General features: G+C 67.8%; 50 protein-coding genes and 1 pseudogene (1 of these 51 running past the window's edge). 22 read left to right on the top strand and 29 right to left on the bottom strand.

Annotated elements, in window-relative coordinates; translation table 11 throughout:
• Positions 1–113: 113 nt before the first annotated feature.
• Positions 114–440 (bottom strand): YnfA family protein, encoded by a 327-nt coding sequence (locus G341_RS0105725; RefSeq protein ID WP_018178155.1) that lies wholly within the window; start codon positions 438–440, stop codon positions 114–116.
• Between the two features lie 29 nt (positions 441–469).
• On the opposite strand from G341_RS0105725, the gene G341_RS0105730 reads away from it, so the two are divergent.
• The gene (locus G341_RS0105730) at positions 470–1,402 is read left to right on the top strand and encodes an alpha/beta fold hydrolase (RefSeq protein WP_018178156.1); all 933 of its coding nucleotides are present in this window, start codon (positions 470–472) and stop codon (positions 1,400–1,402) included.
• Here G341_RS0105730 and G341_RS0105735 read toward each other — a convergent pair.
• Positions 1,383–2,783, bottom strand: coding sequence for a WS/DGAT/MGAT family O-acyltransferase (locus G341_RS0105735; RefSeq protein ID WP_018178157.1), 1,401 nt, complete (start codon positions 2,781–2,783; stop codon positions 1,383–1,385). The genes G341_RS0105730 and G341_RS0105735 overlap by 20 nt on opposite strands.
• 188 nt (positions 2,784–2,971) lie before the next feature.
• Between G341_RS0105735 and G341_RS0105740 the strand changes: the two genes are divergently transcribed.
• From G341_RS0105740 to G341_RS0105750, 3 genes are all read left to right on the top strand, one after another.
• Positions 2,972–3,742: a deoxyribonuclease IV gene (locus G341_RS0105740; protein ID WP_026303290.1), complete on the top strand. Its 771-nt coding sequence runs from the start codon at positions 2,972–2,974 to the stop codon at positions 3,740–3,742.
• Between the two features lie 3 nt (positions 3,743–3,745).
• Positions 3,746–4,960, top strand: a complete 1,215-nt coding sequence (locus G341_RS0105745; protein WP_018178159.1) for an oxygenase MpaB family protein — start codon at positions 3,746–3,748, stop codon at positions 4,958–4,960.
• A 197-nt stretch (positions 4,961–5,157) separates the two neighbouring features.
• On the top strand, positions 5,158–6,990 hold the full coding sequence (locus G341_RS0105750) for an acyl-CoA dehydrogenase (RefSeq protein WP_018178160.1): 1,833 nt from the start codon (positions 5,158–5,160) through the stop codon (positions 6,988–6,990).
• A gap of 85 nt (positions 6,991–7,075) precedes the next feature.
• Here G341_RS0105750 and G341_RS0105755 read toward each other — a convergent pair whose 3' ends face one another.
• The 3 genes from G341_RS0105755 to G341_RS0105765 form a co-directional block, all read right to left on the bottom strand.
• Positions 7,076–7,852 (bottom strand): SDR family NAD(P)-dependent oxidoreductase, encoded by a 777-nt coding sequence (locus tag G341_RS0105755; RefSeq protein WP_018178161.1) that lies wholly within the window; start codon positions 7,850–7,852, stop codon positions 7,076–7,078.
• Between the two features lie 55 nt (positions 7,853–7,907).
• A complete protein-coding gene (locus G341_RS0105760; protein WP_162140702.1) occupies positions 7,908–8,633 on the bottom strand; it encodes a histidine phosphatase family protein in 726 nt (241 codons plus the stop codon).
• An 82-nt stretch (positions 8,634–8,715) separates the two neighbouring features.
• Complete coding sequence (locus G341_RS0105765; RefSeq protein ID WP_162140703.1) at positions 8,716–9,315, bottom strand: TetR/AcrR family transcriptional regulator; 600 nt, start codon at positions 9,313–9,315, stop codon at positions 8,716–8,718.
• Positions 9,316–9,353: 38 nt separating this feature from the next.
• Between G341_RS0105765 and G341_RS24010 the strand changes: the two genes are divergently transcribed.
• Both G341_RS24010 and G341_RS24015 read left to right on the top strand, forming a co-directional pair.
• Entirely contained in the window at positions 9,354–10,082 is a 729-nt protein-coding gene (locus G341_RS24010; RefSeq protein WP_222836583.1) for an MFS transporter, read from the top strand.
• Positions 9,974–10,855, top strand: coding sequence for an MFS transporter (locus G341_RS24015; RefSeq protein ID WP_222836584.1), 882 nt, complete (start codon positions 9,974–9,976; stop codon positions 10,853–10,855). Before G341_RS24010 ends, G341_RS24015 begins: the two co-directional genes overlap by 109 nt.
• Before the next feature lie 87 nt (positions 10,856–10,942).
• Here the strand turns inward: G341_RS24015 and G341_RS0105775 are convergent, their stop codons facing one another.
• Together G341_RS0105775 and G341_RS0105780 are read right to left on the bottom strand one after the other, a co-directional pair.
• Complete coding sequence (locus G341_RS0105775) at positions 10,943–12,739, bottom strand: acyl-CoA dehydrogenase (RefSeq protein WP_018178164.1); 1,797 nt, start codon at positions 12,737–12,739, stop codon at positions 10,943–10,945.
• Between the two features lie 227 nt (positions 12,740–12,966).
• Entirely contained in the window at positions 12,967–14,298 is a 1,332-nt protein-coding gene (locus G341_RS0105780; RefSeq protein WP_018178165.1) for an acetyl-CoA C-acetyltransferase, read from the bottom strand.
• A 172-nt stretch (positions 14,299–14,470) separates the two neighbouring features.
• Between G341_RS0105780 and G341_RS0105790 the strand changes: the two genes are divergently transcribed.
• From G341_RS0105790 to G341_RS0105805, 4 genes are all read left to right on the top strand, one after another.
• Positions 14,471–15,826 (top strand): 3-oxoacyl-ACP reductase, encoded by a 1,356-nt coding sequence (locus G341_RS0105790; RefSeq protein ID WP_018178167.1) that lies wholly within the window; start codon positions 14,471–14,473, stop codon positions 15,824–15,826.
• 1 nt (position 15,827) lies between these two features.
• Entirely contained in the window at positions 15,828–16,706 is an 879-nt protein-coding gene (locus tag G341_RS0105795) for a MaoC/PaaZ C-terminal domain-containing protein (RefSeq protein WP_026303292.1), read from the top strand.
• Between the two features lie 78 nt (positions 16,707–16,784).
• Entirely contained in the window at positions 16,785–17,399 is a 615-nt protein-coding gene (locus G341_RS0105800; RefSeq protein ID WP_018178169.1) for a TetR/AcrR family transcriptional regulator, read from the top strand.
• 84 nt (positions 17,400–17,483) lie between these two features.
• Entirely contained in the window at positions 17,484–18,977 is a 1,494-nt protein-coding gene (locus G341_RS0105805; RefSeq protein ID WP_018178170.1) for an HNH endonuclease signature motif containing protein, read from the top strand.
• A 216-nt stretch (positions 18,978–19,193) separates the two neighbouring features.
• Here G341_RS0105805 and G341_RS21160 read toward each other — a convergent pair whose 3' ends face one another.
• On the bottom strand, positions 19,194–20,120 hold the full coding sequence (locus G341_RS21160) for a helix-turn-helix domain-containing protein (protein WP_155826800.1): 927 nt from the start codon (positions 20,118–20,120) through the stop codon (positions 19,194–19,196).
• A gap of 65 nt (positions 20,121–20,185) precedes the next feature.
• Between G341_RS21160 and G341_RS0105820 the strand changes: the two genes are divergently transcribed.
• The gene (locus G341_RS0105820; RefSeq protein ID WP_018178173.1) at positions 20,186–21,331 is read left to right on the top strand and encodes an NAD(P)H-dependent amine dehydrogenase family protein; all 1,146 of its coding nucleotides are present in this window, start codon (positions 20,186–20,188) and stop codon (positions 21,329–21,331) included.
• Between the two features lie 11 nt (positions 21,332–21,342).
• On the opposite strand, the gene G341_RS0105825 is transcribed toward G341_RS0105820, so the two are convergent.
• The gene (locus tag G341_RS0105825; RefSeq protein ID WP_281171101.1) at positions 21,343–22,551 is read right to left on the bottom strand and encodes a glycoside hydrolase family 3 N-terminal domain-containing protein; all 1,209 of its coding nucleotides are present in this window, start codon (positions 22,549–22,551) and stop codon (positions 21,343–21,345) included.
• 86 nt (positions 22,552–22,637) lie between these two features.
• Here G341_RS0105825 and G341_RS0105830 point away from each other — a divergent pair, with 86 nt between their 5' ends.
• From G341_RS0105830 to G341_RS24405, 3 genes are all read left to right on the top strand, one after another.
• Complete coding sequence (locus tag G341_RS0105830; RefSeq protein WP_018178175.1) at positions 22,638–23,165, top strand: universal stress protein; 528 nt, start codon at positions 22,638–22,640, stop codon at positions 23,163–23,165.
• 72 nt (positions 23,166–23,237) lie between these two features.
• Complete coding sequence (locus G341_RS0105835; RefSeq protein ID WP_018178176.1) at positions 23,238–23,438, top strand: DUF2613 domain-containing protein; 201 nt, start codon at positions 23,238–23,240, stop codon at positions 23,436–23,438.
• Positions 23,439–23,452: 14 nt separating this feature from the next.
• Entirely contained in the window at positions 23,453–27,646 is a 4,194-nt protein-coding gene (locus G341_RS24405) for a DUF3367 domain-containing protein (protein WP_018178177.1), read from the top strand.
• A gap of 14 nt (positions 27,647–27,660) precedes the next feature.
• Here the strand turns inward: G341_RS24405 and G341_RS23440 are convergent.
• A pseudogene (locus G341_RS23440) lies at positions 27,661–28,920 on the bottom strand (acyltransferase family protein); the annotation flags it as partial.
• On the opposite strand from G341_RS23440, the gene pgfA reads away from it, so the two are divergent.
• On the top strand, positions 28,850–30,421 hold the full coding sequence (pgfA, locus tag G341_RS0105855) for a cell envelope lipid trafficking protein PgfA (protein ID WP_018178180.1): 1,572 nt from the start codon (positions 28,850–28,852) through the stop codon (positions 30,419–30,421). The pseudogene G341_RS23440 and the gene pgfA sit on opposite strands and share 71 nt — an antisense overlap.
• Positions 30,422–30,493: 72 nt before the next feature.
• Here the strand turns inward: pgfA and G341_RS21165 are convergent, their stop codons facing one another.
• Entirely contained in the window at positions 30,494–31,126 is a 633-nt protein-coding gene (locus G341_RS21165) for an endonuclease domain-containing protein (RefSeq protein WP_245556922.1), read from the bottom strand.
• Positions 31,127–31,449: 323 nt separating this feature from the next.
• Entirely contained in the window at positions 31,450–32,625 is a 1,176-nt protein-coding gene (locus G341_RS0105865) for a lipopolysaccharide biosynthesis protein (RefSeq protein WP_018178182.1), read from the bottom strand.
• A gap of 85 nt (positions 32,626–32,710) precedes the next feature.
• On the opposite strand from G341_RS0105865, the gene G341_RS0105870 reads away from it, so the two are divergent.
• Positions 32,711–34,453: an MmpA family trehalose lipid delivery protein gene (locus G341_RS0105870; RefSeq protein ID WP_018178183.1), complete on the top strand. Its 1,743-nt coding sequence runs from the start codon at positions 32,711–32,713 to the stop codon at positions 34,451–34,453.
• Here the strand turns inward: G341_RS0105870 and G341_RS0105875 are convergent.
• Entirely contained in the window at positions 34,359–35,576 is a 1,218-nt protein-coding gene (locus tag G341_RS0105875; RefSeq protein ID WP_018178184.1) for a glycosyltransferase family 4 protein, read from the bottom strand. The two genes, G341_RS0105870 and G341_RS0105875, sit on opposite strands and share 95 nt — an antisense overlap.
• A gap of 47 nt (positions 35,577–35,623) precedes the next feature.
• Between G341_RS0105875 and G341_RS0105880 the strand changes: the two genes are divergently transcribed.
• On the top strand, positions 35,624–36,388 hold the full coding sequence (locus tag G341_RS0105880) for a class I SAM-dependent methyltransferase (RefSeq protein WP_018178185.1): 765 nt from the start codon (positions 35,624–35,626) through the stop codon (positions 36,386–36,388).
• Positions 36,389–36,726: 338 nt separating this feature from the next.
• On the opposite strand, the gene G341_RS0105890 is transcribed toward G341_RS0105880, so the two are convergent.
• Together G341_RS0105890 and G341_RS0105895 are read right to left on the bottom strand one after the other, a co-directional pair.
• The gene (locus G341_RS0105890) at positions 36,727–37,527 is read right to left on the bottom strand and encodes a DUF4389 domain-containing protein (RefSeq protein ID WP_018178187.1); all 801 of its coding nucleotides are present in this window, start codon (positions 37,525–37,527) and stop codon (positions 36,727–36,729) included.
• 147 nt (positions 37,528–37,674) lie between these two features.
• Positions 37,675–38,178, bottom strand: a complete 504-nt coding sequence (locus G341_RS0105895; RefSeq protein WP_026303296.1) for a winged helix-turn-helix transcriptional regulator — start codon at positions 38,176–38,178, stop codon at positions 37,675–37,677.
• 102 nt (positions 38,179–38,280) lie between these two features.
• Here G341_RS0105895 and G341_RS0105900 point away from each other — a divergent pair, with 102 nt between their 5' ends.
• Entirely contained in the window at positions 38,281–38,925 is a 645-nt protein-coding gene (locus tag G341_RS0105900) for a dihydrofolate reductase family protein (RefSeq protein WP_018178189.1), read from the top strand.
• 21 nt (positions 38,926–38,946) lie between these two features.
• On the opposite strand, the gene G341_RS0105905 is transcribed toward G341_RS0105900, so the two are convergent.
• The 5 genes from G341_RS0105905 to G341_RS0105925 form a co-directional block, all read right to left on the bottom strand.
• Complete coding sequence (locus G341_RS0105905) at positions 38,947–41,643, bottom strand: ABC transporter permease (RefSeq protein WP_018178190.1); 2,697 nt, start codon at positions 41,641–41,643, stop codon at positions 38,947–38,949.
• A 12-nt stretch (positions 41,644–41,655) separates the two neighbouring features.
• Positions 41,656–42,690: an ABC transporter ATP-binding protein gene (locus G341_RS21170; protein WP_018178191.1), complete on the bottom strand. Its 1,035-nt coding sequence runs from the start codon at positions 42,688–42,690 to the stop codon at positions 41,656–41,658.
• Positions 42,691–42,966: 276 nt separating this feature from the next.
• Positions 42,967–43,947, bottom strand: coding sequence for an NAD(P)H-quinone oxidoreductase (locus tag G341_RS0105915; protein ID WP_043450774.1), 981 nt, complete (start codon positions 43,945–43,947; stop codon positions 42,967–42,969).
• Positions 43,948–44,013: 66 nt separating this feature from the next.
• The gene (locus tag G341_RS0105920; protein WP_018178193.1) at positions 44,014–44,964 is read right to left on the bottom strand and encodes an acetoacetate decarboxylase family protein; all 951 of its coding nucleotides are present in this window, start codon (positions 44,962–44,964) and stop codon (positions 44,014–44,016) included.
• 120 nt (positions 44,965–45,084) lie between these two features.
• Positions 45,085–45,786, bottom strand: coding sequence for a type 1 glutamine amidotransferase domain-containing protein (locus G341_RS0105925; protein ID WP_018178194.1), 702 nt, complete (start codon positions 45,784–45,786; stop codon positions 45,085–45,087).
• A 189-nt stretch (positions 45,787–45,975) separates the two neighbouring features.
• Here G341_RS0105925 and G341_RS0105930 point away from each other — a divergent pair, with 189 nt between their 5' ends.
• Positions 45,976–46,554, top strand: coding sequence for a TetR/AcrR family transcriptional regulator (locus tag G341_RS0105930; protein WP_018178195.1), 579 nt, complete (start codon positions 45,976–45,978; stop codon positions 46,552–46,554).
• 28 nt (positions 46,555–46,582) lie between these two features.
• On the opposite strand, the gene G341_RS0105935 is transcribed toward G341_RS0105930, so the two are convergent.
• The 8 genes from G341_RS0105935 to G341_RS24120 form a co-directional block, all read right to left on the bottom strand.
• Positions 46,583–47,413, bottom strand: coding sequence for an ABC transporter ATP-binding protein (locus tag G341_RS0105935; protein ID WP_051092660.1), 831 nt, complete (start codon positions 47,411–47,413; stop codon positions 46,583–46,585).
• Positions 47,410–48,489 (bottom strand): FecCD family ABC transporter permease, encoded by a 1,080-nt coding sequence (locus G341_RS0105940; RefSeq protein ID WP_043450729.1) that lies wholly within the window; start codon positions 48,487–48,489, stop codon positions 47,410–47,412. The genes G341_RS0105935 and G341_RS0105940 overlap by 4 nt, the downstream gene beginning before the upstream one ends.
• Complete coding sequence (locus G341_RS0105945; RefSeq protein WP_018178198.1) at positions 48,486–49,523, bottom strand: FecCD family ABC transporter permease; 1,038 nt, start codon at positions 49,521–49,523, stop codon at positions 48,486–48,488. Before G341_RS0105945 ends, G341_RS0105940 begins: the two co-directional genes overlap by 4 nt.
• 25 nt (positions 49,524–49,548) lie before the next feature.
• Complete coding sequence (locus G341_RS0105950; protein ID WP_018178199.1) at positions 49,549–50,289, bottom strand: siderophore-interacting protein; 741 nt, start codon at positions 50,287–50,289, stop codon at positions 49,549–49,551.
• Positions 50,290–50,459: 170 nt separating this feature from the next.
• Complete coding sequence (locus G341_RS0105955) at positions 50,460–52,286, bottom strand: phosphoenolpyruvate carboxykinase (GTP) (protein WP_018178200.1); 1,827 nt, start codon at positions 52,284–52,286, stop codon at positions 50,460–50,462.
• A 226-nt stretch (positions 52,287–52,512) separates the two neighbouring features.
• Entirely contained in the window at positions 52,513–52,833 is a 321-nt protein-coding gene (locus G341_RS0105960; protein WP_051092662.1) for a DUF6802 family protein, read from the bottom strand.
• A gap of 4 nt (positions 52,834–52,837) precedes the next feature.
• Positions 52,838–54,217 (bottom strand): GTPase Era family protein, encoded by a 1,380-nt coding sequence (locus G341_RS21175; protein WP_018178201.1) that lies wholly within the window; start codon positions 54,215–54,217, stop codon positions 52,838–52,840.
• Positions 54,218–54,412: 195 nt separating this feature from the next.
• The gene (locus G341_RS24120) at positions 54,413–54,580 is read right to left on the bottom strand and encodes a hypothetical protein (protein WP_018178202.1); all 168 of its coding nucleotides are present in this window, start codon (positions 54,578–54,580) and stop codon (positions 54,413–54,415) included.
• Here G341_RS24120 and G341_RS22950 point away from each other — a divergent pair.
• Positions 54,564–55,316 (top strand): phosphatidylinositol-specific phospholipase C domain-containing protein, encoded by a 753-nt coding sequence (locus G341_RS22950; RefSeq protein WP_342664831.1) that lies wholly within the window; start codon positions 54,564–54,566, stop codon positions 55,314–55,316. The two genes, G341_RS24120 and G341_RS22950, sit on opposite strands and share 17 nt — an antisense overlap.
• A 217-nt stretch (positions 55,317–55,533) precedes the next feature.
• On the top strand, positions 55,534–56,136 hold the full coding sequence (locus G341_RS0105980; RefSeq protein WP_018178204.1) for a hypothetical protein: 603 nt from the start codon (positions 55,534–55,536) through the stop codon (positions 56,134–56,136).
• Here the strand turns inward: G341_RS0105980 and G341_RS0105985 are convergent, their stop codons facing one another.
• Positions 56,137–56,964: a hypothetical protein gene (locus G341_RS0105985; RefSeq protein ID WP_018178205.1), complete on the bottom strand. Its 828-nt coding sequence runs from the start codon at positions 56,962–56,964 to the stop codon at positions 56,137–56,139.
• A gap of 99 nt (positions 56,965–57,063) precedes the next feature.
• Between G341_RS0105985 and trmB the strand changes: the two genes are divergently transcribed.
• Positions 57,064–57,671, top strand: partial view of a tRNA (guanosine(46)-N7)-methyltransferase TrmB gene (trmB, locus tag G341_RS0105990; RefSeq protein ID WP_018178206.1) — the 5' portion only. Its footprint extends 181 nt past the window's final position; 608 of the gene's 789 nt are visible here — the first part of the coding sequence; it begins with the start codon at positions 57,064–57,066; its stop codon lies off the right edge, out of view.

Consider the following 57,671-nt stretch of genomic DNA (forward strand, 5'->3'; position numbering starts at 1 on the left):
CGCGCACTCGATGACTATGAGTGTCCGGTCGACGAACGTGGGTGTCCACTCGGCGAAAGTGAGTGTCCGGTCGACGAACGTGGGTGTCCTGTCGACCTGGTTGGGCGATGCCGTCAGCGGCCGAACATGATCACGCCGACCCCGACCACACAGATGGCGGCCCCGAGCAGGTCGTAGCGGTCGGGGCGGAACTTGTCGAAGATCATCGCCCACGCCAGCGATCCGATGATGAAGACTCCGCCGTATGCCGCGAGCACCCGGCCGAAATGCGCGTCCGGCTGCAGCGTCGCCACCACCCCGTACACGCCGAGCGCGACCACACCCGCGCCCGCCCACAGCCAGCCGCGGTTCTCGCGCAGCCCCTGCCACACCAGCCACGCCCCGCCGATCTCACAAACGGCGGCGATCACGAACAGGATCACCGTCTTGCCGACCGTCATTCGCCAACCGTAGCGCTACGGTTGGTGGCATGAGTGCACGCAGAACCGCACTGCACGCCGGTGCGGCCGGACTCGGTCGGCTCGTGCGCGCGCAGCCGATCGACCAGGTACCGCTGGGCGGCATGGTCGACCTACCCGGACGCGGCAGCACGTACGTCACGGACAGCGCCGCACCCGGTACGCCGGATGCGGATTCCGGCAAGCCCGCGGTGATCCTGCTGCATTCGGTCACCACGACCGGTCAGCTGTGCTGGTATCCGTCGATCCCCGCGCTCGCCGAGCACTTCCGGGTGATCACGCTGGACCAGCGCTGGCATGGCCGCGGGATCCTGTCCGACGAGTTCCATCTGGACGACTGCGCGGACGACGTGGCGGCACTGGCGGACGTGCTCGGCCTCGATCGCTTTGCGGTCGCCGGCTTTTCGATGGGCGGCGGCGTCGCGCAGCTGGTCGCGCACCGGCACGCCGACCGGACCTCCGCGATGGTGCTGTGCTCGACCGGCCCGTTCTTCAGCGGCCACCCCGACTCCGAACGCACCCCCGGCCGCGGCGAGACGATATTCACCCGGTTCACCCACAAGCAGCAGCCGAAGCTGGTCGTTCCCACGAATCATGCGGCGCTGGACGATCTTTCGGTGCCGCCCGGCGTCTGGGGCGCGCGGCAGTTCCGGTCCACGCCATTCTCGCGCTACCGCCGCCTCAACGACGGCCTGAACGAATTCGATTCGCGCGACTGGCTCGACACCCTGCAGACACCGACGGCCGTCTGCATCAGCACCCGCGATCGCACCGTGGCGCCGAGCCGTCAGCAGCTCCTGGTCGACGGGATCCCGGGAGCCCGGCGATTCGACATCGACGCCGGTCACGCCTGCTGCGTGATGCAGCCCGGAAAGTTCGTCCCGACCTTCGTCGAGGCCTGCCGGAGCGTCGTCCCCGCGAAAGCTACGCCGACGCTGCCTTGAGCAGTTCCTCGATGTCTTCGACGAACGCCTCGACGATCGGCCACGGATCGGGCACCTGCTCCTTGCACGCGATGACGCCGAGGTTGAGATGGCCCTCGGAAGAGAAGACGGTGACGTTCAGTCCGGCGCCGTGGAACACCGGGCCGAGCGGATACATCGCCTTGATCTCGCCGCCCAGGAAATAGAGCGGGAAGCTCGGGCCCGGCACATTCGAGATCACCAGATTGTGAATGACCGGATGTCGGTCGGCCAGCTGCGCGCTGCCGTACAGCTTCATCACGGTCTGCATGGTCAGCGGCGGCGCAAACTGCGCCCACGACCGCATCAGGTTGGCGTTGATGTTGCCGAAGTGCTCCTTGGACGTCGCCATCCGGTTGGTGATCTCTTCGATGCGCTGGACCGGGTCGTCGATATCGGTCACCAGGCGGGTGAACATGCCGCTGACCTTGTTGGTGCCCTCGACCAGGGTGGCGCCGATCTCGGCCTCGTGCACCGACACCGGGACCATGCCGACCAGCGGCTGCTCGGGCAGCTCGCCGCGGTCGGCGAGGAACCTGCGCAGCGAACCGGACATCGCGGCCAGCACGACGTCGTTGACCTTGGCGCCGAAGTGGTTCTTGATCGTCTTGACGTCCTCGAGGTCGACCTGTGCGAAGGCGATCGAGCGATGCCCGGTGATCGAGCCGTTGAACGAGGTCCGCGGCGCCGAGAACGGCGCCGGCATGGCGTCGCCCCGCTTGGATCGCGCCAGCCAGTCGACCGGCACCTTGACCGTCCGCGGCAGCAGGCCGACCAGGCTCAGCGGCCGGGTGACGACGTTCTTCACGCCGCTCGCGGCGAGTTCGAGCGGCGGCGCGTCGCCCGCCGTCTCCTTCAGCATCTTCGGGTCGAGCTCCGGCGGGTCCGGGGTCATCGAACACAGCTGCGCGATCAGGCCGGCACCGGTCACGCCGTCGACGCCTGCGTGGTGCATGCGCAGCATGACGCCGACGCAGCCGTTAGCGAGACCTTCGATGATCCACATCTCCCACAGCGGCTTGCTGCGATCGAGCGGGATACCCGCGATATGCGCACATAGGTCGGCCAGTTCCCGCTGACCGCCGGGCGCGGGCACGGCGACCCGGTGCACGTGGGCCTCGATGTCGAACTTGTCGTCCTCCACCCACACCGGATGATCGAGGTTGATGAGCGGGTTGTAGAGCTTGCGGCGGAACGCCGGCATCGCCGTCACGCGGCGGGCGAGTTCGGCCCGCAGGTCCTCGAAGCGGTAGCCGCCCTGGACCGTTTCGGGATCGATCTGGATGATCCCGGACACGTGCATCAGCTGCGAGCGCGACTCGATGTAGAGGAAGGTGGCATCAAGCCCACTGAGTCGTTCCATGGCTCCTTCGGATTCCTTTCGCCCCAGGTCCAGCGCACGGCGCGCCCCGGAAACCCGTCGTCAGATGTATAGCAATCCCGTGGGACCCAACACAGCAAGCCGGCGAAAATGAGCCATAACACACATGTGGGCGCTCGTTCAACTCCATCACAGATCACCCCGTCGGACGGCGGCGCTACTGTTGCCTCATGCGTTTGGGTGCACACGTGCGGCAGGACAATGACCCGCTGGGACGAGCGATGGAGCTGGGGGCCGAGGTCATCCAGCTGTTCGTCACCGACCCGCAGAAATGGGACAAACCGCAGCCGCATCCGCAGGCGCAGCAACTGCGCGAGTCCGACATCGACGTCGTCGTGCACTCGTCGTATCAGATCAACGTCGCCTCGCTGAACAACCGGCTGCGGATGCCGTCGCGCCAGGCGGTGCAGCTGCAGGCCGCCGCGGCCGGCGAGCTGGGCGCGTTCGGCCTCGTCGTCCACGGCGGGCATCTGCGCGACGGCGAGGACGACGCGAAGGGTTTCGAGAACTGGCGCAAACTCTTCGAGCGCCAAGCCGACAAGGGCGGATTCGCCGTGCCGATTCTCATCGAGAACACCGCCGGCGGCGATCACGCGATGGCGCGCACGCTGGAATCGATCGAGCGGCTCTGGGACGCGGTCGGCGACTTCGAGCAGGCCGGGTTCTGCCTGGACACCTGCCACGCCTGGGCGGGCGGCGAAGACCTGGTCGGGCTGGTCGAGCGGGTCAAGGCCATCACCGGACGCATCGATCTGGTGCACCTCAACAACTCTCGCGACGAGTTCGACTCGGGCCGCGACCGCCACGCCAACCTGCACGACGGGCATATCGACACCGACATGCTGATCGACGTCGTGAAGGCCGCCAGCGCCCCGGTGATCCTGGAGACGCCGGCCGACGGCGTCGCCGACGATCTGCAGTTTCTGCGCGAGTCGGTCTGACCGATGGACCTGATGGTCGCCCCCACCCATCGGCGGCTGGCGGGCCGCGTCAAGAAGCTGACCCGGTTCGACCTCCTTCCCCCGCAACCGATTCAGGACGCCTACCTGCGCGGGCATACCGCGGGCGATCCGGTCGCCGAGCGTTTCGTCGCCGACACCTATCACGGCGAGATGGGCGGCAAGGCCGCCACCGAACTGCTGGATCGGGCGCTGCGCGAGGGTATTTCGGCCATCGACGACGCCCCCGAGTCGATGCGTGCGCTGTTCGCGGAGTTCGAGACGATTCCCGACTGGGTCGACCCGGAGCTGATCGAGGCCGGCGCCGCGGTGTGGCGCCGCTGGGGCTACAGCCTGGGCGCGGTCGGCAACGCCGGCACCATGGACACCTATACCGAAGCCTCCCTTGCCGTTCCGCTATCGCTGTCCGGCGGCTACGCCGGTGCCAGCGCGTTGCATCGCTACCTGGAGACCACACGCTGGTGGCTGGAGGTGTGCCAGCCCGGTGCGGTGCTGACCCCCGGTTCGACGGCACGCACGGTGTCACTCAAGGTTCGGGTGATGCACGTGTCGGTCCGGGCGCGGGTCGCCGACCACTCCGAATGGGACAGTGCGCGTTGGGGTCTGCCGATCAGCCAGACGGAGATGATGCTGACGCTGCTCGGCGGCAGCGTCGGACCGGCCTTCGGGCTGTTCGGTCTCGGCTTCCTGACCAGCCCGGCCGAGATGCGGGCGGTGCTGCATTTCAACCGCTACCTGGGCCACCTGGTCGGCTGCCGGGTCGATGACATGTACCCGGAGACCGTCGCGGACGGGCTGCGGCTGCTTTATTACTTCGACGCGACGCGCCAGCACGATTCGGGCGAACTCGGCCACGAGCTTGTCGAGGGCTTCGTCCCGTCCTGGGAACCGCCGGCCGACATGCGCGGCATCGCCCGGCTGCGAGCGAAGTACCACCTGCAGCTGCAAGCCGGATACACGCGGCTGTTCATGCTGCCGTGGAACCGCCGGCAGTACCGGCTGCCGAGCGGCCTGCCCGGGTTGGCGATCCTCGTCGGCCGGGCGCCGCTGATCGCAGCGATCGAGATCCTCCGGAGGCTGTCCCCCGCCATCGATCGCCGGTGGCAGACCGGGTCGATGCGACGGTGGCAGCGATGGCACGCCTGGCAGATCGGCCGGAAGGTCGAGGCCTTCGACGCGACCCAGGAGTTGCGCCGCTGACCTGCGAGGGCCTGTCGTGACGATCCTCACGCTCGCCCCGTGACGCACTTGTTCAACTCTTGCAAGCGCGGTACATTGTGCATATTACTGGCGAGTAACTTAGCTTCCGGGAAGCCGGATGGCGGGTCGCGCCAGTCGGGTTCTGACCAGCCCAAGCCCACCAATGACAAGAGTCGAACCACACAGAGGGATATTCAATGTCGCATTACCTCAGCAACCTGCGTGACCTGCAGTTCAACCTCTTCGAGCTGTTCAACGTCGACGAGGTGCTCAAGTCCGGCGAGTTCGGCGATCTCGACCACGACACCGTGCAGGAGATGCTGCGCGAGGTGAAGGCACTGTCCGAGGGCCCGCTCGCCGAGCCGTTCGCCGACACCGACCGCAACCCGCCGGTCTTCGATCCCGAGACCCACACCGTCTCCATCCCCGAGCCGTTCAAGAAGTCGGTCGCGACCTTCCAGGAGTCGGGCTGGGCGCTGACCGGCCTGAACGAGGAGCTGGGTGGCATCCCGGTGCCCGCGACCGTCAAGTGGGGCATCGCCGAGATGCTGCTGGGCGCCAACCCGCCGGCGTTCATGTACATGGCCGGCCCCGCCTTCGCCGAGGTGTTCTACAACAACGGCACCGACGAGCAGAAGGAATGGGCGAAGGTCATCGCCGAGCGCGGCTGGGGCGCCACCATGGTGCTCACCGAGCCCGACGCCGGCTCGGACGTCGGCGCCGGCCGCACCAAGGCCATCAAGCAGGATGACGGCAGCTGGCACATCGAGGGCGTGAAGCGCTTCATCACCTCGGCCGACTCGGACGATATGTTCGAGAACATCATGCACCTGGTGCTGGCCCGCCCCGAGGGCGCCGGACCGGGCACCAAGGGCCTGTCGCTGTTCTACGTCCCCAAGACGCACTTCGACTTCGAGACCCAGCAGTTCGGCGAGCGCAACGGCGTCTTCGTCACCAACGTCGAGCACAAGATGGGCATCAAGGCCTCGGCCACCTGTGAGCTGTCCTTCGGCCAGCACGGCGTCCCGGCCCAGGGCTGGCTCGTCGGCGAGATCCACAACGGCATTGCGCAGATGTTCGACGTCATCGAGCACGCGCGAATGATGGTGGGCACCAAGGCCATCTCGACCCTGTCGACCGGCTACCTGAACGCCCTGGCCTACGCCAAGGAGCGCGTGCAGGGTGCCGACCTCGTCCAGATGACCGACAAGGCCGCGCCGCGCGTGACCATCACGCACCACCCGGACGTGCGTCGCGCGCTGATGACACAGAAGGCCTACGCCGAGGGCCTGCGGGCGATCTACCTGTTCACCGCGTCGCACCAGGACCCGGTCGCGGCGAAGGTCGTCTCCGGCGCGGACGCCGACCTGGCGTTCAAGATCAACGACCTGCTGCTCCCGATCGTCAAGGGCGTCGGCTCCGAGCGCGCCTACGAGAAGCTCACCGAGTCGCTGCAGACCTTCGGCGGCTCCGGCTTCCTGCAGGACTACCCGCTCGAGCAGTACATCCGCGACTCGAAGATCGACTCGCTGTACGAGGGCACCACCGCCATCCAGGCGCAGGACTTCTTCTTCCGCAAGATCATCCGCGACAAGGGCCAGGCACTGGGCCACGTCGCCGGCCTGGTCAACGACTTCGTGACCACCGAGGGCGACAGCCGCCTCAAGGGTGAGCGCGAGCTGCTGAAGACCGCGCTGGAGGACGTGCAGGCGATGGCCGCCACCCTGACCGGCTACCTGATGGCCGCGCAGGAGCAGCCGTCCGAGCTGTATAAGGTCGGCACCGGTTCGGTGCGCTTCCTGATGAGCGTCGGCGATCTGCTGATCGGCTGGCTGCTGCAGCGTCAGGCCGAGATCGCGCTGGCCGCGCTCGACAACGGCGCCGAGGGCAGCGAGAAGGCGTTCTACGAGGGCAAGGTGGCCGTGTCCAGCTTCTTCGCGAAGAACATGCTGCCGCAGCTCACCTCGACTCGCGGCATCCTGGAGACCATCGACAACGAGCTGATGGAGCTCGACGAAGCCGCCTTCTGACCGGCCGTCAGACCCCACGGACAACGACAAACCCCGCAGATTTCTCTGCGGGGTTTGTCGTTGTAGATCGGGTCTGTACCGACGACTACTTCGGTGGCATCCGGATGCCGCCATCCACGCGGATGACCTCGGCGTTCATGTACGAGTTGGTGACCAGCTCGATGACCATCGAGGCGAGCTCGTCCGGCTGGCCCAGGCGGTGCGGGAACAGCACGCTCTCGCCCAGCTTGGCCTTGAACGCCTCCGACGCTTCGCCCTCGCCGTAGATCGGGGTGTCGATCAGGCCGGGGGCGACCGTGTTGACGCGGATGCCGGCGGCAGCCAGGTCGCGGGCGACCGGCAGGGTCATGCCGACGACGCCGCCCTTGGACGAGCTGTACGCGGCCTGACCGATCTGGCCGTCGAACGCCGCGACCGACGCCATCGACACGATCGCGCCCTTCTCGCCGCTCGCCGACGCCTCGTTGCGGCTCATCGCCGTCGCCGCGAGGCGGATGCAGTCGAACGTGCCGATCAGGTTGATGTTGATGACCTTCTTGTACAGGTCGAGGTTGTGCGCCGACTCGAACTGACCGTCCTTGCCGATGGTGCGCTGGGCCCAGCCGACACCGGCCGAGTTGACCAGCGTACGCAGCGGACCGAGCTCGGTGGCCTTGTTGACCGCGGCCTCGATCTGCTCGGTGTTGGTCACGTCGACGTTCACGAACGCGCCGCCGACCTCGGAGGCCAGCGCCTCACCCTTCTCTGCCTGCAGGTCGGCGATGACGACCTTGGCTCGCTTGGCCGCCAGCTGGCGGACCACCGCAGCGCCGATGCCCGAGGCACCGCCGGTGACAATTGCACTCGTATCTTTCAGATCCATGTGGGGCACATTACTTGTCTGCGTGCAGAGCGTTCGCTCGGGTCCACGGCCGTCACTACTGCATCGGGATACTCGGCCAGTCGTTCTTCACGGCCGGGTGAATCCGCTGCAGGCCGGTCTGGAACTGATCCGGCGACAGGGAGCCGAAGTTCAGCCCATTCGCGGCGGAGGAACCGAAACCCGAGACCGGGGTGCCGTAATACGTCAGCCGCCAGATCGTGCTCAGCGCGGCGGCGGTGAAGCAGGTCTTGTCCAGACACGGCACGCAGCGCTGATTCTCGCCGCAGCCGGCCACCACCGGGATCCCGAGAGTGTTCATGATCCGGTAGATGTTCTCGGTGTTGCCGCCGACCAATGCCACCGATCCCGGCCGGAGCGACTCCAGCGCTTGCGCAATGGGTGCGGCCGCCGCAACCGACGGCGTGCTCGGATCGCCATTGGGCAACTGCACGATCTGCAGCCCATGGTCGGCGGCCGTGTACGAGATCGTCTGCTTGGACCGCAGCGCGCTCGAGGCGAAGGCATTGGTGAACGGGACATCCCGCAGTGTGTCCGCGACCCCCTTCGCCCAGCGAATACCGTTGTCTGACAGCGGTAGTGCCGGATCGGTGATCACCGGCTCACCATGTTCGACGATGTACACGACGACAGGCTGGCGACTGATCGGCGGGGCGGCCTCCGCCGGGCCGATACGACTGACTGTCACTTGGAGCGCGAATGCGAGAACGAGCGACACCGCGATTGCTGCGACGCGGACGGAACGCGTGATGGTTGACGACACGGCGGCAGACGCTACGCCGGGCACATATGCAACGCGCACAGACGTTTCCGCTCACCGGGAGGACCGATGAGCGCTCCGCTCGTCACCGTCGCCGCAGATGCAGCGCGATCATCGGGACTGTCACCTGCAGCAGTTGCCGGGGCGAGACGGACGCCAACGGCTCGATCCGCAGCACATACCGCGAGAAGATGACGCCCGAGAGCACCGAAACGATCGCAGCGGTGTGCACCGACGCGTCAGGTCCGCCGATGTAGTCGGCGATCTGGCCGGCCAGCTCCTGGCTGAGGAACTCGGCCACACTCGCGCGGATCGTGGGGTCCCCGATGCTCTGTTCCAGCATCGCCACCAGCGGTCGGCGCGCGTCGGGGTTCTCCCACACCGTCAGCAATGTGGCGATCAAGCGTTCCGCGAGCTGTGCGGGCGAGGACGTCGGCCCGCTCTCCAGGACTCGCCCCACGACCGCGGGCGGCCGCAGTTCGAGGTGCATGACCTCGCCGAACAGCGCCTGTTTGGAACCGAAATAATAATTCACCATCGCGTGATCGACACCGGCCTCGCGCGCGATCGCGCGGACGGAGGTCGCCGTGTAGCCGCGCTCCAAAAAGCTTGCTGACGCGGCCTTGAGCAGACGATCACGAACATCGGAGGCTCCGGGCGGACGACCCGGCAAAGAATTCACCACTGTTGAATGGTGGCACACGATCGGCGCACGCTGCAGGCATGACCAAGCACACCATCACCCGTAGTCCGCAAGCACCGACGGCGCCGCATAAAGCGACGCTTCCGGTCATCCTGCTGGCATTGGCCACGGTGATCTCCGCGGTGAGTTCACTGATGGTCGCGTTGCCATCCATCGCGGTCCACACGCACGCGTCGCAGACCGAGCTGTCGTGGATCGTCGATGCCTATTCGCTGGCATTCGCCGCGCTGCTGCTTCCGGGCGGTGCACTCGGCGACCGCATCGGCCGCCGCCGTGTTCTGGTGGCGGGCATGGCGTTGTTCACGCTGGCGTCATTCGTCCCGCTGTTCACGTCGTCCCCCGACGTCCTGATCGCGGTGCGCGCCTGCCTCGGCGTGGCGGCCGCCATGGTCATGCCGGCGACCCTGTCCACGATCACCGCGAGTTTCCCTCCGCAGCAACGGGTGAAGGCGGTCGCCACCTGGGCCGGTGTCGCCGGCGCGGGCGCGATCTTCGGTCTCCTCACATCGGGCCTGCTGCTCGAGTGGTGGAGCTGGCGCTCGGTGTTCGTCGTGAGCGGCATCCTGGCCTTGGTCACTCTTTCGGGACACTCGCCTTCGTACCGGAATCCGCTGCGCCCGAGGATGCTTCGCGTGATCTGGTGGGCAGTATCGCATCGGTCGCCGGCCTCGGCGTGCTCGTCTACGCCATCATCGAGGGGCCGACCTACGGCTGGGCATCCACGCGCACCCTCGTCGGCCTCGCGGTAGGCGCCGTGCTGATCGGCTTGTTCCTCGCCTACGAGACTCGGGTCGAGCGGCCGTTGCTGGCGCCGCACTATTTCAAGATCCACGGCTTCTGGACCGGCACGCTCACCCTCGCGGCGCAGTTCTTCGCCTTCTTCGGATTCATCATGGTCTTCATGCAGGAGCTGCAGCTGCTGCGCGGCTACTCGGGGCTGGTCGCGGCCTGCGCGATGCTCCCGCTGGGTATCGGAATGATGCCCGCCGCACGCGGATTGGCGCCGCGGCTCGCCGCGAAGATGCCGGCCGCCCGGCTGAGCGCGATCGGCCTGACGCTGGCCGGTGTCGCGGTCGTCGGACTGTCGCAGGCGGACGCGGCGACGCCGTACTGGGCGATCGGAATCGGTCTGTGGGTGCTCGGCACCGGCTGCGGTCTGGCTATGCCGCCGGCGACCTCGGCGATCACCTCCGCCCTGCCGCCGGCCCAGCAGGGTGTCGCGTCGGCCATGAACGACCTGAGTCGCGAGCTCGGTGGCGCCATCGGGATCGCGGTGCTCTCCAGCGTGCTCGCCTCGACGTACCGCCACTCGCTCAACCTCGCGTCGGTGCCGGATCGGCTGCGCGGCATGGTCGAATCGTCGGGCGCCGCGGCCATGCACGCTCCCGCGCCGGCCATCCGGTCGATGGCGACCACCGCGTACTCCCAGGGCATCCAGGCGGCGATCCTGACCGCGGGCGTGGTGCTGCTCGTGGCCGCGGTCGCGATGCTGGTGACCAGCGTCGGCCGCACGAAGGACTGAACGAGCACTGACGCAACCGGGTGAAATACGGGTGGTGGAGGAGACTATCTCCTCCACCACCCGTATCGGCCACGGTTGCGGCGGCTCCTACAGAACTGCCGGGTCGACGTCCAACGTCGTCCGGTCCAGGCTTTCGAGCAGGTCGAACTGCGCTGCGGTGGTGGGCAACTCGTAGCGGAAGAAGTATCTGGCGGCGGCCCGCTTGCCGTCGTAGAAGTCGCCGGTCCGGTCACCGACCGCCAGCAGCTGCTCCAACCAGACCCAGGCGATGACGACGTGCCCGACGGCCTCCAGATAGATCGTGGCGTTCGCCAGCGCCAGCTCCGGATCGCCCGGCGCCCACAGCGCGACCGTCGTCGCCGCGACCCGGCCGAGCGCGGCACCCAGTTGACCGGCGTAGTCCGCGGCCTCGCCGCCGACCGGCTGGGCACGGTCGATCGTGTCGCCGATGACCTCGCCCAGCAGCGTCAGGCCGGCGCCGCCGTCCATGATCACCTTGCGGCCCAACAGATCCAGCCCGTGGATGCCGTGCGCGCCCTCGTGGATCGGATTGAGCCGATTGTCCCGGTAGTACTGCTCCACATCGAATTCACGCGTGTAGCCGTAGCCGCCGTGCACCTGAATGGCCAGCGAGTTGGCCTCCAGGCACCACTGCGACGGCCAGCTCTTCACGATCGGCGTCAGCGTTTCAAGCAGCAGATGCGCCCGGGCGCGGGCCGCCTCGTCGGGCGCGGTCTTCTCCTCGTCGACCAGCTTCGACGCATACAGGCCCAGCGCCAGCGCGCCCTCGACATACGACTTCTGCGCCAACAGCATTCGTCGCACATCGGGGTGCTCGATGATCGGGATGGGCGCGCTCGACGGGTCTTTGGCGATGACCGAGCGGCCCTGGGTGCGTTCCTTGGCGTACTGCAACGACGCCAGATAGCCCGCGTACCCGAGCGATGTCGCGAGGAACCCGACGCCGATCCGCGCCTCGTTCATCATGTGGAACATGTAGAACAGTCCGCGATGCGCCTCGCCCACCAGATACCCAACGGCCCCGGGTTCCGTTGTCGGCGAGTGCGTTCCATCGCCGAAGTTCAACAACGTATTGGTGGTGCCCCGGTTGCCCATCTTGTGATTGAGCCCGACCAGCGCCACGTCGTTGCGGGTGCCGTCGGCCAGGTACTTCGGGACGATGAACAGCGAGATCCCCTTGACGCCGGGCCCGCCGCCCGGCGCCTTGGCCAGCACCAGGTGCACGATGTTCTCGGTCAGCTCGTGCTCGCCGCCGGAGATCCACATCTTGGTGCCGGTGATCCGATAGCTGCCCGGATAGGCGCTGTCATCGGCGGCCGGCGTCGCCTTGGTGGTGATGTCGGCCAGCGATGACCCGGCCTGCGGCTCCGAGAGGCACATCGTGCCGAAGAACCGGCCCTCCAGCATCGGCCGAACCCAGGTGTCGATCTGCTCCGGCGTGCCGAACTCGACCAGCAGGTTGGCGTTGCCGACCGTCAGGAACGGATATGACGACGTCGCCGCGTTGGCCGCCTGGAAGAACGCCATCGAAGCCCGGCTGACCACTGAGGGCAGCTGCGCGCCGCCGAGCGACTCGTCGAAACCGGCCGCGGTCAGCCCGGCCTTGCTGAACTCCGCGAGCGCGGCCTCGACCTCCGGAATGATCTCGACCTTGCCGTCAGCCCCGACATGCGGCTCGTTCTGATCGGACTTCTTGTTGTGCGGCGCGAACAGCTTCTCAGCCATGTCGACGGACAGGTCGAGGACGGCGTCGAAAGTCTCGCGGGAATGCTCGGCGTAGCGCTCGCGCTCGGTCAGCCGGGCCACGTCCAGCCACTCGTAGAGGAGGAAATCGATATCGCGACGGGACATGTGATCGGCCATGGGCCGATTCTCACAGACCCGCCCAAGCGACGCGGGAGATGCCCCGGAACGAAAAAGCTCCGGGTGACCTGCCGGGTCGGGGGTCTGGCAGGTCAGCCGGAGCATCCTGTTTATATCTCGCCACTACCGGGGCGTTACAGGATCTTGAAAGAAATTTTGGACAAATTTTCGGCGGTCCCGCGAAGGCCGCGGGACCGCCGAAAACGTGCAGTTCAGAGCGTCGGGAATCAGCCCTCGATGATGGCCGTCACACCCTGACCGCCGGCGGCGCAGATCGACACCAGTGCGCGTCCGCCGCCGTTGGCCTTGATCTGCTTGGCCGCCTGGGCCACGATCCGGCCGCCGGTCGCGGCGAACGGGTGACCCGCCGCCAGCGACGAGCCGTTGACGTTCAGCTTGCTGCGATCGATCGAGCCGAGCGGCTTGTCCAGGCCGAGGCGCTCACGGCAGTACTCCTCCGACTCCCAGGCCGACAGGGTCGCCAGCACGACCGAGGCGAACGCCTCGTGGATCTCGTAGAAGTCGAAGTCCTGCAGGGTCAGGCCGTTGCGCTGGAGCAGCCGCGGCACGGCGTAGGTCGGCGCCATCAGTAGGCCGTCCGGACCGTTGACGTAGTCGACCGCGGCGGTCTCGACGTCACGCAGGTAGGCCAGCACCGGCAGGCCCTTCTCCTTCGCCCACTCGTCGGTCGCCAGCAGGACGGTCGAGGCGCCATCGGTGAGCGGGGTCGAGTTGCCGGCGGTCATGGTGGCGTCGCCGAGCGAGACACCGAAGACCGGCTTGAGGGTCGAGAGCTTCTCGACCGAGCTGCCCGGACGCAGGTTCTGGTCCCGAGTCAGACCCTGGAACGGGGTGATCAGGTCGTCGAAGAAGCCGGAGTCGTAAGCCTTGGCCATCTTCTGGTGGCTGGCGGCGGCGAGCTCGTCCTGGTCGGCGCGCTTGATGCCGAACTCCTTGGCCGTGATGGCGGCATGCTCGCCCATCGACAGGCCGGTGCGCGGCTCGCCGTTCTTGGGGATCTCGATGCCGAGCGCGCCGGGCAGCTTCAGCGCGTGCTTGAGCAGGTCGACCTTCGACTTGGCCCGGTTGATCTCCAGGAAGGTGCGGCGCAGGTCTTCGCTGACCCCGATCGGCGCATCCGAGGTGGTGTCGACGCCGCCGCCGATGCCCACGTCGTACTTGCCGGTGGCGATGGCGTCGGCGACGGCCGAGATCGCCTGCAGGCCGGTGCCGCAGGCCTGCTGCAGATCGAAGGCCGGGGTGTACGGCGACAGCGCCGACCCCAGCACCGATTCGCGGATGAGATTGAAATCACGGGAATGCTTGAGCACGGCACCGCCGGCGACCATGCCGAGCTGCTCGCCCTTGAGGTCGAAACGGCTGATCAGGCCGGACAGCGCGGCGGTGAACATGTCCTGGTTGCTGGCCTTGGCGTAGGCGCCGTCCTGCTTGGCGAACGGGATGCGGTTGCCGCCCAGAATGGCGACGGGCCGCACGGTCTTGCTCTTGCCGGCCGCTGTCTTGCTGGCGCCGGTTGCTTTGTTCTGGCTGGTTGCCATTGTGCATCTCCTGATTTTTCGGACTGCTCTTATGGCGTATTCTTACTCGCGAGTAAGTTCGTTGTCGAACCGGGCCCGCTCGCGCCGCAGCCAGCGGCGATCAGGCCCCTTCTCCTCCGAACCGCCCGCACCGAACGCCCCGCCGTTCACCCACAGCAAAGGATTCGCTCTCGTGGCAAACACCGATCTGTACTCGACCTTCGTCAAGTCCGGCCCCGGCTCCTTCCTGGCCAGCCAGCTCGGCCTCCCGCAGCCGCCGACCCTGCGCCGCTACAAGCCGGGCGCCCCCGCTCTGGCCGGTCCGGTCATCCTCGGCGGTCAGGGCCGCCTGGTCGAGCCGCTGCGCGAACTGCTCACCGGCGCCGGCTACGAGCTGGTTGTGAACAACGTGGGCGCCCGCGGCGCCGACAAGTTCGGCGGCATCGTCTTCGACGCCACCGGCATCACCAAGTCGGCCGAGCTCGAGCAGCTGTACGAGTTCTTCAAGCCGACCCTGCGCAGCACCGCCGGCAGCGCGCGTTTCGTCGTCATCGGCACCACGCCGGAGCAGACCAAGACCGCCGACGAGCAGATCGCGCAGCGCGCGCTCGAGGGCTTCACCCGCTCGCTCGGCAAGGAGCTGCGCGGCGGCGCCACCGCCCAGCTGGTGTACGTCTCGCCGAAGGCCAAGACCGGCCTGTCGGGCGTCGAGTCGACCGTCCGCTTCCTACTCTCGGCCAAGTCGGCGTATGTCGACGCACAGGTGATCCGCATCGGTGACGCCGATTCGACCGCTCCCGAGAACTGGGACAAGCCGCTGGCCGGCAAGGTCGCCGTGGTGACCGGCGCCGCCCGCGGCATCGGCGCAACCATCGCCGAGGTCCTGGCCCGCGACGGCGCCCACGTCATCGCCGCCGACATTCCGGCCGCCGGTGAGGCGCTGTCGGCCACCGCCAACAAGGTCGGCGGTACTGCCTTCCCGATCGACGTCACCGCCGACGATGCCGGCGCCAAGCTCGCCGAGCACGCCCTGGAGCGGCACGGCGGCATCGACATCATCGTCAACAACGCCGGCATCACCCGCGACAAGCTGCTCGCCAACATGGACGACGCCCGCTGGAACGCGGTCATCGGCGTGAATCTCATTGCGCCGCAGAAGCTGGTCGACGACCTGGTCGCCAAGAAGGCCCTGCGCTCGGGCGGCGCGGTCATCGACGTCTCGTCGATCGCCGGCATCGCGGGCAACCGCGGCCAGACCAACTACGGCACCTCCAAGGCCGGTGTCATCGGTCTGGTCGATGCCTACGCGCCGATCCTGGCCAAGAGCGGCATCACCATCAACGCCGTCGCACCGGGCTTCATCGAGACCGCGATGACCGCGGCCATCCCGCTCGCCACCCGTGAGGTCGGCCGCCGGATGAACTCGCTGCAGCAGGGCGGCCAGACCGTCGACGTCGCCGAGACCGTGGCGTACTTCGCCAGCCCGGCGTCGAATGCGGTCACCGGCAACGTGGTGCGCGTCTGCGGCCAGAGCCTGCTGGGTGCCTGACATGGCCAAGAAGGTGACGCTCCAGGACGTTTCGACCCTGGACATCTACGGCAAGGCCGCGCTCGGGATGCTTCCCGGGCTCGGCAAGCCCGCGTCGCAGCCGGCGTCGGTGCAGCTGCCCGACACGGTGTTCTCGATCCGCGGGCTGAAGGTCGACCAGAACAATCTGCGCGACTACGCACTGGTGACGAGCCTGCCCTACGGCGACACACTGCCGCTGTTCTACCCGTTCACGCTGCAGTTCCCGCTGATGATGAGCTCGATGGTGGCCAGCGATTTCCCGTTCCGGGCGATCGGCTCGGTGCACCTGTCGAACTCGATGCGGCGCCTGCGGCCGATCTCGGTCACCGAGCCGCTGGACATCGACACCCGCACGACCAACCTGCGCGAGCACCGCAAGGGCATGCTGTTCGACGTCGTCTCGGAGATCCGGGTCGGCCAGGAGCTGGTGTGCGAGCAGACGTCGACGATCCTGTCGCAGCAGCGCACCAGCCTTTCGGGTGGCGAGCGGCCTGCGCCGCCGGTCGAGCATCGGCCCCCGCCCCCGGATGTGGTTCTGGCGCCCAACCTTTCGCTGATCCGCAAGTATGCGGCGGCCAGCGGTGACCGGAACCCCATCCACATGGGCAACCTGCCGGCCAAGGCGCTCGGCTTCAATCGGGCGATCGCACACGGCGCCTGGAGCGCCGCGGCGATCCTCGCCAGCGTGGAGGGGCAGCTGCCCGACGCCGTTCGCTACGACGTGCAGTTCGGTCGGCCGATGTTCCTCCCGGCCAAGGTCAACGGCTACGTCAAGCCGGTTGAGGGCGGCTTCGACGTGTCGATCCTCGACCGCAAGAAGGGGTTCCCGCATCTGACGGGAACCATTCGGGGAGAATAGTTTTCAGACGGTCCCGCCCCGCCCTCGGCGGCGAGGCGGGACCGCACCCCACATCCGACTCAGCACCAGGAGGCAGCCATGGCCGGCGGAACCAAACGGCTGCCCCGCGCCGTCCGCGAGCAGCAGATGCTCGACGCGGCGGTGAAAGTCTTTTCCGCCAACGGCTTCCGCGAGGCGTCCATGGACGCGATCGCCGCCGAGGCTGACATCAGCAAGCCCATGCTGTACCTGTACTACGGCTCCAAGGACGAACTGTTCGGCGCCTGCGTACAGCGCGAGGGCGCCCGCTTCTTCGAGGCGTTGCAGCCCGGATTCAGCCCGTCGCTCAAGCAGCGCGACCAGGCCCGCACCGTCATCATGGGCTTCCTGCAGTTCGTCGACGCGAACCGCGAGGCCTGGCGGGTGCTATACCGGGTCGCCACCGGTCAAGCCGCATTCGCCACGCTGGCCGCCGCCACCCGCCGGCAGATGATCGATATGGTCGCCGGGCTGATCCGCCGCGGCACCACGACGCCGCATACCGACGCGGAATACGAGCTGATGGCCATCGCCCTGGTCGGCGCAGGCGAGGCGGTCGCCGACCGAATCTCCGAGGGAGACATCAGCATCGACGCCGCCACCGAGATGATGACGTCGCTGATCTGGCGCGGCCTCTCCGGTGATCGCAGGGATCGCGCCGACCACGAATCCTGAGAGAATTCGCGGGTAGTTGCGCAAGACGCAGGTCAAAAGCGTTGTAGCGCAATTCTTGTCAGACCCTTCTGGCACGCTTATGCCATGTCCGAAATCGTGCTGCCACCACGTACTGCAGCGCATGATCACCTCGACGAGGCACTGTCGGTCGGCGAGCTGATCGACGTCGCCGGCTACACCGACCGCGTCCGCGCGGCCGCCGACTACCGGCTGCTGCACGTCATCTCCCGCATCCATGAGCACCGCGAAGACCAGTACGTCGCCCGCCTTGCCGAGCAAGCACCATCAACCGAGGCCGTCAGCGTCGCACAGGTCCAGTCCCCACGAGACAAGTACGGCCCCAACGGCCTCGAACAAGCGATCGCCGACGTCGGCGCAGCGCTGTGCATCACTTCGCACCGCGCCAAGAAGCTGCTCGCCACCGCCTCGGCCGCGCGCTACCGGTTGCCCGAGACCGCGTACGCACTGGCCGACGCCATCATCGACCTCGACAGGTTCATCAGCGCAGTAAGTCGCACCAATCTCGTCAGCCATGATGCGATCCGTTCGCTGGACCACGACCTCGCCCGGGAGCTCTTCGATCGAGGTCCGATGTCGACGCAGCGATTCCAGACCCTGATCGATCAGCTGATCCATCGACACGACCCCGACGCCGTCCGCCGCCGCGCAGCGCGCACGGATGACGACCGCAACATCGCCATCGGCACCGATCGCTTCACCGGAGGTCAGGCTCGCATCAGCGGCACCCTGCCCCAGATTCAGGCCGCGATCATCGACGCGCGCCTGGATGCGATGGCCAAAGAAGTCCACACCGCTGACGGTCGCACCCTCAAACAGCGGCGAGCCGACGCCTATGTCGCTCTGGCCCAAGGGCATCAGCATCTCGAATGCCGCTGCGACGACTGCCGATCCGCCCAGGTGCCCGCGCCCGCAGCCGTCACAACATCGGCGCCGTCCTGCGGCCACCCCACACGTCCGTACCTGCATGTGGTGGTGAACCTGTCGACGCTGATCGGGCTCGACGACGATCCCGCCTACCTCGACGGTCAGGGACTGATCGACGCCGACACCGCACGAGCCCTGCTCATCGAAGCGAGACGGTCCTACATCCATCCCACGCAACCGAATATCGACGCGCCCGACCGGAGGTACCGCCCCTCCCGGAAGCTACGCGCCCTGATCCAGGCCGGCGAGATCTGCTGTCAATTCCCGGGTTGCAATAATCCAGTCGGCCGATCCGACCTCGACCATCAACGGGCATTCGCGGCCGGGGGCAAGACGACCCGTTCGAACATCGGCCCACTCTGCCGTTTTCATCACAGACTCAAGACTTTTGGGCATTGGCAGCAATACCAGGACCTTTGGAACACGACTGTCTTCACGAGCCCCGACGGCCACCGTTACGCCGGCAATGCCTACACCGGCACCGACATCTTCAGCGCCATCAGCCGCGAGCCAAGCGACCGGCCGCCAACGCACCCGACTCGAAGCCGGTTCGATCAACAGCGGGAAGCAACACGCACGAAACAACGACAGGCACAACAACGCTGGGAGCAACAGCACCCGCCGCCGTTCTGAGTCCTAGGCCAGGCGCGTGGTGTAGTTTGGGTCCCACTTGGTGATATGCGGGCCCAGTTCCTGAAGGAACTTCGCGACGTGCGGCGTCTTACCATGGGCGGCAAGCGCTTCCGGGCTCTCCCAGTGTGCATGGTCGGATTGCACCAGACCGTGACGCGCCGCCAGGCGCACGAATCCCATTCATCGGGCCGGCGGACCGAGATCGTCGGAGACCGCCTACTTTCCGGCTTGGTAGTGCGCGACACGAAGTCCGAGGATGTTCGCGACTCGCTCCGACGCTGCGGTCAAGGCGCCGACAACCTTCTCTGCCGTGAGGTTCGCTCGCGTGGCGGGATCCAGGCGGATCTGCACCTGATGCGAGGGGACACCCGCATCGTTGAAAGCGACTGGAGCGACCAAGAATTCAGCATCGATGTAGGGGTTCGCTACGTCGGCCGGAACGAACTGCAGGGTCGCCATCGTCAGAAGCTGCGTCAGGCGAGACGCTGCGAACCTGTCGGCAGCGACTGCGTCCATGACCTGGCTGAGGCGATCACGCAGTGACGGCGCGGACTCGTGCAGACGCCATAGGCCGTAGCCGCGGTCATGAACGCCGGCGAGCGCCGCCAATTGCTCGGCGATATCCGAGTCCGAGAGCTTCGGCTCCACCGACTGAAGCCATGATTCGATCTGCGGCGGCCCGGACCAGGCCATCGCGACGATGCCATACGGTGGCGTCAGCGGAAAGCGTTGCCCCGGAACGAAATCACCATCATGCGCGAGTCCGGCGATGTTCGTCACCACGAGCGAATCGGGTTCGATCTGACTCAAGGAGCAACTGGCGCCGAGGACAGAATGGAGATCCTGGACCACGCGATCGCCCGCACCGAGGAGCGGGTAGCGCTTGCGCAAGCCCTCGGCGACCGGCAATAGGCCGCTGCCGAGATGCCACCGACGATCGACGTCACGCGTCAGCACTCCGAGATGGTGCAGCTCGTTCATGATCAGGGCGCAGGTCGACGTCGTGATGCCGCACCTGCGTGCGATGTCCGCGGCGGTCAAGCCACCGTCCGGCTCAGATACGGCGTTCAGCACATCAATCACGCGGCGCGTGGGCGGCGACCCAGTGGCGCCGGACTCGGTGGTGGCCATTGCGCCCTTCACGTCGTTGCCTTAGCTTGGCGATATTCCAACTATATGAATTCAGGTTCCTAATATTAGGAGATTACATGACAGCGATCAAGGTGGGGCTCTGGGGACCGGGATCGATGGGCGTCGTGGCATTGCGTGGCGTCATCGATCACCCGACGCTGCAGCTCACAGATCTGGTCGTCCACAGCCCGAACAAGGTCGGCGTCGACGCCGGGCGGCTGGCCGGCACCGACGACACCGGCATCGCTGCCACGGACTCGCCGGATCAATTGCTGACCGGCGATGCGGATGTGATCGTCTACGCAGCCGCGGCGAATCTGCGACCGGCCGACGCGATCGGTGACATGGAACGGATCTTGCGTGCCGGCAAAGACGTCGTGTCCTGTTCAGTTGTGCCACTGGTGTATCCGAATGCCGTGGTATCAGAAATGACCACCGGACTACGCGACGCCGCCGAGGCCGGCGGCTCGTCATTCTTCACTTCGGGCATCGATACCGGGTTCGCCAACGATGTTCTCCCGCTGGCTCTGACCGGGGTATCACGCATGATCGAGACCATCACGGTGACCGAAATGTTCAATTACGCAACCTATCCCGACCGGCAAGCGATCTACGAAGTGCTCGGGTTCGGGCAGCTGGCGGAGTTCGAAGCCTTCGCGGCACTGCCCGGGATGTTCACATTCGGCTGGGGACCGGTGCTGCACCAGCTCGCCGATGGGCTCGGCGTCGAGATCGAACGCATCGAAGAATCGATCGAACGGCGACTCGCCGATGAGAGCTTTCGAACACCCACCGGAGTCATCGAGCGCGGCACCGTCGGGGCAATGCGGTCCACACTCCAGGGCTTCGTCAATGGTCGCCCCGCCATCGTCCTGGATCACGTCACGCGCATGCACGACGACCTCGCGCCGGACTGGCCGCAACCGAATATTCGTATGCAGCCCAACGATCTCGGCTTCGGCGGCGCCTCGGGCCGGGGTCTCTACCGTGTCGAGATCGAGGGGTCGCCGTCAATGCGATGCGAATTCGAGATGGCCGAGGACGGTGACCACGACCTCGGTGCGCGCATCGCGGGGGCCTCGCGGTTGGTCAACGCCATACCCGCCGTTCACGCGGCGCCGCCAGGGCTGCTCAGCGCGCTCGATCTACCGCAGATCTTCGGCCGGTCAACAATGAACGTCTCGCGCGGGATCAGTCCCGACAGTCGCAGACTTCCGCAATAGCTCGTAGTTCATCAGCCGGAACAAGTGATCTTGCCCTTGGCGCGCAGCACCCGCACCACCGACGCATCGACCTGTGCCTGCGGCAGTCGGCCGGCAGTGACCGCAGCGGTCAACGCATCGAGTACTGCCGGCACCTGCTTGGTGCTCAGCCACAGCGCCTGATCAGCCCCCGCCTCGAGCGCCATCGGCACCGCCTCGGTGATCGGGTGCTGGGCGCTGATCGCCGCCATGCCGGACAGGTCGTCGGTGAAGATGGGCCCGCCGAACGGGCGGCCGCCGTACCCGGTTCCGTTGCGCAGCAATCGCATTGCGTCCGGGCTGATGCTCGCCGGGGTGTCCGGGCCCGTCAGCCCGGGCACGATCAGATGCCCGACCATCACCGCGGACCAGTCGGGCGCCGACGGCATCGCCGAGTCAGGCCCGATCAACGTCTTGTACGGCAGCAGGTCGTCGGCGATCAGCGACGACAGCGGCGGCGTCCGCACGGTGCCGGTATGAGAATCCCCGCTGCCGTGCCCATGCCCGGGAAAGTGCTTGAACACCGGCATGATTCCGGCGTCGCGCAGTCCCTGCGCGAAGGCTCCGGCGTACTTGGTGACGGTCGACGGGTCGTTGCTGAAGGAGCGGTCGCCGATCACTTCATCATCCGGCTCGTCGCTGACGTCGGAGTCGGGCGCGAAATCGACGGTGATGCCCAGGTTCTTCATCTTCAGACCCATGTCCTTGGCCATCGAGCGCACCTGGTCCGGGGTGCGGGTCGCCGCGAGGGTGCGCGGCGCCGGGGTCACGATCCCCAGCTGGGTCAGCCGATTCACCCGACCGCCCTCCTGGTCGATGGTGACGGTCAGCGGCAACGTCGACTGCGCGGCAATCTCTTTCAGCGGGGCGCCGAGCATCGACATGTCGGTCCAGCTGCCGATGAAGATCCCGCCGATCCCCTGATCCTGCACGACCGCCCGCGCATCGGCGGCGCCGGTAACGCCGACGACCAGCAGCTGCGCCAGTTTGCGGCGCAGCGGCATCGTCCGCAACACGTCGGCCCCGCACGCCGCGACCGGAGCCGCCGACGATGATGGAGCGCTCGACGTGGGACTCGAACTGCTCGACGCGACCGACACCGGCGAGTCCTTTCCGGAACATCCGGCCAAGACGGCGGCCATCGCGGCCATAACGACGATCGATCGGCGGGTACTCACCCGCAGCACGCTGGCAGTTCTCATAAATACCCATCTTTCAGGTGTTATGTGGGTCACTATTCCGGAGTATCGTTGAAGCCAGCTGTAAGCGCTTGCGGGAGGCGTGCCCCATGACATCCGACACCATCATGATCGCCTACGACGGCAGCCAGAATGCCGAACGTGCGATCGGCTATGCAGCGCGGTTCCTTCGCGCGAAACGAACCTATGTAGTCACCGCGTGGGAATCGGGCAGCCATCAGGCGGCCCGACTCTCGTCATTGGCCGGCGGAATGCAGCCGGCGATGTCGTCGGAGTATGACGTCGCGGTCGATGACGAGCTGCGCATCGAGGCCGCCGAGATCAACAACCGCGGCGTGCATCAGGCGCACGACGCGGGCATGACGGCGGAGGGGCGCCTCGTCGAGGTCTCCACCACCGTCTGGTCAGCGCTGGTCGACATGGCCGACGAGCTCGACGTCGATCTGCTGGTCACCGGAACCCGGGGCGCGTCCGGATTCAAGGCGCTGCTGCATTCGAGCACCGCGGAAGCGGTCCTGAAGCACTGCCACCGGCCGGTGTTCATCGTTCCCGCATGCTGCACCGGCACCTCGGCCGCCGCGCCCGACTTGCATTCGAGCGCGCAGCCGCAGGCGTAGGACGAGAGCGACGTCACTCGGGCATCGCGGGCACGGACACTTCCGCAGTCGTAGATGGTAGTTTCGGCAGCTATGACCAAGCAGCGCCTCATCGCCGGAGCGATCGCCGGGATCCTCGGCGTGATCGTGGCCATCGCTGCGGTCTTCTTGATCGGTGCCATCGCGTCCAATAGCAGCCCGGCCACCAATCAGATCAAGTTCGATCCGAAGAACGGCGCCCTGCAGGGCACGGTCCAGTACGGCACTCGCACCAATCCCGGGGTCAACAGCTGACGCAGGCTCTGGGCGTGCCGCAGCGGCTCACCCGCAACGGCTCGCTGATCGCCGCCGCCGTCGCACTCCTTCTCGCGTTCGGCCAATCCTTCGGAGACATCGCCGCCGATACCAAACTCGATCTGACGGCCGATCCGGCCCGCTTCCTGGGCCGTGCCGCGCATCTGTGGTCGTCGCAGGCACCGCTGGGCCAGGTGCAAAACCAGGCCTACGGCTACTTCTTTCCCCACGGCACCTGGTTCCTGATCGGGCATTGGCTGCACATCCCGCCGTGGATCACCCAGCGGCTCTGGTGGGCGCTGCTGCTGTGGGTCGGCTTCGTCGGCCTGGTTCGGGTCGCCGAGGCTCTGGCCATCGGCAGCCCGGCCTCCCGCATCATCGCGGGGGCCGCGTTCGCCCTGAGCCCGCGGGTGCTGACGACGTTGGGCGCCATCTCGTCGGAGACCCTGCCGATGATGCTGGCGCCGTGGGCGCTGCTGCCGGTGGTACAAGCCCTGAACTCTGCCGAGGTCCGCGCCGGGCCGCGGCAACTGGCACTGCGATCGGCATGCGCGGTAGCAATGATGGGTGCGGTGAACGCCGCGGCCACGGCGGCGGCGGCTGGCGTCGCGGTCCTGTGGTTCCTGCTGCACCGTCCGTGCCGCCGCTGGGCGTCGTTCGGCGGCTGGTGGCTGCTCGGCGGTGTGCTCGCCTGCCTGTGGTGGAGCGTGCCGCTGCTGATCCTGTCCCGGGTCAGTCCACCGTTCCTCGACTACATCGAGTCGTCCCACACCACCACCGAATGGACCTCGCTCACCGAGATCCTGCGCGGCACCAGCAACTGGACGCCCTTCGTCTCCGATGAGCGGGTCGCCGGCGTGGCGCTCGTCAGTCAGCCGTTCGCCGTCCTCTGCACGGGTGCGGTCGCGGCGGCCGGTCTCGCCGGTCTCACCATGCGGCGCATGCCTTTCCGGGGGCGGCTCCTGGTGCTGCTGATGGTCGGCGTCGTGCTGATCGGGATCGGCTACGCCGGTTCCTTCGGCTCGCCGATCTCCGGGCCGATCCGCGATTTCCTCGACGGCTCCGGTGCGGCACTGCGGAACGTGCACAAGTTCGACCCGCTGATCCGCCTGCCGCTCGCCCTCGGGATCGCCCACCTGCTCGGCCGACTTCGCCTGCGGCGCGGCGCATTGGCCCATCCGGAGCGAGATCCGGCGGCCGCCGGCGCGATGGCCGTGGTCGTCGCGCTGCTCGGCGCCAGCTCGATGGCCTGGGCCGGCAATCTGGCCCCGACCGGGACCTACCGGGCGATCCCGGACTACTGGCCGCAGACCGCCCGCTGGCTCGATGCGCATGCCGGCTCCCGCGAGCATCCCAATCGCGCCCTCGTGGTGCCCGGATCGCCGTTCGCCAGCCAGATCTGGGGATTGACCCGCGACGAGCCGCTGCAGGGACTCGCGAAAACCCCCTGGGCCGTTCGGGATGCGATTCCGCTGACCCCGCCGGCCGCCATCCGCGCGCTGGATACGGTGCAGCGCAACATTGCCGACGGCCTGGCCACCCCCGACCTCGCGACGACGCTGGCCGCACAGGGCATTCGATACGTCGTGCTGCGGGCCGACCTCGATCCGCAGACCTCCCGATCCACCCGACCGCTGCTCGCACAGCAGGCCATCGCCGGATCACCGGGACTCACCCGGGTCGCCGAGTTCGGCGACCCGGTCGGCCCGCACTATGTGCGGGATGTCGTCGGCGATGATGGGCTGCGACCGAGACTTCCTGCGGTACAGATCTTCTCGGTGGATGCCCCGACCGACTTCGACGGCACCGGGCCGTCGTTGGTCACGCTGTCCGAGATGCCGCGCATCGCCGGCGGGCCCGAGGCGGCGGTCGGCGGGCCGGCGATCCTGGATGCCGACGCGCGCCGCGCCGGACTGCCCGCCGCGCCGACGATCGCCACCGACACCCCCACCGACCGCGAGGTCGATTTCGGGCGGGTGGACGACCACAGCTCGGCGATCCGGGCGTCGGGCGATCCCCGCTCGACGCAGAACGCGGCCGCCGATTACCCGGTCGACGGCGCCGAGCTGACCACCGGGCAGTGGCTGGTGGACGGACAGCCCGGCCAGCTACGCGTCGATGCCTCCGGGTCCGCCTCGGATGCAACGCAATTGGGCCAGTCGGCGCCGGCGAGCTCGCCGGCGGCGGTGTTCGACGGCGACGCCGGCACCTCGTGGGTCAGCAGCGGACTCGACGCCGCCGTCGGCCAATGGCTCCGGCTGCGTTTCGCGACGCCCCGCGACAACCTCGGCGTGACGCTGACGGTCGGCAAAGCGCTCGGCCCCGGCGTGACCCGCGTGCTGGTCAGCACCGAAACCGGGTCCACCGTCCAGTCCGTCACCCCCGACCGCCCGACGAGCATCCTCACCCCGTCCGGCGCGACCCGCTGGCTCACGATTCAGGCGCTCGCCACCAGCAACGGATCGGCCGGCAATCAGTTCGCCATCGCCGAGCTCGGCCTGTACGACGCGCAGACCGGAACACCGATCACCGTCCGTCATCGCACCGTGCTGCCGGAGCTGCCGGCCGGAACCACGGTGACGGGTTGGCAACTGCGTCAGGAATTTCCGGGACGATCGGCCTGCGTCGCATCACCGAGCCCGCGCGCCCCGAACGCCGTCACCTATTGCTCCGATGCGCTTTCACTCTCGGCCGAGGAGCCGTCGGCCTTCGATCGGGTGCTCTCCGTGCCGTCGCCGACCGCCGTCACCCCGACCGTGTCCCTGCTGCCGAAACCGGGCACCGCGCTCACCGCGCTGCTCGATCAGCCCGGCGTCGTCACCGCGACCGGAGGTTCCTCGATCACCGATCCGCGCGGCAATGCCAACGCGGCGGTCGACGGCGACCCCGGAACCAGTTGGACCGCATCACCATCGTCGAGCCGCCCCGGCGCGCCCGCACCCACGCTGCAGCTCACGCTGCCTGGGCCGACCGAGGTGCGCGCGCTGCGGGTGACCCCGCCGCGCACGCAGTATCCGGCGCACCCCACCCTGATCGGGATCGACCTGGGCACCGGCCGGCAGGTCCGGCCCGTCAACGCAGACGGCACCGTCACCCTCGACCCGGCCGTCACCGACCACATCACCATCTCGGTGCTGCGGCACGACAGCCTGCTCGACGTGAACAGTCTCGGGTTCGCCGCTGACGCCCCGACCGGCATCGGCGAGATCAGTGTCATCGGACCCGACGGCCCTTTGCCTGCCCCGAACCCCCAAGCTCCCGTGACCATCTCCTGCGACGACGGGCCGAGTCTCAGCATCGCCGGACGCGTCGTGAAGATGTCGCTGACCACCACGCGGGCCGCGCTGCTGGCCGGCGAACCGGTGCAGGCCACGGTGTGCGACCCCGCGCCCATCCAGCTGCCGACGGGTGAGCAGGAGCTGGTCGTCGATCCGGGCGGGGCGTTCATCGTCGATCGGGTCGGCCTGGCACCACCTGGCCCGGCTCCCGTCGCCGCCGTCGCGCAGCCGGCGCAGACGCCGAAGTGGGGACCGGCGCATCGCACCGTGACAGTGCCCGCCGCGGCCGGCGACCGGGTGCTGGTGATCCCGGAGAGCGTGAACCCCGGCTGGCGGGCAACGCTCGACGGAAAGGCCTTGCGGCCGTTGACCGTCAGCGGATGGCAGCAGGGCTGGATCATCCCGGCCGGATCGAGCGGGACGGTGCACCTCGACTACCGTTACGACTCGGCGTATCGCTGGGCGCTATTCGGTGGCCTCGGGCTGGTGGCCGTGCTGGTCGCGCTGGCTTTCATCCCGGCCCGCCGCCGCGCCGGCCCGGTCGCCACTCCCTGGGCCGGACCGGTCACCGGTTCCGTCGCCGCCGCGGTCGCGCTGTGGCTGCTCACCGGATGGGGCGTCGTCATCGCCGGGGCGGCCGCGGCCGGTATCGTCTGGTCAGTGCGGCGAATGACCCGGTCCGCCAATGCTTTCGGCCGTGTCCTCGTCGTGACCTCGACCGCACTACTCATGGTCGCGACGGCCGGCCTGGCCCGCGGCCCGTGGCACTCGTCGGCCGGCTATTCCGGTTGGGACGGCTGGATCCAGGCATTCGCGGGGACGGCGCTCGCCGTCACGGTGACGGCCGCCGTCGTCGAAGAAGTCGCGGCACGACGCGCGGATTCCCGGCGCCGCAACCAGTCTCGCGTCGGCGATTCGATCCACGAATAGCTGACGGCCGAAACCACCACGGTCCCAGCGACGGTCAGCAGCCACACCGACAGCATCGACCCCGAGAACGGGACGATGCCGAAGGCCGGGAAGACGGCCTCCAGAATCACCAGATGCCAGATGAAGATGCCGTATGACCATCGGCCGAGGGCCTGCAGCGGCCCGCTGGTGAGCAGCCGATCCGAGAGCCGGTCGCGACTCGGCGCGGTGAACACCAACGGCGCCAACACCGCGAACCCCAGCACCGCACCGAGCGCGGTCTTGACGGTGTACTGCCCGGCGGTCACCGCGACCAGCCCGGTCGGGCCGGCGAGATGAGTACACGACAGCGCGAACATCAGCAGCGCCAACGGCCACATGACCCAGCGGGCGGCGAACCAGCGGAACGCGCGGCTGTTCACACTCGGCCCGCTCGCTGCGCTCCCGGCGCCGGACGCGCATAGCTCCGCGAGCAGCATTCCCGCGATGAACCAGGGCAGCAGGCCCGGCAGCCAGTTCTTCGGCTCCACGCCGGCGGCGACCGGCAGCCGGTCCGCGATCGCACCCCACCCGAGCGCCACCACCGCGACCGTCAACAGGATCGGAATGCGCCACCGGCGGGTGCCGCCACGCAGCCGGCACAGCATCCAGCCGATGAGCGGCAGCACCAGATAGAAGGCCACCTCCACCGAGAGGCTCCACATCTGCGTCAGCCCGGCGGTCAACGACAGCGGCACGAACACCTGCGTCAGCGACAGATTCGCCAGCCAGACCGAGGCGGACGCACCCCGGGCCTCCGGCAGCAGCGTCAGCACCACCACGACGACCACGACATAGGCCGGCCAGATCCGCAGCACGCGATGGCGCAGATAGCGGCCGACCGCGGGACCCGGTCCGCCGTCCGCGGCCGCGAATGCATGCGGCCGCCACAGCAGAAACCCCGACAGCGCGAAGAACAGAGCCACGGCCATATCGAAGCGGCCCCACACCGGTCCCGGGAACGTCGACCGCACCGAGCCGGTCTGGAATGCCACGTGCGTCGTCAGCACTCCGATCGCCGCGAGCGCACGCACCCCCTCCAGCGCCGGCTGAAATCCTCGTCCGAGGTCCCCGGCTCTGGTGACTTGCGGCTGCAGGACGGACATCGGCGCCAAATCTACTGTTAGTCTCGCCCTCGGGGTACTGGGACGACGAGAAATACTCGGGCGACAAAGGAGATGATGGATGGCCGCGCGGCTGACAGGGAAAGACCTGCTGGGTCCGGTCGTCATCTTCGTCGGCGCGGCGCTGGTCATCGCGGCGCTGGCGCTGCCCTTCTATTTGGTCGGCACACTCAAGAAGGCCCCGACCGACACCGATGTGACGATCGTCGCGCCCACGGTGTCGGCCGACAGCTCGGTCAACCCGATGCCCGCGACCATCTTGAACCCGTGCTCGATGAACACGGCCAAGCCTGAGGTGGACGAGGCGCACCTGACCCGTCAGCAGCGTCTACTTGTCACCAAGCCCGCCAACTCCGACGTCCTCACCTATCAGTCGGGCAGCACGATCCTGATCGACCAGATCAAGACGGCCGCCGGAACCCAGACGCTGGACCAGTCCAACGCCTACGCCGGATGCCCGGCCCCGCTCGTCACCGCGGCCGTCGACATGCTGACGGTGAACCGCAAGACCGGTCGTCCGTCGACCGCCAGCGGCGGACAGTCGCAGCTGCAGGTCGAGCCGAGCCTGCCCGGTCAGCCGGCCAAGGCCATCCAGATCAAGGACCGCCAGGGCCAGCAGTACCGATTCCCGTTCGGCACCAAGAAGAGCAACGACTACACCTTCTACGACCTGGATACCCGCACCAACAACCCGCTGAAGTACGTCGATTCCAGCGACATCAGCGGCGTCAACGTCTACCACTTCACCCAGCAGGTGCCCGACGTCGATCTGACCACGATCAACGGTGAGGGCTTCGAGCCGCCGCGCGGCACGCTGCTGCAGAAGCCGGCGTCGTGGTACGGCCCGGTCCCGCGCGGCACCGACCCGAAGCAGGAACTCACGTCGCACCTGTGGGAAACGACCACCCGCGACGTGTGGGTCGACCCGGACAGCGGCACGATCATCAACATGCGTGAGCACGTGACGCAGTACTTCAAGTTCGCCGACCTGCCCGACAACGCGCCGGCCGCGCTCAAGGACTTCAAGCTCACCAACCTGGACGGCACGTTCGCCTACAACCAGGAGACGCAGCAGACGCTGGCGTCCTCGGCGAAGAAGTCCATGGACCGAATCCACCTGTGGGGCCGGCTCATGCCGATCGTCTTCGGCGTGATCGGTCTGATCGCACTGGTCCTCGGCATCTGGCTGACGCTGCGCCCACAACCGGAGCGCGCGCAGCCGACCGACGACGACGGTCCGTCCGACCTGGGCGCCATCTGGGGCGAAGAGTCGCCGCCGCCGGCGGGACCGGAAACCCCGGACGGCCCGACGACCGACCGCGTGCCGCTATTCCCGGACCAATCCGCCGCGACGACGCAGCAGTTCGCCGTGCCGCAGCCCGGCACCGAGCCGGGACCGGATGTCGCAGGGCAGCCGGACGATCGGACTCGGGCCATGCCGGCTATGGACAATCCGACTGCGCCGCAACAGGTTCCGCCGCAGCAATTCCCGCAGCAGCCGAGCTCGGAGCCGCAGACCCACGGCCATCACGAATGGGCGCCGCCGAATCAGCAGTCGCAGCCCGACCAGTGGGGCTGGTCGGAGCCGCCGCGGGCCGATCCGCGTCGCGTCGACCCCCCGCAAAACGACTGACTTCGGTTCGGCCCTGAAACCCTGACCAGAGCGGCAACAGAACCGCTATACGGCGATCAGTCGGCGCTCCAGTCAGGTTTTCAGGGAAGAAGCCAGGTGGTCGCCACGATGAATGATCGCCAGAATGTCGGCCATCGCATCCTCCCAGCCGAAGAGCACGTCCTCATAGGTCAGTCGCACGACCAGATAACCCTTGGCCACCGCCCGCCGATCCCGTCGGCGATCGTCGGCGTAGTTCGCCCGCGAGGTGTGGTGCTCGACGCTGTCGCATTCGATGATCAATCGATCACCGATCAGAAGATCGACTCGCCCGACACCCGGTATGTACACCTGAATCTGTAGATGAATCCGACGGCTCTGAAATCGCAAGCGCGCCATCGTCTCCGTACCGCTCTCGGCTCGCCGGTCGCATCTACCCAGCAGCTCGCGGACGCGGACAGGCGCGACCGACAGCTCGCCGCGCAGATCGGCGAGCTCGGCCAACTTCTTGTTGATGATCGAGTCGGCCACAACGACCAACGACTCGTCCGGTAGACATCGTGCGGCACAACCGAATGCGGCGAGCACCGAGTCGACCGCGCCATCGACCGGAGGGCTCGCGCCGTAACCGTGGCACGACTTGCTGTCCAGTCGGTACCGCGGAACCCGCCAATGCTGCCTGCTGTCCGGCGGCACCCACGCGCCGTGCCACTTGAGGGCCGACACACACGAGAGCACCCCGCCACGGCGAACCGCGTCCACGACTGACCGGTCCGCGGCAGGCACTGCGTACCAGCCTTGTCGGATCGCGGCGAGCTCTCCATTCGCCACCGCCTTCCTGATCTGCCAGTCGGTCAAGCCATTTGCGCGCAGCTCCGCCGTTCGCACCACTCCGGTTCGCCCGTTCATCCACACATCGTCGGGCCGATTCGGGTGGCCGAACTACCAGAATCCGGGATCTGTGGATGGAATCGGAAAGTGTGGATAACCCTGAAACCCTGACCAGAGCGGGAACAGAACCGCTATACGGCGATCAGTCGGCGCTCTGGTCAGGTTTTCAGGGCACGACGCTGCAGCACGACGCTGATGGCGGCCGCGGCGAGGCAGCAGAAGCAGGTGAGCGCCGCCAACTGCAGCACTGAATCGGCAAGCGTCACAACCAGAATGATCTCGGCGATGAGCGCGACCCAGGAGACGGCGGCGAGCCGCGTCCGGTCGACCGCGATGGCCGCCAACAACGCCAGCTGCAGCACCGCGCAGGCGCATCCGGTGAGCGCGAACAGCCACAGCCAGCCGGCGACCGGACGATAGTCGTCCCCGATGATCACCGGCACCAGCGGTCCGCCAATCGCCGATGCCGCCACCACGACGGCGCCGAGGCCGGTGAGCAGCCGCAGGCCGCGATCGAATGCGTCCGTCGAACGACCGGGCTCGGCCAGGCTCGGGAAGATGACGACGCCGATGGCCTGCGGCAGCCAGAAGGCCGCCTTGGTGGCGATCGTGCCGAGCGCGTACACACCGGCGTCGTGGGAACCCAGCACCGGCCGCGACAGCAGCAGGTCGACCGACGTCAACGCGATCAGCACGCCCTGCACCTGAGTCGCGCGCAGCACGCCGGCGAAGGTCTCCCGATCGACCGGCCCGCGGCGAGGCCGCAGCCCCGCGGTGCCCATGGCGACCACCGCGGCCACGCCGCAGCCGGCACTGGTCGCGGCCAGCGCGCCACCCGGACCCGCACCCATCGCCAGCACCACGACCACCGGTGCCGCCCGCAGCACGCCGACCACAACGAGCAGTCGGCCGAGGGTGCTGAACTGCCGTCGTCCCTGGATGACGCCCTGCGCCAGCGCGATGAGCACCAGGAGCGGCGCGGTCGCCAACGCCGATAGTGTCGCCAGGAAACCCGTCTGTGCGACCGCCATCACCACCGGCACGGCGGCGGCACTCAGCCCGCACACCGCCCCGAACAGCCAGAACCCGGATCGGTAGACGTCGCCGATAGCGATGCCGCGCACAACCTCTCGCGCGACCACCGCCTGCACCGCCAACGCCGGGACCCCCAGCAGCAGCGTGGCCTGCAGCAGCACCGCGAATTCGCCATACTCGCCGGCCGTGAGCCAGCGGCTCGCGGGCAGATGCACCAGATAGCTGCAGATATTGGCAGCGAGCGTGCCGACCACGACCGCGCCGGTGCCGGCGTCGATCGATCGGGCTGCTCTGGTCACCGGGTCAGTCTGCCCGGCCCGGCCGACGCGGCGCGACCCGGTCCGGCAACCGACTGGCCCCGATCGGCCCCACTAAGCTGCCGGTATGGCACGGCGACCGATGGTGTGGCTCGTCGGCTACTGCTCCCTGCTGGCGGCGGTGATCTGCCGGCCGCTGGCGTCGTCGGGCTACCTGCTGGTGCGCGACGCGGTCTCGACGCCTCGCTCCCATGTCACCGACGCGACGCTGGGGCTGGGCGATCTGGCGCCCCGGGCGGTGCCTCAGGACTGGTTCCTGGCGCTGTGCAGCGCGATCATCGATGGCGGCGTGGTGGTCAAGCTGCTCATCGTGGCGGCCGTGCTGCTGGCCGGAGTCGGCTACGGGCGGATGGCGCTGCGCCTGGTGCCCGGATGCGGTCTCGCAGGCGCACTGGCCGCCGCCACGGTGGCTGTGTGGAATCCGTTCGTCGTCGAACGGCTGATGCAGGGACAGTGGAGCCTGCTACTCGGCTACGCGATGCTCGGCTGGGTCGTAGTGCTGACGCGGGATCTGTCCGTAGAATTCAGCGGTACCAAGGTGATTCGGCTGGGCAGTGCGGCCGCGGTCGCCGGTCTGACGCCGACCGGCGCGCTGCTCGCGATCATCGTCGCGGCGGTGACGCTGCGGACCCGGGATCTCCGAACCTGGTGCGGCGCAGCGCTCGTCGCGCTGATCGCCTGCCTGCCCTGGCTCACCGCGGCGGCACTCGGCTCAGGCGGCGCCACTTCCGATCCCGGGGGCGCACAGGCATTCGCGGCCCGCGCCGAACCCGGCCTGTCGACGATCGGTTCACTCGCCGGGCTCGGCGGCATCTGGAACGCGCAGGCCGTGCCGGACACGCGCACCACGCTGTGGGCCGTGGTCGCCACGGTCGCGCTGCTCGCGGTGGTGGCGGCCGGCCTCCCGGCACTCTGGCGACGCCGGCGAATAGCGTTGTACCGCAGTCTGTTCGTGCTTGCCGCGGTGGTTCTCGTCGTCGCGACGCTCGAAGCCACCGCTCCCGGGCTGGCGGTGATGCGCGCGGGTATCGATCATGTCCCGGGGTTCGGTCTGCTGCGGGACGGCCAGAAGTGGGTCGCTCTCGTCATCCCGTTCTATGCGCTGTCTGCTGCCGCCGGAATTCGCTCGGCACGCCGTTATGTTCCAGCGGGTTTCGCCACCGCCATCGCGATCGTGCTGGTGATCGCGCCGCTGCCGGATGTCATCACGACCGGCCCGGCAAGCCTCGGATCGACGCTCCGTCCGGTGCACTATCCCGGCGACTTCGCGGTCGTCGCCGGGATGATCCCTGCCGATTCCGGTGACGTCGTGATCCTGCCGGACGGCATGCTGCGGCAATACACGTTTGCACATGGTCAGCCGACGCTCGATCCACTGCCCCGGATGCTGCGCGCCGACGTGCTGCAGACCGGTGCGCTGACCATCGACGGCCACGACGTTGACGCCACCGACGGCCGTGCGGCGGCGGCACACCGGGCGCTGGCCGCCGGTGCGACGCCGCAGCAATTGGCCGAACTCGGTGTCGGCTGGGTGATTCTCGAGTCAGGCGGTCCGATGGCCGACTCGACCACCGACTCGCTCCGGCATCTGCAACTGCACTACGCGGGACCCGAGCTGATCGTCTACCGGATTCCCGGCCCGGTGATCCACCGGGCGTCGACCGTGGACCGGGTTCTCGCCTGGCTCGCGCACAGCCTGTGGCTCGCGCTGCTGCTCAGCGGGCCTGCGCTGGCAGTGGCTGGTCGGCTGCGTCGTCGCTCGCGGCAATCACTCCCCGGATCGACCGGCCGGACGCCGCGGCATCGATGACCCGACGCACAGCGGATGCGGTATCCGGCCAGCTATAGGCCTCGGCCCGGCTGCGCGCGGCGGCCCCCAGGGAGCGGGCCCGGGCCGGGTCGTCCAGCAATTGCTCAGTGGCGCCGACGAATTCGTCCAGGTCGTCGACGAGCATCCCGGTGACGCCGGATTCCACCGAGTCGGTGAGTCCCCGCGAGCTGCGGTAGCCGATCGTCGGCACCCCCCGCTGCGCGGCCTCGATGACCGCCAGTCCCCAGCCCTCGGTCCGGGACGGCATCAGCAGCACCGACGCCTCCCCGAGCAGCCGGTATTTGTCGTACTCGCTGACCCGGCCGTGGAAGACCACCCGGTCGGTGATGCCCAGTTCCATTGCCCGCTTCACCAATTCGTCATGCCACCAGCCGTCGCCGATGACGTCGAGCGCGATGCCGGGGTACCGATGCCGCAATCGGGCCACGGCGCTGAGCGCGTGTTCGATCTGCTTGTGCGGCACCAGCCGCGACAGCACGCACAGCCGCTGGGAATCATGCTGCGGTGCCGGAAGATTCGATGGCACGTCATCCAATCCACCACGGGCGATGGCGATTCGGTCGCCATCGATGCCCAGGTCGATCAGGTCGGCCCGGGATGGCACCGACACCGTGAGATACTGGCTGCGGCGATAGACCGCGGGGGCCAGACGCGACTCGATGAACCAACCGATCCGGCCGATCAGGCGACCCGCGACCGGCCATTGGGCGCGATGGCAGTGATGCACCAGCACGACCGTCGGCCGTCCGGCCCAGCGGGCGAAGAACGGCACGCCGTTCTGCGTGTCCACCACCACGTCGGGCACGACCGACGCCAGCGGTCCGCGGCCGACGCGGGCGGCGAGCATGGCGCCGAGTGCCCGCGGGTAGACCGTGAACCGGCCGCCGCCGCGCGAGATCGTGTAACCGTCACGCTCTTCGTGGGCCGGGGCGCCCGGGTAGCCGGCGGTCCGCAGTGTGACGGTCAGACCGTCGGCTGCCAATTCGGCCGCAACCCGTTCCAGGTAGCGCTCGCTGCCGCCGCCCTGCGGGTGGTCGCTGTCGCGCCAACAGAGCAGCAGCACGTTGCGCACCTGCTCAGCGTCGGATACCTGGTCATTCATCGGCTCCCACGGTAGCGGGCGGCCCGGCGCGAGTAGGGTCACACTCCGTGCCACCGCGTCTGACCTCACGATTCGCGCGGCTCGCCACCTTCCGCCGCGCCGCCGGGCTGCTCAACGATTTCCGCTTCGAGCAGCCCGATCCGGATCGTTTCTATGGGGCGATGGCCCGCGACACCGCAGCGATGATCGCGGCTCTGTCGCCGGCGCCACTCCTCGGGCAGATCATCCTGGATGTCGGCGGTGGCCCCGGATACTTTGCCGACGAGTTCCGCCGACGCGGGGCGCGGTATGTCTCGGTCGAGCCGGATCCCACCGAGATGCACGCGGCCGGGCTGCCGCAGCGCGGCAGCATTCGCGGCTCCGGCACCCACCTGCCGTTGCGCGACGGCGTCGTCGACATCTGTTACTCGTCGAACGTCGTCGAGCATGTGGCCGACCCCTGGCGCATGTGCGACGAGATGGTCCGGGTGACCCGCCCCGGCGGTCTCGTCGTCATCAGTTACACGCTCTGGTACGGCCCGTTCGGCGGCCACGAGATGGGACTGACGCACTATGCCGGCGGCGCCCGAGCGGCACGCTGGTACACCCGTCGCCACGGTCATCCGCCGAAAAACCTCTACGGCACTTCGCTTTTCCGGGTCACTGCGGCCGACGGACTCGACTGGGCGCGCACGGTCGCTCCGTCCCGGGCGCGACTCGTCGGCAGTTTCCCCCGCTACCTGCCGCGATGGATGTGGTGGGTGCTGCGGGTGCCGATACTCCGAGAAGTATTGTCCACCAACCTGGTTCTGGTGCTGCAGCGGACCGGCTAGAGATCGGCGCTGCGGGCGACAAACGCCCAATGGCCCTGCCGGCCTTATATCGAACCTCGTTCTTCTGCGATCTCTTTGCTAGTGACCAGGGCGTCGATCTCGTACAGGATCCGCTCGAAACCGAAGACGATGTCATCGTCCAGAACGTCGTCTGAGTATTCGCTGTCGGCCATCATGGACGCCAAGACCGAATACCCAGTTCCCGCAGCCGCGGTTGAAGGAACTGGATCACCGCGTCCCGTTGGACGGATGTAGTGGGACTTTCGCGCACATCACGACGTACGTTGGCGATCTGTCGCGCGTAGCCGTCCAGCAGCAACGCGCAGCCGAGGCGCCGACTAGTAGTCGTAGGTATCCGACGTGGACGAGTTCGAGTCGTTGCTCACCTGGACCGTGGTCTGCGTCGCGTATCCGATGACTCCGAGCACGATGTAGACGATCACCAAGACCTTGGCGGCGCCCGTCACGATGAGCGGACGCGTCGGCGATGCCGGCGGCGCGGTCAGCACTTCGCCGTCGCCGAACAGCTTCTTGGGGTAGGCCGACGTGACCAGCAGCCAGTACGCGCCCAGCCGGAACCGGAACCGCACCGCCGCGGCATTCGCCGCGAACACCGCATCCGGCGTGCGCCCCTGAATAAGCACGATCACCCATTCGACGATCGATGCGATCGCCAGTCCGACGCTCACCAACGCATTCAGTATTGCGGCCGGAATTACGAGGATGATCCGGAAGAACACCGCGGCGCGGTTCATGGTCACCGGCGGCGGGATGTACGCGATCACCGGACCGGTCGGCTCCCACGAGAACGGCGGGTACTGGCTGGACAGGAAGAACAGGTACGCATCAACGCGCACTTGCCAGTTCAGGTACGCGGTCTGATAGTTGTAGGCGAATTCCGGGGTCTTCGCAGTGAACAGCGCGGCGAACCACGACACGATCGCGATCAGGGCCGACCCGATTCCCAGAGCCCACAAGATAATGAAATGCGGGATCAGCAGGATCAGTCGGAAGAACACCGTCAACCGAGGCTGCGGCCCCGGGTTGGCGATGTCGACTTCCGGTAGCAGCTCCATCGCCGGCGGCGGGGGTGGCGGCACGGCCTGGTAATAGTTGGTCGGCGGTTCGGTCGGATTCATTGCAATGCTCCATTTCCCGATCGGCGAGGGATTCCCTACCTGCATCAATGTAGCCAGTCACCGCGGCTATCGGAGGGGTATGGATCAACGCGTCGGGCGGCTCAGACAGTTGTTGTCGCACAACAACTGTGGCGCACAGTTGACCGACTAGCCGAGCGACTCGCGGCCACACACCTCGATATAGGCCTGCTGCAACCGATCTGCGGCCCGCGGCTTGTCCGGCTCGGGCCGTTCGATGCCCAGATGCGCCTCACGCAACTCGTCCATCAGATCGTGCGCCAGCTCCGGCGAACCCTCGGCGAGCAATTGGGCACGGATCGCCAGCGCCGGGGTGGTCGGGCGATGCTCGACCCCCCACGCGCCCAGCGCCACCAGCACCGGAACGGTCTGTATCCCCGCCTCGGTCAGGGTGTAACGGGCCTTCTGACCGCGCACCGCCTCGTCTTTGGTGAGCAGGCCGTAGCCGACCAGGCGCCGCAGTCGGCTGGCCAGGATGTTGGACGCGATGCCCTCGTCGTTGCGCGTGAGCAACTCCCGGAAGTAGCGCCGATCGCCGAAGATGATGTCACGCAACACGATCAGGCTCCACGGATCACCCAGCACCTCGACGGCGGCGTTGATCGCGCAGCCGGATCGTGGCTCCTCGCGCATCGTCACCTCCATCGCGATAAGTGCTTGCGTGTTGCAACTCCTTCAGTCTAGCCTAACAGTGCTTGCAAATTGCAATCACTAGACGAAGCCTCCGGAGGAGCCATGCAGTACACGCGAGTCCACAACCTGAACGTCTCGCTCGACGGCTTCGCGGCCGGCGAGGAAGTCACCCTCGACCATCCGATCGGCGGCGCCGAGGCGCTCTTCAAGGAATTCGATGGCCGCTGGATCAACGGCGTCGATCTGGACAACGGCCCGGTCGGATTCGGTTCAGCGCTGACCACGCTCTGGGGGCAGGGCATCGGGGCGGAGATCATGGGCCGCCGCAAGTACGGCCCGCAGACCGGCCCCTGGCAGGCGGACGACGACTGGAAGGGCTGGTGGGGCGACGAGCCGCCGTTCGCCACACCGACCTACATCCTCACGCACCACCCGCACGAGCAGATCGACTTCGCCAACGGCACGAGTTTCCGATTCATCGACGCGACCCCCGCCGAGGCACTCAAGGCCGCACAGGAGGCCGCGAACGGTCTGGATGTGCGGATCGGAGGAGGACCGTCGACCGTCCGGCAGTTCCTCGAGGCCGACCTGATCGACTTCATGCACCTCGTGATTCAGCCGATAACGCTCGGCCGCGGCGTATCACTCTGGGAGGGGCTCGACGACCTTCAGGAACGCTTCACCGTCGAATCGGCCTCCGCACCGAACGGTGTGGTGCACCAATTCTGGAATCACAAGCGCGACTGAGTATCCGGCGGCAATCGCCGACTACATGTCGGCGATCGCCTCCAACGGTTTCGTGCGCGCGGCCCGCACCGCCGGCCAGGCCGCGGCCAGCACGCCGACCACCGCCGCGGCGATGATGGTCACCACGAATCGTCCCCAGGGAATCACCGGTTCGGTGACCACGCCGTTGCGCAGCGCATGCATCATCGCCCAGCCGAACACCCCGCCCATCAGCGTGCCGAGAATGGCGCCGAACAGGGCGATCAGGACCGACTCGATATAAATCGTGCGCTGCACCTGGCCCCGGCTCATACCGAGCGCCCGCAGCATGCCGATCTCCCGCTTCCGCTCGATCACCGACAGCGCCAGAGTGTTGACGATGCCGATCACCGCGATCAGCAGCGCCAGCCCGAGCATGCCGGACAGCACCGTCATCATCGTGTCGATCTGTTGTGCGGCTTCGCCCTTGAACTCCGACTTGGTCTGCACCTTGATCGCCAGGTACGGCTTGGCGAGATCCTCGACGCTGTTCTGCACGGTCGCGACGCTCGTGCCCGGTTTCACCTTGAGGAGCACCACGGCATCCTGCTGCAGGCTGGTCGGCATCAGCTGCTCATAGGCCTGCGGACCGACCATCCAGTCCAGTGAGATCAGCTTGGTGAACGGGGTGTCCTTGTAGATTCCGGTGACCTTCACCGGCACCGGGCCACGACTGGTGTCGACGCTCGTCATGCTGATGGTGTCGCCGACCTTCCAGCCCTTCGACTTCGCGGTATTCGCCGACACCAGCATGCCGTCGTCCGGAATCGTCGACGACGCATTGCCTTCCATCGTGTACGGCGACACCGCCTCGGCGTCGGCCGCCGGCCGCGGCGCGTACCCGTGCACCGTGTCGTCGCCGACCTTCGCGGTCACCATGCCCATGCCGACGGCCTTGTCGATCCCGTTGATCGTCGACGTGATGTCGTTGGCGACCGCTGGAGGCACGCCGCCCTGGCTCGAGCTGATCACCAGGTCGGCGTTCATCCCCTGGTCGACCGAGCTGTTGATCGCGCCCTTGAACGACGATCCGAACGTCCCGATGACCGCGACCAGCATCAGCCCCAGCGTGAGCGCGAAGGCGGTGGCGGCGGTACGACGCGGATTGCGGACGGCGTTGGTCTGCGCGAGCTGGCCGATCTTGCCGAACGGCTTGGCGAAGACGAACGACAGCAGTTTCACCGCGGGCCGCGACAGCGCGGGCGCGCCGAACACGATCGCGATGATCACCAGGAGCGCGCCGAGACCGACGACGGCCATCGCACCGTTGCCCGTCTGCGTGGTGCCGGCGATGACGATCGCCAGACCGGCAACGCCGAGCACGGCTCCGATGATGGTGCGGCGCTTGATCGATTGCGCACCATCGGTCATGCTCTCGCGCATCGCCTCGACCGGCGGGATCGACGACGCCCGCAGTGCCGGCGCCAGGGCGCTGATCACAGTGACGATGATGCCGACCGCCAGGCTCGCGATCACCGGCGTCGGACCGATCACCAACGGCCCCTCGGGCAGACCGGTGCTGCCGGAGCTGAGCAGCGTCTTGAGCGCCGCGCCGATCCCGATGCCGGCCGCCGGGCCGATCAGCCCGCCGACGAGTCCGACGATCGACGCCTCCAACAGCACCGACCGGACGATCTGTGCGCGGCTGGTGCCGATCGCCCGCAGCAGGGCGAGCTCCCGGATCCGCTGCGCGACGATCATCGAGAAGGTGTTGTAGATCAAGAAGATTCCGACGATCAGGCCGATCGCGCCGAAGGCCTGCAGGATGTAGTTGAAGATGTTCAGGAAGCTGTTGACCTGCTTCTTGGCGTCGTCACGCACTTCCTGACCGGTCTGCACCTTGAACTGGTCGCCCAGGTTCTTCTGCGTACCGGCGGGCTGGAAGTTCGACACCCGGTCCCGAAGCTGCTGCGGCGTCACCCCCGGCGCGGCCGAAAGCTCCACGGAGCCAACACTGTTGCCGTCGGACAGCAGTTTCTGCGCGGTAGCGGTGTTGAACTGGATCAGCGTGAATCCGCTGGTGGCGCCCGGAAGATCGGTGATACCAACGATCTTCACGGCGAACGGCCGGCTGTTCGCGCCGCGCTCGACGAGCGCCTGGGTGGTATCGCCGACGGAGAGATCACCACGCTCGGCCGCGCTCTTGTTGATCACGGCCTCGACCGGCGCACTCGGCGACGGTGTGTCACCGGCCATCGGCTGCGGGGCGGCACCGCCCGGAAACAGCTTGGCGTCAGCGGGATTCAGCGCCTGATCGGGACCCAGATAGGCGCCGGCCAGCGACGGAGCGCCGCCGCTCTGGATACGACCGCCGCCCTTCTTGGCGATGACCGCGGGCTGCGAATACTGCGGGACGATCCGGTTGATACCCAGCTGGGTCTTGTTCTCGGTCAACGCGGTGACCACCGTATTGGGGACACCGGCCTGGTCCGACGAGTCGGCCGAGCTGATCTGGGTGTCGACCCCGATCGCCGTCTTGTCGAAGATCCCGTTGAACGAGTCCTTCACCGTCCCGGTGAAGACCAGGGCGCCGGCGACGAATGCGGTGCCGAGCACCACCGACAACACGGTCAGGAACAGTCGGAGTTTGTGAGCGCCGATGTTGCGCAGCGACACCTTGCGCATCGTGCTCGACGCGAGCGGGCGTTTGGAACTGGGCTTGCCGGACGTACCGGACGGCAGCGTGCTGGTGGAAGTCATTGGTGCCGTCGCCTATCCGCGCGAATGACGACCGGGGCGACCGTCGGGTGCCTCCGTACCATCCGCCGGCGGCCCCCAGTTCGACTGCGCCGGCGGTATCGGATCGGCCGGCGAGATCGGATCGGTCGGGCGGGGCGACTGGTTCAGATGATCGACCGCGGACGGCGGGTTCGGCTGCGCTGCCGGCGCAGGCGGCGCCACTGGCGCTGCTGGCGCAGGGGGCGGAGTGGTCGCCGGACGCTGCTGGGCCTGCTGCGCGGGATCGTCGAGATGCTTCATGTACTCGAACACGTCGTCGGCCGACGGGTGGCGCAGCTCGTTGACGATCCGCCCGTCCGCCAGAAAGACGACGCGGTCGGCGTAGCTCGCGGCCCGCGGATCGTGCGTCACGATGATCACCGTCTGCTGGAATTCATCGACGGCCGCCCGCAGGATGCTCATCACCTCGCCGGAGGAACGCGAGTCGAGGTTGCCGGTGGGCTCGTCGCCGAAGATGATGTCGGGCCGGCCGACCAGAGCCCGGGCACAGGCCACACGCTGCTGCTGACCACCGGAGAGCTCGGAAGGCCGGTGACTCAACCGGTCCCGCAACCCGAGACGGTCGATCACCGCGTCGAACCAGGCCTGATCGGGCTTGCGGCCGGCGATGTCGAGCGGCAGCGTGATGTTCTCTTTCGCGGTGAGCGTCGGCACCAGATTGAACGCCTGGAACACGAAGCCGATCCGGTCGCGACGCAGCAGCGTCGTCTGCTTGTCGTTGAGCGCCGACAGGTCGGTGTCGCCGATGGTGACGCGACCGCTGGTCGATGCGTCCAGCCCGGCGAGGCAGTGCATCAGCGTGGACTTGCCGGAGCCCGACGGCCCCATGATCGCGGTGAACTCGCCCGCGGCGAAGGCCACGTCGACCTGCCGTAACGCCTCCACCGTTGTGTCGCCGGAACCGTAGACCTTGGTCAGTTGTTCGGCGCGGGCCGCGACCGCCTGGGTGCCGGCGGCGCCACGGGCCGCGCTAGCTCCGGCGTTCGGACCACTTGGGGGGACTGACATGCGTTGCCTCTCTCGACGTCTGTCGGCCGGCCCCGATGACGGGCGCACCGCCGACAATCCACAGTGCGCGACAATCCTGACCTACCGGCCTCGCCTGCCACCATAGGTGAACTCCCCCATCTTCACCCGCAGGTTTTGCTGGCCGTCGAAAGTGGCGCCGCCGAGATCGCCGGCGGGCGAGTCAACGAAATTCGCAGATCACCGGGGGTATCGGCCGGGTCGCGGCCCCTCGATCACTCGCTGCGCGTCCGGATCCTTCAAGGCGTTCATCAACCGTCAGCCCTTATCGTCAAGCAGCAGTAGCACTTTGCCGATCGAATCGGCCGAGTTCAGCATTTCCTGTCCGCGCGCGGCGTCGCCGATCGGCAGGCGCGCCGAAATGATCGGCGCCACCGTGCCCGCATTGACCAACGGCCATTCGTCTTTCGCCACGGCCGCGACGATCTCGGCTTTCGATCCTGGGCCGGCGATCGGGCGGTTCCGCACGTTGAGGCCGATGACTCGCGCGCGCTTCGCGATCAGCGTCGCGATGTTCAACTCGCCCACGAGTCCGCCCTGCATACCGATGATGACCAGACGTCCGCCGGTCGCGAGTGCGGCCACGTTGCCGGGCAGATACTGGGCGGCCATGATGTCGAGGATGACATCGGCCTGGTCGGCGAGCTCAGCGGCGAAATCCTGTTCGCGGTAATTGATCACGATGTCGGCGCCGAGCTGCCGGCAACGTTCCGCCTTGAGCTCGGACCCGACGGTGACCGCGACTTTCGCCCCCAGCGCCTTCGCGACCTGGATCGCGTGTGTCCCGATCCCGCTGCCGCCGCCGTGAATCAGCAGGGTCTCCCCGGCCGTGAGCCCGGCGTCCATCACGATGGTCGACCACACCGTCACCGCCACTTCCGGCAGCGCGGCCGCGTCGACCAGCGACACACCTTCCGGCACGGGCAACAGCTGCGTTGCCGGGACGACCGCGTATTCCGCATAACCGCCGCCGGCGATGAGCGCACAGACCTGGTCGCCGATGTCATAGCCGGCGACGCCCTCGCCCACCGCGGCGATCGTGCCGGAGATCTCCATCCCCATCACGTCGGTGATTCCCGGCGGCGGCGGGTACAACCCCTGCCGCTGCATCAGGTCCGCGCGATTGATCCCGGCGGCCGCGACCTTGACCAGTACCTCGCCGGGAGCCGGGCGCGGGGTGGGGAAATCGTCGACGACGCGGAGATCGGCCGACGCGTCGTCGACGACGACCGCGCGCATGGCCTCCGGCACATCGGTTGCCGCATTCATGTTCGGTTGCCTTCCAGATCGTTCCAGCACGGCCGGTCAGCCGCGCTCGGGCATCGACGTCGGGACGGGCATATGCAGCGCCAGCTGCCCCTCGGTGATGACGTCCAGCTGCACGGTTCGCATGGGCCGCAGCGATCGCAGGTCGTCGGACATCCGCCCCTCGCCCAGCTGCATGTCGACGTGGCGCGGCAGGCGCGTGGTGCCGCCCGACAACACGTTGGTCTGGCTCGTGGTCGAATGCCATGCATGGCCGATCTGGGTGTACGACGTCAGCGTGGACACCGCCGCACCCGACCGGTGCGGAGTCTGCTTCGGGGTGCGCGCCGATAGCGAAAGATCCATTCCCCCTGACTCATTGGCGATCCGAGCGGTGGCCCGGCGGTCATCGATCTCGACATCCAGATCGGTGACCCACTTGGGAAAGCCGTAACCGTCATGACCGCGCACCTGCGCGATGTCGGTGTTGACGGGCAACGACAGCACATATGACTCCAGGTGTTCGTTCTTGAGAGCCGCCGCGAGGTCGATGAAGCCCGCGCCGCCGTGCCGGGCCGGACGAACCGCGACGCCCACCGCGGCCTCCGTGTAGAAGTCGATATCGCAGACGTCGTAGCGGAAGATCATCACCGACGCGAGCCCCAGACCCGGCGCGACCGCCAGGGGCGCCAGCTGCTCGGGCAGCCGCCGCCGGATCGCGCTCAGCGGCGCGAGCATCGTGACGCGCGCACTGGACATGCGGTAGTAGAAGTTCGGGGTGAGGGTCGGCCCGATCGGCGAGTCGACCCGCGTCTTGGGCAGCTGCCGGAAGAAGTCCACGCCGCTCACCCGGGGATCGCGGGCGATCTCATCGAGATCCGGGTCCATCCGGTACCGGTCGTAGAACCCGCCGCGAGGAACCGTGACCGTAAGGTCGCCCAGTTCTACCTGCATCATCCCCAGAGTGACGTCGCTCGCGGAACCGATCTCGGTCGATGAGTTCGATGGCATGTGATGACTCCCTGCTGATCCGACGATCAAATGTATTCAGTGCTTACATAGCAACCTACGTTGCTATGTAAGCACTGTCAACACTCTCCGCGTGGATCCGCCAGCCGATCGGCCTCGGAACTACCCCACGACGTCGGCGATGATCCGCGACGCGAGCTTGTCGGAGGACTGCGGATTCTGGCCTGTGTACAGGTTGCCGTCGACGACGACGTAGGGGCGCAACGGGATCGCACCCTTCGAGTAGTCGACTCCAGCCTCCTTCAACCGGTCCTCGAGCAACCACGGCGCCTTCTTCGCGAACCGGTTGAGCAGTTCCTCCCGGTTCGACAGGCCCGTCATCCGGCGACCCGCGAAGGCCGAGCCGCCGTCGGCGTCGGTCGCGGCGAGCACCGCCGCCGGGGCGTGGCAGAGCAGTGCCAACGGCTTGCCCGAGCGCAGGCGCCGCGCCAGGAGCGCGCCCGACACCTCGTCGTAGGCCAGGTCTTCCATCGGTCCGTGGCCGCCGGGGTAGAACACGACATCGAAGTCGTCGACATTGACCGCGTCGAGAGACACCGGGCTCGCCAGGACGTCCGCGATGCCGTCCAGATAGCGTTCGACCGCCTTGCGCTTCCATGGAGTTCCGCCCGCGATACCGAGACTGAGGCGATCCAGGGTCGGCGCCTTCCCTCCCGGCGTCGCGACGGTGATATCCCAGCCCGCCTCCGCGAACAGGCGATGCGGCACGGCGACCTCCTCGGCCCAATACCCGGACGGATGGACGGTGCCGTCATTCAATGTCCAACGGTCGGCGGCCGAGATGACGAACAGGACCTTGCGCATGGTGTACCTCGATTCGAATGGTCGCCGCAGGACGGCGGCCGTTCGCGGCAGCCACGACGACGCGATGTATACGACGCTTACATTAGACTGGTCCCAGGCCCTGCGCCAGGAAGGACTTGCCTCTCACCGAGCGTGCAACCCGATGAGCTGGTGATCAGGCGCCGATCGTCGAGAGTTAGATTTGAGGCCATGTCAGCTTCGCCCGGGTCGTATCACCACGGTGACCTGCCCGCCGCCCTGGTCCGCGCGGCAATGGAACTCCTGGAGGAGAGCGGCTCCGACCTCTCACTCCGCGCGGTGGCCCGCCGGGCGGGCGTATCCACGGCCGCGCCCTATCGCCACTTCGCAGACCGGGATGCGCTGCTGTCCGCCGTTGCCGCCGTCGGCTACCGCGAATTGGCGACGTCACTGATGCGGTCGCAGCCCGAGCCGTCCTCGGTCGACGACGTCGCGACCATCGCGGTCGCGTACGTACGGTTCGCGCTCGATCGGCCCGCGCTCTTCCGAGTGATGTTCGCCGAGCCCTGTGACCCGACCAACCCGGAACGGGTCGCCGCCGTCGCCGCGATCACCGAGTATCTGGAATCGATCGTGCAGCGGATGGCTCCGGACGCCGACCACACCGCGATGGCCACCGGCATGTGGGCCCTCGTCCATGGGCTCGCATTCCTGCACCTCGACGGCAAATTCGGCACGACCGCATCCGAAGTCGACGGACGGGTACGGGCCGCGGTCAAGGCCGTGAGCACCTACCGCGTGGGCTCCTGACAGAGCCGCGCGACCGGACGCGTGCTGATCAGCCGGTGCGCTTGGTCAGCGGCACCACGAGCGGCCCGGCGCCCGTCGGATCGGCGATCACCTGCGCCCGCAGACCGAACGCGTCCTGCAGCACCGCCGGAGTGATCACGTCGTCGGGCGTGCCCTCGGCGAGCACCGCGCCGTCGCGCATCACCACCAGCCGATCGCTGTAGCGCGCCGCGAGATTGAGGTCGTGCAGCACCATCACGACGGTCTTGCCGTGCGTGGTGCGCAGGTCCTCGACGAGGTCGAGCACGTCGATCGCGTGCGCCAGATCGAGGAATGTCGTCGGTTCGTCCAGCAGCAGCAGATCGGTCTGCTGGGCCAGCGTCATCGCGATCCAGACCCGCTGGCGCTGACCGCCGGACAACGCATCGACCGGCCGGTCGGCGAGGTCGGCGACATCGGTGAGCGTCAGCGCCTCACTGACAGCCTGCTCATCCTCGTTCGACCACTGCCGATACCACGACTGATGCGGGTGCCGTCCCCGCGAGACCAGCTCCAGGACCGTCAAACCCGCTGGCGCCGTGGGTGATTGGGGTAGCAGCCCCAGAGTCCGCGCCACCTGCTTGGTGGGCACCGATGAGATGTCGTGGCCGTCGAGCAGCACGGAACCCGACTTCGGGCGCAGCAGGCGGGCCAGCGAACGCAGCAGCGTCGACTTGCCGCAGCCGTTCGGCCCGATGACCGTGGTGATCTGGCCGTCGGGCACCTGGACGTTCAGCCCGTCGATCACCGGCGCATCGCCGTATCCGACGGTCAGATCCTGTGCGGACAACCGCGATGTGGTCAATACGGTCGCCATGTCGTCGGGCGTCACTGCACTCATGCCCCACCCCTTCGGCTCGTCATCAGCATCAAGTAGATCAGAGCCGGACCGCCCAGCGCGGCGGTGATCACGCCGACCGGCAGCGCCACCGGCAGCAGCGTGCGGCAGATCAGGTCACCGGCCAGCACCAGCGCGGCGCCGCACAACGCCGACGTCAGCGGTCCCGGCGCAGGCGTGCGGCTCAAACGCAGGGCGATCTGCGGCGCCAGCATGGCCACGAATGCGACCGGCCCGGCCGCCGCCACACACAGGGCGGCTACCGCGACCGCCACCATCAGCAGGGCCCCGGCGGCCCGCGACGGATGCACCCCGAGACCGCGAATGGAGTCCGCGTCCAGCGGCAAGACCGACAGCGACCGGGATCCGGCAATCACCGCCACGGCGCCCACGGCGACGCCGATTGCCGGCCACTTCACGGCCGACCAGTCGGCCCCGCCGACCGAGCCCACCAGCCAGGTTTGCGCACGGGTCGCGTCAGTGGTGATCGCACGGGTCAGGAGATAGCCGACGACGCCCTGCAGCGCCCAGGTCAGAGCCACGCCGACCAGCACCAGCCGCAGCGGATCCAGGCCGCCGCGACGCCAGGACAGTACGTACATCGCTGCGGCAGCGGCGAATCCACCGACGAGTGCCGCCACCGGAATGCCGACCGTGCCCAGTCCCCAGCTCGTGCCGATCGTGATGACCACCACGGCACCGACACTCGCGCCGGCCGAGATGCCCAGAAAGTCCGGGGTCGCCAACGGGTTTCGGGTGATCGTCTGCGTCAGTGCGCCGGACAGTCCGAATCCGGCGCCCACCAGGGCCGCCGTCCACGCGCGCGGCAACTGGGAGTCGAACATGATGACGTTCTCGATGCGATTGCCGCCGCCGAACAGGATGCGCATCGCGTCGAAGAAGGACATCGGATAGTCGCTGACCGCAACACTGCCGGCGAACAACCCGACGACCAGGATCGCCAGCAGTACACCCACAATCAGTCGCCGGGGACGTACCAGGAATGACACGGGTCCCACCGCAACGCGATTGCGCCGCAGCGGGATCGGGGGCGCGTCGGTCATCAGTTCTGCTGTCATACCGACACCAGCCTGCGGGAGCGGACCAGGGCGATGAACACCGGTGCGCCCAGCACCGCCAGCACGACGCCCGACTGCACCTCACCCGGACGGCCGAGGACCCGGCCGAGCACGTCCGCGGCCAGCAGCAGCACGGCACCGATCACAGCCGAGTACGGGACGATCCAGCGATAGTCGGGACCGACGATCATCCGCGCGATGTGCGGAGCCGCGAGGCCGAGGAACACGATGGGGCCGCACGCCGCCGTCGCCGCTCCGGCGAGGAGCGCGATGGTGATGACGCCGACCAGGCGCACCCGGCCGACCTTGGCGCCCAAGGCTTTCGTCGCGTCGTCACCGAGGCTCAGCACATTCAGCGAGAAGCCGCCGGCGACCGCCAGCACCAGCCCCGCGGCCACGAACGGCACCGCGGCCCACAGCACGTCGAAGCCCCGGCCGCTGATCGAGCCGACATTCCAGAAGCGCCACGCGTCCAGCGATGTGCTGTCGGTAAGCACGATCGCCGAGGTCACCGCCAGCAGCACCGCATTGATGCCGACGCCGGCCAGCACCAGAGTCATCGGGCTGGCTCCCGCCGTCCCCGCCATCCGGCCGGCGAGCACCGAGAGCACGAACACCAGGGCGACCGCCGCGGCGGCACCGAGCAGCCCGAAGATCATGTACTGGATAGGGCTCGAGATGTCGGCGAGGTAGACACCGGCCACCACGGCGCACGCGGCGCCCGCGTTCACCCCGAGCAATCCCGGCTCTGCCATGGGATTTCGGGTGTGCCCCTGCGAGAGCGCACCCGCGGCCCCGAGCGCCAGCCCGGCGACGATGCCCAACAGCGTGCGCGGCAGTCGAAGATCCTGAACGATGCCGACGGCGTCCGAGCTGTGCGCGGTCTTGGTGGCCCACAACGCATCCCACACCTCGGACGGGCTGAGTGTCCGCGAGCCGATGGCGATCGACGCGATCACGGCCACAAGCAGCAGCACCGCGATCGTCAGGGCTCCCCAGAACCTGGCCTGGCCACGCGCCGAGCTGCCGGTCACAGCGAGCGCTCCGAATACGGATAGATCATGACGGCTTGGCGTTCGCCATCCAGTACGCCTGCGATTTGATCGACCCGCGGTCGATTCCAAAGTCACTGCGCAGAACTCGCACCGCACTGCGGGTGATCTTGGTATCGGCAGCCACCCAGCCGAAATGACCGTCCGCGTCGAACTTGTTGGCCCGCAGGGTGTCTACGATTCCCTCACCGCGTCGAACCCAGTGCACGACATCGGCCTCCCGGCTGCGCAGCGGCAGATCCGTGTCGTCGTCGTGCTGGTACTCGAGGAAGACGTGAGCCGTGGCGACACCGGCATCGAGCAGCGAGTTGATGGCCGGCAGCGAGGCCGTGTCGCCCACCAGGATCCAGCCCTTCGGCGCCGGTTCCGGCAGCGCGAATTTCGAACCCATGAACGTGGCGGCGATGGTGTCGCCGGGGGCCGCCTGCTGCGCCCAGCGCGCGGCGGAGCCGTCGTGGATCGCGAACTCGATGAAGAAGGTGTCGGCCGCCGGATCCGCGTCGACCAGGGTGTAGCCGCGCTGGTGCAGCTTTCCGGCACGGTCGGAGAACCACATCCGCACCCACATCGTCGGATGCAGCGGCCGCGCCGTCAGCAGACCGCCGCCGGTGAAACCGATGCGGATGTAATGCTCGGAGATCCGCTCGGTGCCGGTTACGGTGAACTGGTAGTCGTCGGCGCCCAGCATCTTGAGCACCGCGCCCTGCCAGCCACGCGAGCGACCCGGCTGCCCGTCGCCGTTCGTCATGCCCACTCTCCATCAGTTAATTAGCTATAGCTGAGCCTAACCTAAATCGAATTTCGATCAGTTACGGCCCGGCCTAGACGAGCTCCATTCGACGCGCGGCCCGGGACAAACGAAAACCGCCAGAGCTCCCGTAAGTCGGATGCTCTGGCGGCCTCGTTGGTCGCCGGCGCTTACGCCAGGCGCTGCTTGAGGGCGTCGAACTCGTCCTGCACGCCGGTCGGCAGCTTGTCGCCGACGAACTCGAACCATTCGGTGATCGACGGGATCTCTTCGCGCCACTCGTCGACGTTCACGGCGAGGGCCTCGGCGACGTCATCGACGCTGACGTCCAGACCCTCGAGGTCCAGCGCGTCGGGCGACGGCACGATGCCGATCGGGGTGTCGTTGCCGGCGGCCGTGCCCTCGATGCGCTCGATGATCCACTTGAGGACGCGGCTGTTCTCGCCGAATCCGGGCCACAGGAAGCGCTTGTCGTCACCGCGACGGAACCAGTTGACGAAGAACACCTTCGGCAGCTTCGACTCGTCGTGGTTCTTGCCCAGGTCCAGCCAGTGCTGGAAGTAGTCACCGACGTGGTAGCCGAGGAACGGCAGCATCGCCATCGGGTCGCGGCGGATGGCGCCGACGGTGCCCTCGGCCGCCGCGGTCTGCTCGGAGCCGACCGTGGCGCCCATGAAGACGCCGTGCTGCCAGTTGCGGGCCTCGGTCACCAGCGGGACGGTGGTCTTGCGGCGGCCGCCGAAGAGGATCGCCGAGATCGGCACACCCTGCGGGTCGTCCCACTCGGGAGCGATGGTCGGGCACTGGCTGAGCGGGGTGCAGTAGCGCGAATTCGGGTGCGCGGCATGGGTTTCGGTCTCCCGAAGGAACCAGTCGTTGCCCTTCCAGTCGATCAGATGATCGTGCTCGCCTTCCAGGCCCTCCCACCAGACGTCGTTGTCGTCGGTCTTGGCGACGTTGGTGTAGATGGTGTTGCCCGCCTCCATGGTGATCATGGCGTTCGGGTTGGAGCTGTGGTTGGTTCCGGGCGCGACGCCGAAGAAGCCGAACTCCGGGTTCACGGCGTACAGCCGGCCGTCCTTGCCGAAGCGCATCCAGGCGATGTCGTCGCCGACGGTCTCGGCACGCCAGCCCGGAATGGTCGGCTGGATCATCGCGAGGTTGGTCTTGCCGCAGGCGCTCGGGAACGCGGCCGCGATGTAGTAGGCCTTGTTCTCGGGGCTGATCAGCTTGACGATCAGCATGTGCTCGGCGAGCCAGCCCTCGTCGTGGGCCATCGCCGACGCGATACGCAGCGAGTAGCACTTCTTGCCGAGCAGCGCGTTGCCGCCGTAACCCGAACCGTACGACCAGATCTCGCGTGTCTCCGGGAAGTGGGTGATGTACTTCTCCGAGTTGCACGGCCACGGCACGTCGGCCTGGCCGGGCTCGAGCGGCGCACCCACCGTGTGCAGCGCCTTGACGAAGAAGCCGTCCTCGCCGAGGGCCTCGAGAACCTCCGGGCCGACGCGGGTCATGATCTTCATCGACAGCACGACGTACTCGGAGTCGGTGATCTCGACGCCCAGCTTCGGGTCGTCCGCACCGAGCGGGCCCATGCAGAACGGGATGACATACATGGTGCGGCCGCGCATCGAACCGCGCAGCAGCGGCGTCATGGTCGCACGCATCTCGTCGGGGGCGACCCAGTTGTTGGTCGGGCCGGCATCCTCTTCGCGCTCGGAACAGATGAAGGTGCGCGACTCGACGCGGGCGACGTCCGCCGGGTCGGAGTGCGCGAGGAATGAGTTCGGCTTCTTCGACTCGTTGAGCTTGGTCAGCGTGCCCGCCTCGACCAGCTGCGCGGTGAGCCGATCCCACTCGGCGTCACTGCCGTCCGACCACACCACTCGGTCTGGTTGCGTGAGCTCAGCGACCTCGGCGACCCAGGCAAGCAGTGCGGCGTGCTTGGTGGGGGCGTTGTCGGGCTCCAGCCCGGGGATGGTGGCAGCAGTCATGTCGTTCTCCTGTGCGGGCCCGAGTCGGACCCGCAGAAATCAGCCGAGTGACGAGCCCACCCGGTAGTGGCATCCTTTTCCCAGGCTAGCGCCCATGGTCCGGTTCACGAAAACGGGGCTGAGTTTTGTTCACCACATCACTTTCAGGGCGTTGAGCGCCCTGAATACGGGTCCATCGGCTACCAACGAGTAGCTCCGGACCGCGGGCTCGCGCCGCACCGCGCGACTAGTCCAGGCGACCCGAGTCCGTCGGCACCCAGCGGCCGCTCGCCGGCTCCAGCCGCCGAGCGACGAAACTGCCGTCCGAGCGCACCTGCGTGATCCGATCGATCTGGCCGTCGCGATCGGAATCGGTGTACACGGTCAGCCCGTCCGGGCCGTTCCGCGTCAGCGAATCGGCGATGCCGTCGGCATCGGTGTCGACCTCGGCCGGTCCCAGATCCCAGGTCCGATCGTTCTCGACGACCCAGAGGTTGTGCCGCGCCGACACGGACGACCCGACATCGTCGGGAGACTCGGCGAACTCGGGCACGAAGTCGGCGCACATGACGTTATGACGCCGGCGACCCCGGTATCGGTTCCGCCGCGTGCCGCACCGCGAGCAGCTCGGCCAGGCGCGCCTCCGCGTCGGCACGCCGCCGGCGCGAGTCGCTCAGCAGGCCCTCCACCTCGGCCACCTGGTCGGCGGTCGACCGGGACCGACGCTCGTAGTACCGCCCGATGCGCCCGGTCAGCGCCGATTCGGCGGACCCGATCGCCGCGACGACCTCCTGCTCCAGTACCGCACGCCACTCCGCCACCGCGTCCTGCGCCCAGCTGCGCAGCCGGCCGCGCAACGCCGCCAGCCGGCGCTCGCGCACGACCACCCCCGCGACCACGAATCCGAGCAGCAGACTCAGCGGCATCGACACCCACTGCAGGGTGTCCACCGCGGCCATCGGCGCGACCGCGAGTCGGCCGAGGCCGAGGCCCGCCGACGCGCCCAGCACGATCATCATCAGGTCCTCGCGCCGAACCCCCGACGTCGGGACGGGCCGGCACGGCATCGCCCGCGGCGGCCCGTCGGCGCCCGGGCTCTCCTGCGCCGCCTCGCCGAACCCTGCGGTGGCCACGGCCTCCCAGGCGTCCAGTTCATCGATCAGGCGCCGCCGGACCGACGCCGCCCGCTGATCGAGCTGATGACGAAACCATTCCTCGAAGCCGTCGCCACGGCTCCTGATCCGGTCCGTCCGGTGCCCGGCGGCCTCCGCGAACGCTCGGCTCTCGGTATGAACCTCGGCCAGCAGCTGAGCGCGCCGCTGCCCGGCGGCGACCCGCACCGCATGCAGCCGATCGGTGCGCCCACGGTCCCGGCGGGCGGCGATCTGCGTTCGTCGCCGCGCGAGGGCGGCCGAGTCGTCCTCGCTGATCGCGTCCCGGGCGTCGTCGATCGCCGCCTGGGTCACCGAGTCGGCGGCCAGGGCGCGCAGGGATACGGCGTCGGCCGACAGCTGCTCTCGAATCCACGCGACGAGATCGGGCAGACCGGACGCGTCGCGGTCGCCCGCGAGCGCACCGGCGGCCGTCACCGCGAATACCGGCAGTCGATGGTCGGGGTCGAGCAGTTCCCGGGACGCGTACAGGGTGTCGGGCCAATCCCAGAATGCGTCGATCTTGGTGCACACCAACGCGACCGCGGCCGCTTGCGATCGCAGCTCCGTCAGCACCCGTCGGTCCTCGGCATCGGCGACCGCGACCGGATCGATCAGAAACAACCCGACCGCCGACATCGCGCCACCGTCCGCCCCGCAGGGCACGCGGAGATCGGCGAGGTCGGCAGTCAGGGCCCGCCGCAGCAGGCCGCCGCCCGCCCCGGAGACGCCCGCCAGCATCACGCCGGCCCGGAGCCCGGCCTGGTCCGCGGTGATCCGCATGGTGTTCGGGGCAGCCATGGGCACCTCTCGCGTCGACGTCGCCGGCAGTTCCGGTTCGCCGACAGATCGTAGATGGCGACGCATCGCGGCGCGCCGGGTATATCCGTTTTAAGACTCGGCGGATTCCAATGATCGCTAAACCGATATTTGACGAAAATGCGGGCCAATCCACGGCCGCCGCAACCGCACCCGTTGTTAGCATTGCCGCGGCGATCAGGCATACACGACCAATTGGGGGGTCGGCTCGTGAGCCACTGCTCGCATCATTCCCGGCACCCACGACTCCTGCTGCACCAGCCCGCTGAACGGCACGCCGTGGGCGCAGACCCAGAACTGGTCGCTGCCACAGCAATTCGCCCAGGGGATCCGCTTCCTCGACATCCGATGCAACGGATTGCAAGGCAGCACAAATGCTTTCGGGATCTACCACAGCAGCTTCTACCAGGGGGTCACCTTCGACACCGTGCTCGACCAATGCCGGACGTTCCTCGCCGCCAACCCCGGCGAGGTGCTGATCATGCGCGTGAAGAAAGAGGACGGCACCAGCAACGACGTCGGCGGCGCTTTCGGCCAGATCTTCGACGGATACCTGGGCGCAAAGGGTTACGGCCCATTGTTCTTCACGCAGAACCGGATTCCGACGCTCGGCGAGGCACGCGGCAGGATCGTGCTGATCGCTCAATTCGGCAACACGCTGCCGTGCCTGCAGTGGCCGGCCGGCGACAACGGCGTCTTCACCACCGACCGCTTCTACCTGCAGGACCACTACAAGGGCAGTGGCCTGGCCGGCCTCGATTCCGGTTCGGCCGGAACGGGTTCCGCCGGTGTCTCGTCGATGATCGGCGTGGGCTCCTCCGGCGGCGATAAGTTCAGCCACGTCAAGGCCTGTTTGGACCGCGCTGCCGGCGACCCGTCGAACATGCTGCAGTACATCAACTTCACCAGCTACGCCGACAACGCCTGGCCCGTGGACAACGCCGCCGCCATCCTGCCGAAGGTCCAGGCCTACCTCCAAGCCAACCAGAACACGGCAGCGCATTACGGCATCGTGCCCATGGACTTTCCGGACCGGCACCCGACCGTCCTGAATCTGTTGCTGAACAAGAACTTCGGCTGACGAGAGCCTGTTTTCGGAGTGGCCCGCGGACGGCGATCGCTAACGCGAAGTTAGCCAAATACAGGACCCGTCAAAGGCTTTCCTGGCAATGCAAGTGTTGTTAGCATTGCCGCGGCGATCAGGCATACACGACCAATTGGGGGGGTCAGCTCGTGAGCCACTGCTCGCATTTCTTTCCGGCGAGCAGTCCGATCCGACCGAAAAGACTTGTGAACACATGTTGAGAGCTTCCGCGCGCCTTCGTCGTGCCACCACTTTCGCTGCGGCGGCGGCCACGGCCGTCACGATCGCATTCACCTTTTCCGCGACGCCCTCGGCCACCGCGGCGCCGCTGATCCCGCCGCCCGCCAAGCCGAGCATCAACGTCACGACGAACGCCGATCACGTGACCATCCAGCTGGGCGACCCGAACACCGGACTGGCTCAGGTAGCCACCTTCTGCACCGCGGCCCTCATCGATATCGCGAAGGCGGTCCCGCTGCTGCCGAGCCTGGTGACCGGTGTCCTGCCACCGCTGAACTCGATCGATCCAGCACTGTTCACCTGGGGCCCGTCGCTGCAGGTCACCAGCGCGTTGCAACGCCAGCGCACCTACGACATACCCGGCGTCCGTCCGGGCATCTACCTTGGGCTCGGCATCTGCGTGAATCCCGACATTCTGCATCCGGCAGTCGAATACAAGCCGGTCTTCGTGGGCAGCAAGGTGCAGCAGGGATCGGCGGCCCTCGGCCTGGGCAGCTCGGTCATCACCACACCGGGCGCGCTGCCCGCGGTCTTGGCGATTCTCGGCGCCGGCAGTCTGAGCGGCACCGGCAGCTGATCACCCCGGCGACACCCGCCGGTCGATCGCCCGCAGCTCGCCGGCCAGCAGACACTCCAGTTCGTCCCGCGCGACTCCGCCGGCCGCCAGCCGGTCGAGTTCGCGGGCGACTCGGGAAAGACGCTGCGGCACAGCGGCTTGCGCCAAGTCACGGATCGGCTCGAGCAATTCGGCCACCCCGCTGCGGTCGACCATCAGCGCCTCCAGCTCCGCCGCGGTGATGCCGGGCGATTCGGCGACGGCGGCCAGCCCCACGTGCATTCCGCTGCGACCGAACCGGCGCGCCAATTCCGTTGCCGCGCCCGATGTCTCCGCGGACGTGGCGCCGACTACGGCGGCCGCCGTCAGCGGTTGCCGCACCCCCGAATCGACCAGGGCGCTCAGCAATCGCACATCGTCCTCGGTCGGTCGCAGCGTCGCGAGCAACGGCGCCGCCCGCCGCACCACCGGGCCGAGTCCGTCGACCGCGGGCGGGTCGACCACGTCGACCTTCCCGAGGACCAGCAACGACCGCCCGGCCGGCAGCCGCTCGATAGCCCGCCGATCCGCGTCGCGCGGCGGAGCGACGAGAAGATGCACGGCGATGTCCGCGTCGTCCGGCTCGACGCCGTCGGTGACGCAGCCCAACCGCTCGGCCAGCGCCCATCGCAGGGTGCGTCGGCCACTGCCCGCCCGACCGGACACGACGACGCGCGGCGGACCGCCGAACCGGGCCGCCACCGCACGCAGCTCCGCGGCCTCGGGGTGGCTGTCGGCGAGTTCACTCAGCCGGAACGCCACCTGCCGATGGGCCTCGGCGATGTCGGCCGTGCGCGATGCCTGGACCATCGGTCTCCCCACTTCCAGCCGCCGTTGCGGCATCGGGGATACACCATAGTGTCCGATTAGTCCGATTTGAACACCGGCGGCTAGCCCTTGGCCCGACGGATGCGGGACGATGGGGGCGTGTCGGACACATCTATCGAAGCCCAGCCCCCCTCGCCCGAGCAGGCCGATGACGCACGCGGCGGCGAGCGCGAGCTGACGCCCGAAGAACGCGCCCGCCTGTTCCCACGCGTCACCAGCTACCGATTCCGCCGCGGCGCGATGACGCCCAACCAGCTGGAGAACTGGGACCGGCTGTGGCCGCAGATCGGGCACGACGCCGACGAGAACGAACTCGACCTGCCTGCGTGGTTCGGCCGCAGCGCGCCGACCGTGGTCGAAATCGGCTGCGGTACCGGAACATCCACCGCCGCGATGGCCGCCGACGAGCCCGACCTCGATGTGATCGCCGTCGAGGTCTACAAGCCCGGACTGGCCAAGCTGATCGGGCTGATCGACCGCGGCGGGATCACCAACATCCGAATGATCCGCGGCGACGCGATCGTCGCCTTGCGGCACATGATTCCCGAGGCATCGCTGATCGGCGCGCGCGTCTTCTTCCCGGATCCGTGGCCGAAGGCCCGGCATCACAAGCGCCGGCTGCTGCAGGGCGGCACCTTCGGCCTGCTCGCCCGCGTCATCATCGACGACGGCGTCCTGCATATCGCCAC

Source organism: Jongsikchunia kroppenstedtii DSM 45133 (genome assembly GCF_000380485.1).
GTDB lineage: Bacteria > Actinomycetota > Actinomycetes > Mycobacteriales > Mycobacteriaceae > Jongsikchunia > Jongsikchunia kroppenstedtii.

Coding starts and splice junctions, on each gene's coding strand:
- G341_RS0105725 (WP_018178155.1), bottom strand. CDS start 440: ATGACGGTCGGCAAGACGGTGATCCTGTTCGTGATCGCCGCCGTTTGT.
- G341_RS0105730 (WP_018178156.1), top strand. CDS start 470: ATGAGTGCACGCAGAACCGCACTGCACGCCGGTGCGGCCGGACTCGGT.
- G341_RS0105735 (WP_018178157.1), bottom strand. CDS start 2,783: ATGGAACGACTCAGTGGGCTTGATGCCACCTTCCTCTACATCGAGTCG.
- G341_RS0105740 (WP_026303290.1), top strand. CDS start 2,972: ATGCGTTTGGGTGCACACGTGCGGCAGGACAATGACCCGCTGGGACGA.
- G341_RS0105745 (WP_018178159.1), top strand. CDS start 3,746: ATGGACCTGATGGTCGCCCCCACCCATCGGCGGCTGGCGGGCCGCGTC.
- G341_RS0105750 (WP_018178160.1), top strand. CDS start 5,158: ATGTCGCATTACCTCAGCAACCTGCGTGACCTGCAGTTCAACCTCTTC.
- G341_RS0105755 (WP_018178161.1), bottom strand. CDS start 7,852: ATGGATCTGAAAGATACGAGTGCAATTGTCACCGGCGGTGCCTCGGGC.
- G341_RS24010 (WP_222836583.1), top strand. CDS start 9,354: ATGACCAAGCACACCATCACCCGTAGTCCGCAAGCACCGACGGCGCCG.
- G341_RS0105775 (WP_018178164.1), bottom strand. CDS start 12,739: ATGGCCGATCACATGTCCCGTCGCGATATCGATTTCCTCCTCTACGAG.
- G341_RS0105780 (WP_018178165.1), bottom strand. CDS start 14,298: ATGGCAACCAGCCAGAACAAAGCAACCGGCGCCAGCAAGACAGCGGCC.
- G341_RS0105795 (WP_026303292.1), top strand. CDS start 15,828: ATGGCCAAGAAGGTGACGCTCCAGGACGTTTCGACCCTGGACATCTAC.
- G341_RS0105800 (WP_018178169.1), top strand. CDS start 16,785: ATGGCCGGCGGAACCAAACGGCTGCCCCGCGCCGTCCGCGAGCAGCAG.
- G341_RS0105805 (WP_018178170.1), top strand. CDS start 17,484: ATGTCCGAAATCGTGCTGCCACCACGTACTGCAGCGCATGATCACCTC.
- G341_RS0105820 (WP_018178173.1), top strand. CDS start 20,186: ATGACAGCGATCAAGGTGGGGCTCTGGGGACCGGGATCGATGGGCGTC.
- G341_RS0105825 (WP_281171101.1), bottom strand. CDS start 22,551: ATGAGAACTGCCAGCGTGCTGCGGGTGAGTACCCGCCGATCGATCGTC.
- G341_RS0105830 (WP_018178175.1), top strand. CDS start 22,638: ATGACATCCGACACCATCATGATCGCCTACGACGGCAGCCAGAATGCC.
- G341_RS0105835 (WP_018178176.1), top strand. CDS start 23,238: ATGACCAAGCAGCGCCTCATCGCCGGAGCGATCGCCGGGATCCTCGGC.
- pgfA (WP_018178180.1), top strand. CDS start 28,850: ATGGCCGCGCGGCTGACAGGGAAAGACCTGCTGGGTCCGGTCGTCATC.
- G341_RS0105870 (WP_018178183.1), top strand. CDS start 32,711: ATGGCACGGCGACCGATGGTGTGGCTCGTCGGCTACTGCTCCCTGCTG.
- G341_RS0105875 (WP_018178184.1), bottom strand. CDS start 35,576: ATGAATGACCAGGTATCCGACGCTGAGCAGGTGCGCAACGTGCTGCTG.
- G341_RS0105890 (WP_018178187.1), bottom strand. CDS start 37,527: ATGAATCCGACCGAACCGCCGACCAACTATTACCAGGCCGTGCCGCCA.
- G341_RS0105895 (WP_026303296.1), bottom strand. CDS start 38,178: ATGCGCGAGGAGCCACGATCCGGCTGCGCGATCAACGCCGCCGTCGAG.
- G341_RS0105900 (WP_018178189.1), top strand. CDS start 38,281: ATGCAGTACACGCGAGTCCACAACCTGAACGTCTCGCTCGACGGCTTC.
- G341_RS0105905 (WP_018178190.1), bottom strand. CDS start 41,643: ATGACTTCCACCAGCACGCTGCCGTCCGGTACGTCCGGCAAGCCCAGT.
- G341_RS21170 (WP_018178191.1), bottom strand. CDS start 42,690: ATGTCAGTCCCCCCAAGTGGTCCGAACGCCGGAGCTAGCGCGGCCCGT.
- G341_RS0105915 (WP_043450774.1), bottom strand. CDS start 43,947: ATGCGCGCGGTCGTCGTCGACGACGCGTCGGCCGATCTCCGCGTCGTC.
- G341_RS0105920 (WP_018178193.1), bottom strand. CDS start 44,964: ATGCCATCGAACTCATCGACCGAGATCGGTTCCGCGAGCGACGTCACT.
- G341_RS0105925 (WP_018178194.1), bottom strand. CDS start 45,786: ATGCGCAAGGTCCTGTTCGTCATCTCGGCCGCCGACCGTTGGACATTG.
- G341_RS0105930 (WP_018178195.1), top strand. CDS start 45,976: ATGTCAGCTTCGCCCGGGTCGTATCACCACGGTGACCTGCCCGCCGCC.
- G341_RS0105935 (WP_051092660.1), bottom strand. CDS start 47,413: ATGAGTGCAGTGACGCCCGACGACATGGCGACCGTATTGACCACATCG.
- G341_RS0105940 (WP_043450729.1), bottom strand. CDS start 48,489: ATGACAGCAGAACTGATGACCGACGCGCCCCCGATCCCGCTGCGGCGC.
- G341_RS0105950 (WP_018178199.1), bottom strand. CDS start 50,289: ATGACGAACGGCGACGGGCAGCCGGGTCGCTCGCGTGGCTGGCAGGGC.
- G341_RS0105955 (WP_018178200.1), bottom strand. CDS start 52,286: ATGACTGCTGCCACCATCCCCGGGCTGGAGCCCGACAACGCCCCCACC.
- G341_RS0105960 (WP_051092662.1), bottom strand. CDS start 52,833: ATGTGCGCCGACTTCGTGCCCGAGTTCGCCGAGTCTCCCGACGATGTC.
- G341_RS21175 (WP_018178201.1), bottom strand. CDS start 54,217: ATGGCTGCCCCGAACACCATGCGGATCACCGCGGACCAGGCCGGGCTC.
- G341_RS24120 (WP_018178202.1), bottom strand. CDS start 54,580: ATGTCGAGGAAGCGGATCCCCTGGGCGAATTGCTGTGGCAGCGACCAG.
- G341_RS0105980 (WP_018178204.1), top strand. CDS start 55,534: ATGTTGAGAGCTTCCGCGCGCCTTCGTCGTGCCACCACTTTCGCTGCG.
- G341_RS0105985 (WP_018178205.1), bottom strand. CDS start 56,964: ATGGTCCAGGCATCGCGCACGGCCGACATCGCCGAGGCCCATCGGCAG.